Source organism: Candidatus Merdisoma sp. HCP28S3_D10, from assembly GCF_052065835.1.
Taxonomy (GTDB): domain Bacteria; phylum Bacillota; class Clostridia; order Lachnospirales; family Lachnospiraceae; genus Laedolimicola.
Window position 1 is genome coordinate 230,686 of record NZ_JBQHTG010000001.1, and the last position, 57,424, is coordinate 288,109.

Genomic DNA, 57,424 nt, shown 5'->3' on the forward strand with positions numbered 1-57,424 from the left:
CTTCAGCCCCCGTCCGGTCAGAACCGGCAGGAGCTTCGTGATCAACGTGGTTTTTCCCGAATTTTTCACACCGCTGACGGCAAAGAAAACACTCATAACAGAATTGCCTCCGCCGAATCCCCCGGTTTCAGCGCCCCAGATCCTGCAGGCACATCCAACAGGCAATTGCAGCCCACCATGGAGGCCAGCACGCCGTTGGAATTCAGTCCCTCCGGCAGATGGAAGGTTCCCTTTTCCCAGTAAGCCCGGACAAATCTTCTTCCCGGACTGGGCTTTCCAAAGGCGTCCGCCAGGGTTCCCTGCACCCGCACCAGATCAAGAGACGGCTTTCTCATCATTTTCGCCAGCATAGGGCGGAGCAAAAGCTCGGTGATAACCAGGGCGCTGAAGGGATTGCCGGACAGACTCATGACCGGGATTCCCTGATAATCGGAAAATAAGGTGGGCATACCAGGCTTCACCTGGATACCCCAGAAAACGCGCTCCGCCCCAATCCGGGCCAGGGATTCATGCATGATGTCCTTTTTTCCCACAGACACAGCGCCTGTGGTAACGATCAGATCCGCTTCCTTCGCGGCCTTTTTCAGAGCCTCCGCCATCTGCTCCGGCTCGTCCGGGACGGAGCGGGCCTCCAGAAGCTCCACGCCCAGCTCCATCAGACGGGCCGCCAGAAGCTTCTGGTTGATGTCATAGATTTTGCCGGGAGCCAACGGCTCTCCCGGCTGCACCACCTCATTGCCGGTGGTCAGCACCGCGATCCGGGGACGGCGGTAAACAGCTACCTCCGGGATTCCCATTCCGGCCAACACTCCGGCCTCCACGAAGCCAAGCTCCCGGTCCGCTTTCATCAGTACCTGTCCTGCCTTAAAGTCCTCGCCCCGGAAGCAATAATTGCCCCACGGCCTCTCCGCCTTATAGATCTGTACCGTTTCCTCGCCGTAATCCGTATCCTCCTGACGGACGCAGCAGTCACAGCCGGGCGAAATCGCCGCCCCGGTCATAATACGTACAGCCTGGCCCGGCTGCACCTCTTCCTTGGAATAATCTCCCGCGTCAATCTCCCGCAGAACCTTCAGACAGACCGGCCGCTCCCTGCAGGCTTCCTCCAAATCCGCTGCCCTGCAGGCATATCCATCGATGGGCGAACGGGGAAAGGGTGGATTGTCAAATCTGGTCTTTGCTTCCTCGGCCAGCACCCGTCCGGAAATCTCCGCGACCGGAAGCCGTTCCTTCTCCTGAATCACAGGCGTATGCGCCAGAACCAGCGCAAGCGCCGCCTCAGCTGTAATTCCTCCCATACCAGTTTCCCCCTTATACGCCTTTTCCAAAACCGCAGTTGGGGTAATGACAGGTCTTACAGCCCAGACAGAAGCCGCCATTTCCCATATGGGCCAGTTCCTTCTTCGTCACCTCTACCCCCGCCGCAATCCGGGGCAGTACCAGGTCAAAGACCGTAGCCTTCGCGTACATGACGCAGCCCGGCAGTCCCATAACCGGCGTACCGTCCTCGAAATAAGCCAGCAGGAACATGGCTCCCGGAAGCACCGGCGCGCCGTAGGATACAATACGCGCTCCCGTCTGCTTAATCGCGCCCGGCGTCTGATCGTCCGGATCCACGCTCATGCCTCCGGTACAGAGAATCATGTCCGCTCCCTCTTCCTTCAGCTTCAGAATGGCCTCGGTAATCTTCTCCCGGTTGTCGTCGCAGAGGATGTGTCCGCAGACCTCTATTCCATAGGCGGCCAGCTTCTCGATGATAACCGGCGTGAAAGTATCCTTGATCCGTCCGTAATACACTTCATTTCCTGTGGTGACAATGCCTGCCTTCAGGGGCTTATAAGGCGTCAGGGAAACCAAAGGCTCGCTTCCCGCAGCCTCCTTTACCCGCTCCAGCTTCTCCTTCGCGATAACAAGCGGAATCACCCGGGTTCCCAGCAGACGGTCGCCCTTTTTCACCGGCGTGTTATTATGCCGCGTGGCAATCATAATCTCATCTATTTCGTTGATGGCGTCAAGCCGCGGCACATCTACCCGGAACAGGCCGTCGCAGTCGGCCACCAGCTCAATTTTTCCCTCCTTCACATCGGTGGGATGCATATTTTCGTTCCTGCAGACGGCGCACAGAATCTCTGCCGCCTCATTTTCATGGAGGGTGTTCTCGTCCTTCTCCCAGACATACAGGTGATCCTTTCCCAGGGATAACAGCACCGGAATATCTTCCTCGGTCACAATATGTCCCTTGCGGAATGCGGTGTCCTTAACCACATCCTTGACGATCCGTGTAATGTCGTGGCAGAGCACATGGCCCACCGCATCCGTTGTGTTGATACATTTCATACCCCAAATTCCTCCAAAAAACCAATCTATGTATCCAGTGTAACACAGCAGGGCGGAAGTTTCACCTGTTTTTCAAAACATAACGGTGATTTTCTATCCGTCTTTTGTATATAAGAAAGAATCCTGCTACGCAGGATTCTCCGCCTGCGGCGGGTCGCTCAAGCGACATACTACCTCTCCGCCGCAGTGCGATAATGTTTTTTATGTAATAGGGGATTCCATCGGAATTTCCTATTACATAAAAAACGCGGATATACTCCAAAAATGGAACATATCCGCGCCTCAATTTTTTACCTATACCTCCAGTGGCTTTCCGGTCAGCATCTCGTATGCCTGCAGGTATTTCTCAATGGTCTTGTCCACGATCTCCTGGGGCAGGGTCCAGTCGTTGTCCGGGTTGGCCTTCAGCCAGTCGCGGGCAAACTGCTTGTCAAAAGAGGGCTGTCCGTGGCCCGGCTCATAGCCGTCTGCCGGCCAGAAACGGGAGCTGTCCGGCGTCAGCATCTCGTCGCCGATCACCAGGTTGCCATTTTCATCCAGGCCAAACTCAAACTTGGTGTCCGCGATGATGATTCCCTTGCTCAGGGCGTACTCCGCGCATTTCTTGTAAAGGGCAATGGTGTTGTCGCGAAGAGCCTTTGCGTACTCCTCTCCCTTGCCCGGGAAATATTTTTCAAGATGAGCGATGCTCTGCTCGTAGGAAATGTTTTCGTCATGATCGCCAATCTCTGCCTTGGTGGACGGTGTGTAAATCGGCTCCGGCAGCTTGTCAGACTCTTTCAGTCCTTCCGGAAGCCTGATACCGCAGACGGTTCCGTTCTCCTTGTAGCTGGCCCAGCCGCTGCCTGTGATATAACCACGGACAATACACTCGATGGGAAGCATCTGAAGCTTTCTGCACATCATGGATTTGCCCCGGAACTTCTCCTGCTGGAAGTACTCCGGCATATCCTTTGTATCAACGGAAATCATGTGATTCGGCAGAATCTCCTCTGTCATATCGAACCAGAATTTGGACATCTGGGTCAGCACCGCGCCCTTCTTTGTCACTTCATTATGAAGAATCACATCGAAGCAGCTGATACGGTCTGTCGCTACCATAATCAGGCTGTCGCCGTTGTCGTAAATCTCACGTACCTTACCTTCTTTGATCGGTTTCATTTCCTGCATATCCTTGCACCTCATCATTCTGTTTTTAAATGGAAATTCGGGTCAGACTTCTTTTGACCCTGGGCATTTCCACATTACCACTCTTTCCCCCGGCCTGTCAAGCCCCTGTTCTTCTCCTACAGCTCAATTCCCTTCCGGGCATGTACACCCTGATCGAAGGGATGCTTGATTTTCCGCACCTCGGAGATATAATCGGCCAGTTTAAGAAGCTCCGGGGCCGGATCCCGGCCTGTCAGGGCCACCTCCAGACCTTCCGGACGGTTCTTCAGAAAATCCAGGGCTTTTTCCCGGTTCAACATGCCGTGATTGTAGCAGGACATAAACTCATCCATGACCAGCAGGAAAGCATCTTCCTGCGCTGCCAGCTCTGTGGCCCGGTCAAAGAGCGCCTGATAGGCGGCTGCCGCCTCCTTTTTCTGCTCGTCCGTCATATTCCAGAAGAAGCCGAACTGCTTCTCACAGGTCAGCACCGTAACCCCGGGCAGCTCCCGCAGTACCTTCAGCTCTGAGGATTTCCCATCCTTCATAAACTGGGTGAAAATGACCCTTCTGCCGCTTCCTGCAGCCCGGACCGCCAGGCCGGTCACTGCGGTGGATTTGCCTTTGCCGTCGCCGCAGTAGATGTGGATACATGATTGTTTCATAGGACAGCACCTCCTGAATTTGTGTATAAATAGATATGATCTCTATCGTTTTTCCTTTACAGCTATGTTTTGTGGTCTTAAATACTTTTATACTGCCAGCACTCCGGCCAGCGCCGCTGCTGCCGCCACAAGCGCCAGCGCCAGAATCACGCCCGCGTACATCAGCCGGTTCATGCGGCGGATATCCTCATACTCCACCGGCCGGATGGGATCGCCGATGGTCGGCTTTTTATAAAGCTTTCCGAAATAATAAGCGTCCCCGGCCAACTGAACTTCAAGCGCGCCCGCCGCTGCCGCCTCGGTCTGGGCGGAGTTGGGACTGGCATGGTTGCGGCGATCCCGCAGCCAGATCCTCCAGGCGCCGGATATGCTTAGGCCTGCCAGCGGGCTCGCCGCAACCAGCAGAAGGCCGCTTATCCGGGCGGGGATATAATTCAGCACATCGTCCAGCTTCGCGGAGAAGCGGCCGAAATACAGATATTTGTCGTTCTTATAGCCCACCATGGAATCCAGGGTATTTACCGCCTTATAGAAAAAGCCCAGAACCGGGCCGCCGATGGCCAGAAAAAGCAGGGGAGCCACCACGCCGTCGGAGGAATTTTCCGCCACCGTCTCCACTGCCGCCTTGGCTACGCCCTCCTCATTTAAGGCCTGGGTATCGCGTCCCACAATCATAGACACCGCATGGCGGGCCTTTTCCAGATCTCCCTCTTTTAAAGCCTCGTAGACCTTCATGCTCTCGGTTTTCAGGGATTTCGTTGCCAGAATCTGGAAGCTCCAGAATGTCAGCAGGGCAAAATACAGCCAGAAATTGATGTTCCGGGCCAGATATAAAAGTCCGAAGGGCACTGCCGTAGATACGGCCACCACGAAAATACAGAAGAACACGCCTGCTGCCAGCTCGCCCTTTTCTGTCTTCGGGAACGCCGCCCGGAAGGGCTTCTCCGCCCGGGCAATCAGATTGCCGATGAGACAGATGGGGTGATATAAGCATCTTGGATCACCGAAGATCAGATCCAGTACAAAGCCCAGAATCAGGGCATAGATGTGATATTTCATCGAGAAAAACTCCTCCTTTTTCCGTCTCATTCACAAGCATACGAAAGCCCTCTCCGTTCTTAATCTGCCAGTGATAAAACTCCTCTTTCTGTGCCGCGTAAGCTGCCAGGATACTCATAATCGTTCCCCCGTGTACCACAAGGGCCGCCCGGTGAACCGCCTTTTCTTTTAAATCCGCAAGGACTTCCTGAAAGCCCCTGACACACCGCTCTTCAAAGGCCTCCCGGCTTTCGCCTCCCGGAAAGGGCAGCGTGCCGTTGCTGTCAATCCAGGCCTGGTAGGCCGCATTCCCGGACAACTCTTTATAATTCTTATTTTCGAATTCACCGAAATCACATTCCCGGAGCCGAGGAACCGAAATCATTTCCTTGCCCGGAAATAAAATCGCCCCCGTCTCCCGGCAACGCTTCAGGGGACTTCCGTACAGGACGTCCGGCATGGGGTAGAGCCCCGCTTCGAAAATAGCCTGCAGAGCTTCTCTTCCCTCCTCGCACAGGGGCTCGTCGGTGGTTCCGATATAGCGCCCCAGGGTGTTGCCATAAGTCTTTCCATGGCGGATCAGATACAGCTCCTTCATTCCTTGATCACCGTCCCGATCCCGCAGACCACGCGATGAACCTCTGCTGCGTATTTCGCCAGATCGCAGGCTGCCCGTCCGGAAGCCTCCCGCCACTGGCGTTCAAAGGGATTCGCGGGAATCACGCCGCTTCCCAGCTCGTTCGTAATCACAAGGATATCCGGATTTTCTGTATACAATTTTTCCGCCAGAAGGGAAGGGTCGCCGCCCTCCTTCAGTACCCGGCGTACATATTCCTGAAAATCAACCACGGCCCGGGCCTTTAAAAGCTCCGCTTCCGTACAGTCGGCCCCATTTACCATATCCTGCTCCTTCAGGGCGAACCGCTTCTTCGCATAGGCTTTTTTCCCCTGAAAGGCTCCTCCTGTAATCAGTATCATACCCCATGTTCCTCCTAAAATTTTCCTGCCACCCACACACAGATGGCCATAACCAGCTCACAGGCCTGCAGAAAGCAGCCTGCCAGATCTCCGGTAATGCCGCCAAACTGCTTCATGGACATGCAGTAGTACCAGAAAAAGGTACACCAGGCTCCCACCACCGCCGCGGTGCCAAGCTTCGCGTCCAGCAGGCACATATAGCCTGCCGCCAGAAAGAGCAGCACATACAGGCTGAACATCACAACCTTTTCCTGTACCGCGTCGGAAAAGGCCGCCACCGTTCCGGTCTTCCGGGCACAGGGAAAGGACGCTACCGAAAGGCCGCTCATGGACCGGGACAGCACATAGCCGCCGGAGAGCACCAGCACCTGCCGTCCGGAAAGCTCGCTCCAGAAGCCAAAGCAGGCCAGAAAATAACAGCAGGCCACAATGACCGCGAAGGCTCCCGCATTGGAATCCTTGAGAATCTCAAGCTTCTTTTCTCTCGGCTGCCAGGAGGACAGGGCGTCTGCCGTATCCAAAAGGCCGTCCAGGTGGATGCCGCCGGTCACCAGTACCGGGAGCAATACATACACGGCGCTTCGAAGCGTATCGCCCACGCCGATTTTTTTACTTAACACGCTCCAGCCTGCTGCCAGCGCGCCGATGACGATTCCCACAAAGGGAAAGAAGCACATCATATAGCGCATATTTTCCTTCTCCCAGTCCGCCCGGGGCATGGGAATCTTGGAGTACATGGAAAACGCGATTTTAAAACTGTTCCAGATTCGTCTCATAAGCTGTTTCCTTTTCGTTTCAGCTGCAGGGGAATTCCGCAGACCACCTCCGTCACCGCATCAGCCTCCGCGGCGATGTTCTGATTGATGATCCCCAGACGCTCCTGATACAGCCCTGTTATTTCATCATATGTAATTCCATCGGAAAAGATATCGTTGGTCACGATGACCAGATGGGCGCACCGCTCCCGCAGGGCGTCCACGCCTGCCTGTACCTCTTCCACCGTATTGTCCCCCGCCCCCTCCGGCTCAAACATCTCATTGGCCGTCAGGTTAGACATACATTCCAGAAGCACCACGCCCTTATCCGGCAGGGCCTGCTCTTTCAGATTTACATAACATTCTATCGTCTCAAAGCCTTTTCCGGCCCGGAGCTTCCGGTGCCGCTCCACCCGGCGCTTTCCCTCCTCGCCGAAGGGGCGCATGGTGGCGATATAATATAAGGGGAGTCCGTCCCGCTTTGCCAGGGAAGTGGCTACGCTCTCCGCGTACTCGGATTTGCCGCTTCCGCTGCCTCCCGTAATTACTGCAAGCATTGGTATTCCTCACATTTTTGTAAAAAGTTCCAGGCAATCGCCGGATTGGAATAAAAGAACAGATGGGGGAAGCCCGCATAGAGCGTATCCGTACCGTGTACACAGTCCCAGCTCCGCTTCCGGAGAGGCTTTTTGGCATGGATCGCGTCTCCGCAGTTTTCGCTCTCCCAGTAATGGAATTCATGGCCCCGGGCCTTTTCGCCTTCTTTCAAAATCAGCTGATCCCGTTTTGCTTCCATTTCGATATAGCCGAAGCGGGATAACCGGTCTGTCCGGTAAGCCCTGGCTTTGATCCCGTCCACCATGGGGTATTCCACGCCGTCGGCCCCCTCCAGGGTCCGGTGGAGATAGAGAAAGCCTCCACACTCGGCGATACAGGGCAGCCCTTTTTCCAGGGCTTCCCGGATCGAACGCCGCATGGATTCATTTTCACTCAATTCCTTCGCGTGAAGCTCCGGATAGCCGCCGCTTAAGAGCAGGCCGTGAAGCCCCTCCGGCAGGCTCTTATCCCGGATCGGGGAAAAGGATACCAGCTCCGCTCCCATGTCCTTTAAAAGCTGCAGGTTATCCCGGTAGGTGAAACAGAAGGCCTCGTCCTCCGCCACGCCGATCCGGACCTTCTCTGTCCCGGAAAGCCTCGGAAGTTCGGGCGTCTCGTAGGTAAAATCCTCCGTCTCCCAGGCCATGGCCAGAAACGCGTCCAGATCAATACTCTCCTCTATCACCTCTGCCAACTGATTCAGCTTCTCCTTCAGGCGTTCGATTTCCCCCGGAAGCACCAGGCCCAGATGACGGCTTTCCAGCACCAGATCCTCTGCCTTTGGCACATAGCCCAGCACCTTCACCGGAAGCCAGCGCTCGATCTGTTCCTTCATATCCGGATACAGGGCCTTGGGCATCTGATTCAAAATCACGCCCCGGATATGGCTGGGCTTCTGATATTCCAGAAAGCCCTTGATCAGCGGCACCACGGAGATGCTCATTCCCCGGCAGTTGACCACCAGCACCACGGGCATATCAAGCGTCTCCGCCACGTCCGAGGAGCTGGCTTCCTCTGAGATACCGCCCAGCCCGTCGTAGTAGCCCATGACGCCCTCGACCACAGAAACCTCGGCCTCGGCCGCCCTTCTTCCGAACAGGAAGCGGGTCGTCTCCCGATCCGTAAAGAAGGTATCCAGGTTTCCGGATTTCACGCCAATCACCCGGCTGTGAAACATGGGATCGATATAGTCCGGCCCGCATTTAAAGGAAGCTACGTTGAAGCCCCGGTTCACCAGGGCCTGCAGAATGCCGCAGGTAATCAGGGTCTTGCCGCTTCCGCTGGCAGGCGCCGCCAGCATGATTCTGGGTACTCTCATTTACGCCTCCCCCTTTCCGGTTCCGGCAAAGATGTAGACCGGATTCTGGCCCATCATCATTTCGTAGGGGCCCACTTTTTTTGCCTTGGCCGCCTGAATCTGAGTAATGTCCACGTCCGTGAAGCCAAGCTCCTTGAAGCAGCTGTTGGCCTCCGCCACGGTCTCCAGGGTAATGGCGTTCACCACCACCCGGACCTTTGGGTTCTTTTCAAGCAGCAGCTGTAAAATCTCTTTCATATTGCCGGAGGAACCGCCGACAAAGGCATGGGTGGGATCCGGCAGGTCTGCCAGCGCCTCCGGAGCCGTCCCCACACGCACCTCCACGTTGGGCGTACCGAATTTCCGGGCATTTTCCTCAATCAGGGCTGCCGCCGCCGGCTTTTTCTCGACCGCATAGACTTCTCCGTCCAAGGCTGCCAGCGCCATCTCGATGGTGACAGAGCCGGTTCCCGCGCCGATATCCCAGACGATGGAATCCTTCGCAAGCTGCAGCTTTGCCACAGATAGGCTGCGCACCTCACTCTTCGTCATGGGCGCGTCGCCCCGTTTAAATTCCTCATCGGGGATACAGCTTCGAAGCCCGCTTATGTAGGCCGGATTTTCGATGATAGCTACGCAGAGACCGTCGAAGGCTTTTTCCTTCAGCTCTGCCGGCGTACCCTCCGTGATCCGCTCCTCCGGGTAATGGAGCCGCTCTCCGATATACAACTTTACATTGTGGAGCCCATAATTTTCCAGTTTTTCACATAAGGACGCCACATTGTCTTTGCCGCCCAGCAGGGTAAAGGTCCGGAAATGGGTCCTCACCGCCCCGATGAGATTCTCCCGGCGGCCATGGATGCTCATAAGCTTCACGTCCTCCCAGGCGATTTTCAGGCGGCTGCAAAAATAAGTTACGGAAGAGATTCCCGTGATCAATTCCGTGCGGATCCCCGCCCCCTCAAATGCAGTAATCAGACGCCTGGCGCCGCTGTAGAAGCCCACGTCGCCGGACAGGGCCACGGCGATGGTATGATAGTCCGGGTGCTCCTGCACAAAGCCGAGCATTTTGCCGGAATCGTAGGCGTCAAAAAGCGGCTTTCCCATATACCGGAAGGAATCCAGCATCCGTCCGGATCCCAGGATACAGTCGGCCTGATCAAAGGCTGCCCGGGCCTCTCCGGTCAGCTGATCCGGGGTGCCCATGCCGATACCGATTAAGTATGCGATTCGTTCGTTTTTCTCGTCACGAGAATCCATCGAAGCGGTTTCTGATCGTTTCCCGTCGCGGGAATCGATCTGAAACCGCTCTGCCAGCAGCTTCACGCCGTCCTCCATGGACAGCCCTTCCTGCTCCTGCGGGCGGCCGATCAGCACAACTTTGACTCCAGCCTCTTTGGCAGCGGTCATTTTTTCCTCAAAGCCGCCTGCCCGGCCGGCCTCCTTCGTAACCATCCAGGCCGCCCCGGTGCTCCGGAGCATGGCCAGGTTCAGTTCCCTGGAAAAGGGCCCCTGCATACAGATGAGATGGGGGCCTGTAAAGCCTGCCTCCGTACACTGTGCCACCACCTCCGGCGTAGCCAGGACCCGGGCGTAGACACGATTCTGATAATCCGGCAGGGCCGTGAATCTGGAAAGTTCCTTGCTGCCTGTGGTGACAAAAATAGATCCTTCCGTGGTCTTTAAAAAGGCAATGGCCTCCTCCACGCTTTCCACGGTTACGATTTCTCCGGAACCGTTTCCGGCGTCCGCCTCCCCTATCAGAGAGGGGCGGATCAGGCGCAGATACTCGCAGCCTGCCTTTTCACAGGCTGTCCGGATATTCGCCGACACCACTACGGCGTAGGGGTGGGTTACATCCAGCACCAGCGGCCGCCCCTCTTCCCGGAAAAGCTGTTCCATTTCTTCCGGAAGAAGCCGTCCCCGGTGGACGCTCAGATGGGGCCGCTTTTCCACCAGAAGCTCGCCGTATTCGGTGGCTACGCTGCACAGGGTTTCCACTCCCGCCTCTGCCAGCCACTCACTGATCTCTCTTCCCTCTGTTGTTCCTGCAAATACAATTACCTGCTTCATGCCTCCGTACCTCTTTTATCCAAAATTCACCTTGTACTCCTCCAGCGCGATGGCCACCGTTACACCGTCCCGGGCAACCTTCCGCTGAAACAGCTTCCGTCTGCCTGCCGCCAGGAGCGCGCTCCGCTCGCACACATTTCCTACGCCGGTAATCTGTCGTACAAAGGAGGACTCCGAAAAGCCTCCCTCGCATTCCGCCTTCTCAAGCTCCGCCGCCCCATAGGTCACCAGGGGCAGCTTCCGCTCCCGGCAGAACTCCAGAAGACCGGGCTCCTCCTTTTTCAGATCGATGGTCGCCACCCGGAAAACCGCATGCTCCGACAGCTGGTTCTGCAAAAGCACCTGTTCCACCAGGGCTTCTATCTTTGCCTTCGGCGTTCCTTTTTTACAGCCGATACCCAGAACCGCAATCCGGGGCACCAGGTGCAGGGTTCTGGGGAAGGGATCGTAGGTTTCGTCCACAGAAATGCTGATCCCAAGCCCGTCCCTTTTCTGAATGGACAGCTCCGGCGGAACGGGGCCCGCCAGTTCAAAATCACTGTAAAGTCCCACGGTCCGCTGCTCCAGGATATCTGCGGCTACTTCTTTTGCCAGCTTCAGGCTATCCAGATACATCTGCTCCCGACGGGCAAAATCGTCCACCGAAAAGCGTCCTCCCGCGTCTGTGGCGGTGGTGATAACCGGAACCGCCCCCACCAGGGCAGCTATCTCCCGGGTCAGGGCGTTGGCTCCGCCCAGATGGCCGGACAGCAGGGAAATCACGAAATGCCCCTGTTCGTCCATCACCAGCACCGCCGGATCCGAGGCCTTGCTGGCCACAAAGGGCGCAATGGCGCGCACTGCGATTCCGGCAGCCCCGATAAAAAGCAGACTGTCGCAGGTCCCAAACCTCTCGCCGGTCCAGTCCCTTAAGGACCCCCCCAGCACCGGTATGCCCCAGTCTTCTGCGTCCCTGCCCTTGCAGCAGCAAATACAGCTATCTCCCTTTGCTTCACAGGCCTCCCGGACCCGTTTTGCCAGACCGCAGCCCGATCTGGTAAAGGCGATTACCGCAAGTCTCATGCTTCTGTCTCCTTTTTCACACAGTAAATCAGACGCCGTACGTCCGACGATTCACCCAACACTCCCTGCTCCAGGGAAAAGGTCAGGATTCCCCGCTCCAGGCTCTTTCCGCTCCGGTGATCCACATAGAATTCCATCCGCTCCATCAGCCGCTTCATCACCGGCTCCAGCAGTCCCTTCTCCTTCAGGATATCCAAAGCCTCATCGGTGGTAATGCAATCCATCAGCCGGACTGCCGTCTCCTGATCCGCACCCAGCACCGCCGCATGGGCCGTCAGGATATCCATCCGGGCGTCGGCGTTGCGGGAGTGAGTATTCATAATCCCTGCGGCCAGCTTCACCAGCTTTCCGATATGTCCCACCAGCAGAATTCCTTTTGCGCCGAATTCCACCGCCGCGTCGATGGCTTCTCCCAGAAAATTACTGTATTTGACGGAACGCTTCAGCACCTCCGGCTCATAATCCTCCAGAAAATCCAAACCGTAATTGCCCGGCACCAACACCAGATAGCTCCGTCCTCCGGACAGCTGCATTTTGATGTCCACCCGGATCGTCTGAATCAGGGCCTCCTCGCTCATGGGCTCCACGATCCCACTGGTTCCCAGGACGGAAATGCCACCTACGATACCAAGCCTAGGGTTGAAGGTCTTCCGGGCCAGCTCCTCACCCCCCGGAATGGAAATGATCACCGAAAGGCCGCCGGTATATCCGGCCGCCCTGCAGATCTCTTCCACGCCCTCCCGGATCATCTGCCGGGGTACCTTGTTGATGGCCGCGTCGCCCACAGCCTGCTCCAGGCCCACCCGGGTTACCCGGCCTACGCCCTCGCCGCCGTCCAGGGTAACGCCGGGCTTTTCTGCCTTCCGGACTGTGGCATAGATCAGAAGTCCGTCGGTCACGTCCGGATCATCGCCTGCATCTTTACGGATCGCGCAGGAAGCCGCCCCTTGGGAAAGCTTCGGATCCAGCACCTCCAGACGGAGGCCGATCCCTTTTGGCGTCATCAGCTCTACCTCCGGCAGGATCTGCCCGTGAAGCAGCATCCAGGCCGCCGCCTTGGAAGCCGCCGCGGCGCAGGATCCGGTGGTATAGCCCATCCGCATTTTTTTGTTGTTTTTATAAACGTATTGTTCCAGCATTGGTTTTTCCTTATTTTTACTGTGCAGTCACCGGTTCCCGGCCTGCTGCCTCCAGCAGGATATTCAGAAGAACATAGGTCCGCTCCTTCGTAAGTTCTGCCGCTTTATCATTGACCAGGCACGCCCATATGCTGCCGCCCTCTGACCCTTCTCCGGCCTTCTTGGCGGCTTCTTCTTTCTCTTTAATCCATTCCCGCTGCTCCGTAAGAAGCTGTTTCATATCTTCGTCCTTCAGGACGCCCTTCATCTTCAGCTGATACCAGACCAGATTCAGGGCTGCGTCCCAGTTTTCATAGCGCTCCTTGCTCTTTACATTCATATCCGCCTGGGTAAGGGAGGGATCCTCCTGAAGGGAACGGACAATCTCCTGATCTGCCTTTGCCGCGTTTTCCACATATTCCACCGCTGTATCGATGAAATCATAGCCGGAAAATCCCTCTGCGCCCTCCACATTGTAAAGGCCGTAGCAGGGAAGACCGTTCTCTTCGGCCTCAAGACGATCATAATTGCTGCACGCCCACTGTAAAAACTCCTCCGGCAGCTCAGAAACCGGAGCCCCGGGCAGATAGATATCGACCTCGTCCGCACCGTCCAGACCGTAAGCCTCCGTATATGAATAGAGAATCTGATCCAGGATCTCTTCTTTTCCTATCTCATACGTGTAATTGATTTCACCAAGCTTCATGGCCCAGGTATAGGCATTGACCTTCTGTAAATCAGTAAATTTCCCAGTAAAGGTATTGCCGTACTGGGTTCCGTTGGGGTAACCCTCTCCGCTGCTTCCCATGTCCATGTCCCAGTATTCCCCGGAAAAGCTGCCGTCCGGCCGGATATTCAGCTGGGTGGCCCAGGCTCCCGCGCCGCTGGAGAAGGTGAAATCCACGTACTGGAGAGCCGCGAAGCTGGGAGCTTCCGGATCACTGCTGTCCGAGCCTGTGAAGCCATCTTCCTCGGCCCCGTCTGTTTCCTCTGACGGACTGTCCAAAGCTTCCTCTGTCTTCGTCTCTGTTCCGGATTCTTCCACCTTCTTTGTTCCGCAGCCGCCCAGGGACAGCACCATGGCCGTCATCAGAAGCCCTGCCAGAACTCTTACCTTGTTTCTCTTCATACTCCCACCTCCATATAAATAATACGTTTCCCTGTCCACGCTTCTATTGCTGGTGCGTGTATTCCTCCACATTTCCTTCCGCAAAGCTGGGAAGTCCGTTGTAGAGTGCCAGGGCGTACTGATACAGGCTATAGGCCGTCACAGCCCCGGTTCCCTCTCCCAGGTGCATGCCTGCCTGAATGGGCGCAGTCATGCCCATGGCGTCCAGCATCATCCGACCTGCCGGCTCCGCGGAGCAATGGGTCGGTACCATATAGGCCTCGCACTCCGGTGCAAGCCCTGCCGCGCAATAGGCTGCTACAGAAGAAATGAAACCATCGATCAGCACCGGAGCTCCTACCATGGCTCCGCCCAGATAACAGCCGATCATGCCTGCGATATCCAGGCTTCCCACCTTGGAAAGCACGTCCAGAATATCGTTCTTGTCCGGCTGATTGACTTCGATCGCCCGGCGGATCACCTCGATCTTATGATCCAGTCCGGCGCTGGAAAGGCCTGCGCCCCGTCCGGTCACCTCCGCCACGTCCTTATGAAGCAGCACGGCTGCCATAGCTGAGCTGGGCGTGGTGTTGCCGATCCCCATTTCTCCGGTAATGATCATCCGGTGGCCCGCCTGATACAGCTCTTTTACCACCTGGATTCCGGTTTCAATGGCCTGCAGGGCCTCTTCCCGGCTCATGGCCGGTCCCTTCGCCAGATTGGCGGTTCCATAGCGGACTACCCGGTTCCAGATCCGGGGATGCTGTCCGTCCACAAACATACCGATGTTTACCGGAATGACCTCGATTCCCATCTGCTTCGACATAATGCAGACGGAGGATTTCCGGTCGCCCATATTTTCCAGCACCTGAGCCGTTACCTCGCTTCCGGTCTGGCTGACGCCCTCGGCTACCACGCCGTTGTCCGCGCCCATGATGACTACCACCGGCCTCAGATCCGCGATTTCGCCCAGCCGGGAGGTTCCGTAGATTCCCGCCAGCTGGACCACCATCTCCTCCAGTCTTCCCATACCCCGCAAGGGCTTACACAGGGAATCCCAGTGCTTCCAGGCCGCCTCTACGGAAGCTTTGTCCAACGGCTTCATTTCTTTTCTGTACTGTTCCAGTTCCATATATTTTTCACTTCTATTTTCTGTCATTTCTATCTTCCACCCTGATACAACATGGCGTTGCAGATGGTGGCCGCAATGTTGCTGCCCCCTTTCCGTCCTCTGGGCACGATGTAGGGAATGCCTGCGGTCATAATCATCTCCTTTGCCTCTACCACGTTCACAAAGCCCACCGGGGCGCCGATGATAAGCTCCGGCTTAATCCTGCCCTCTTCGATCAGCTCATAGAGACGAATAAGTGCCGTCGGCGCGTTGCCCACCGCAATGATCAGAGGCTTCTGAAGCGCCGCCGCCCGCTCCATGCAGACAGCCGCCCGGGTGCAGCCCCGTTCTTTGGCTTCCGCAGCCACATCCGGATCGCTCATGAAGCAGTATACCTCTCCGCCGCATTCCCGCATCCGCTTTTTGTTGATACCGGAGGCTGCCATCTGGGTATCTGTCACGATGGAAGCGCCCCTGTTCAGGGCGTCCACGCCGATCTGCGCCGCATGCTCCGAAAAGCACAGATTGTCCGCGTAATCAAAGTCCGCGGAGGTATGGATACAGCGCTTCACGATGGAGAACTCCGGCTCCGGCCAGGTGCGGCCATGAAGCTCCTCCGTGATAATCGCCATACTGCGCTTCTCGATATCCATAGGCTTTACAATTTCAATTTCATTTAACATCCGATTCCTTCCTCCAATATCTCGTAGATCTTCTTCATATCCAGAGAGCCGCGGACCAGATCCGCCAGCTTGTCATACTCCTGCTTCTTATGGGCCTGAGCATCAAAATGCCAGTTTTTCGGGTCGAGCCCCTTCTTCACCATCAGACGGCTCACCAGCATGGCCGCCAGATCGCCATAGTCGAAAATGCCGTGAAGATAGGTGCCGTACACGGTTCCCTCCGGATTGGAAAGGCCGTCTACACGACCGTCCTCCAGGTAAATGGTCTCCCGGCAGCCGCCCAGAGCCTCTGTGCGGCCCATATGAATCTCGTAGCCCTGCACTTCTTTTCCGGCGAAGTCCAGAAGCTCCGCCTCATTTTTGACGCGGCCCTGAATCCGGGTCCGGGTCTTCGCCTGGGAGAATACGGTCTTCGTGTGTAACAGGCCCATGCCCCGCATGGTTCCGCCGTGCTCCACATTATCCGGATCCTCCAGAAGATCGCCCAGCATCTGATAACCGCCGCAGATTCCCACCACCGGAATCCCGTCCCCGGAGCAGCGGAGCACCGCAGTCTCCATGCCGGACTCCCGAAGCCAGGCCAGGTCGTCCATGGTATTCTTGGTTCCCGGCAGGAAAATCAGATCGGGACGGCCAAGCTCACTCACCTCCCGCACATAGCGTAAGGATACCCCTTCCATGCCCTCAAACACATTGAAATCCGTGAAATTGGAAATATGTGGAAGTCTTACGACAGCCAGGTCGATACCGCCCTTTTTCTCCTTATGATTCAGACGCTCAGACAGGCTGTCCTCGTCGTCGATATCCAGCGGCGTTAAGGGCACTACGCCCACCACCGGAATGCCGGTGCGCTCCTCGATCATACGGAGGCCCGGACGCAGGATTTCCACATCGCCGCGGAATTTGTTGATGATCAGACCCTTGATTCTCTGCTGCTCGTCGTCCTCCAGAAGCTTCACCGTTCCGTACAGGGAGGCGAAGACGCCGCCCCGGTCGATGTCGCCGGCCAGCAGTACGGGAGCGTTGGCAATTTTTGCCATTCCCATATTGACAATGTCGTTGTCCTTCAGATTGATTTCCGCCGGACTGCCCGCGCCCTCGATCACGATAATATCGTATTCCTCTGACAGCTTATCGAAGGCCTTCTGAATCTCCGGAATCAGCTGACGCTTGTTGGCGTAATAGTCCATGGCCTTCATATTGCCCAGCACTTCGCCGTTTACGATAACCTGACTGCCCACGTTGCTGGTGGGCTTTAAGAGAATCGGATTCATCTCCACGGTTGGCTCAATGCCTGCGGCCTCCGCCTGCATGGCCTGGGCCCGGCCAATCTCCAGTCCGTCCTTTGTGATGTAGGAATTTAATGCCATATTCTGGGATTTAAAGGGGGCTGTTTTGTAGCCGTCCTGCTTAAATACCCGGCAGAGCCCGGCCACCAGAAAGCTTTTGCCCGCATTGGACATGGTTCCCTGCACCATGATTACTTTTGCTTTTTTTCTGTCACTCATGTTCTCACCCAGCTTCTTCCGTTTTTCTTTTCTGAATCAGTTGCTCCGGCGCCGCCCCAGGGCTGCCAGAAGTTTCTCATTTTCCTCATGGCCCCGCACCGCGATCCGGTAATAATCCGGCCCCAGGCCGTGGTAATTGGCACAGCGGCGAATGAGGATTCCCTCTTCCTCCATCCGGTCTGCCAGCGTCCCGTCTCCGGGAGCCTGGAAGCAGAGATAATTGGCGTGGCCGTCAAAGACGCGCAGTCCCAGCTTCTCCATTTCCGTCCGAAGGAACGTCCGCTCCTTCTCTATCAGGGCTATGGTTTTCTCCCGGAAGCCCTTTGCTCTAAGGGCCGCGATTCCGGCTGCCTGGGCCGGCCCGGACACTGCCCAGGGCTGACCTGCCAGGCGCATCCGTTCCAGAAGCCCGGTATCTGCCGACAGCACATACCCCAGACGCAAGCCCGGAATGGCATACATTTTCGTAAAGGATTTCAGGATCACAAGATTGGGATACTCCGAAAGCCATTTCACAGCCGAACAGGCTTCCTCCTCTTCCACAAAATCCAGAAAACATTCGTCCAGACAGACGCTCACCGAAAGCTCCTTTGCCCGATCCAGAAGCTTTTTCACAAGACAAACCGGCGTCAAGGTTCCGGTGGGATTGTTGGGGTTGCAGAGGAATACCAGATCGTGCTCTTCGCATAAGCTATCCACATAGCCTTCGGTAATTTCCAGAGTTTTCCCCAATGGGAAGAAATCTATCCCCGTTCCCACCTGGTTCATGGCCTCCTCGTACTCGGCGAAGGCCGGAGCCGTTACCAGCGCCCGCTTCGGACGAAGGGCGTATACCAGTCGGTATATCAGATCCGCGCCGCCGTTGCCGCAGAGAATCCGCTCCTCCGGCTGGCCAAGCTGCTCAGAAAGGGCTGCCCGAAGCCGCCTGCAAAAGGGATCCGGGTAATTCAGGGAAGCGTCCAGGCTTTCGATGACAGCCTCCCGGACTCCGGGGGGCATACCGAAGGGATTGATATTGGCGGAGAAGTCCAGAAGCTCCGCTTCCCTTCTGCCGCTTCTTTCTGCCGCGCCGCGGATATCTCCGCCGTGAAGAAATGTTGTCATAGCTGATCCTTCCTGAGCACGTCCCGGATTCCCTCCGCGGTATACACCACTGCGCTGGCATAGACCGGAATTCCGGCCTTCTTCGCCGCCTTCTCTGTCACCGGTCCGATACAGATGGCCCGGACGCTCTGTCTCTTCGGCTGTTCTGCCATAGCCGCGAAGGCTTTTACTGCCGATGCGCTGGCAAAGGTGATATAATCCATCTCCGGCAGAAGCCGGTTCAGCTCCTCCGCCTTGCGCCCGTCCCGTTCTGTCCGATATAAAGCCACCGCCTTATAGTCTATGCCGGCTGTCTCCAGGGCTTCTGTAAGCTCTGTGGAAGCCTCCTCTGCCCTGAGTAGCAGAAGCTTATCCTCTTTTCCCAGGGTCGGAATCCACTCTACCGCCAGATCTGCGCTGGAATAACGGCTGGGTACAAAGTCCGCATAGATTCCCGCTGCCTCCAGGGCTTCCCTTGTGCCTGCGCCGATGACGGCGAATTTCACGCCGGCCAGGCTCCGGATATCCTGACGCCGTTCTCTTAATTCCTCCAGGAAGAACTGCACGCCGTTGCTGCTGGTCAGCACCACCCAGGTATATTCCGCGATTCCGGCAAAAGCCGCCTCTGTCTCCGGCGTCTGTAAACGTTTTGTATAAATCAGGCTGAAGGGAATCACTTCTGCCCCGTCCTCAGCCAGAACCTGCCGCTGCTTTTCACACATGGGCTTCGTGCCGGTCAGAAGCACCCGTTTTCCGCGGAGAGGCTTGTCCTCCAGCCAGAAAAGCTGCTGCTGCAGGGTCACCACGTCGCCCACCACGGTAATGGCCGGAGTCTCGATCCCTGCCTCCCGGGCCGTATCCGCGATAGAGGCGAGCACCCCTGTCACCACCCGCTGACGGGCCGTGGTTCCGCTCTGTACCACTGCCGCCGGAGTTTCCGGATTCTTTCCGTGGGCAATCAGCTCCGCCGCAATATGGGGGAGATTTTTCAGGCCCATCAGAAAGGCCAGAGTTCCCTCTTCCTTCGCCAGTGTGGCGTAATCCAGCACCAGACCGCTCTTATCCGCGCTCTCATGACCGGTAATCACATGGAAGGAGGAGGCAAAATCACGGTGGGTCACCGGGATTCCCGCATAAGCCGGAGCTGCGTAGGAGGAGGACACGCCCGGAACAATTTCAAATTCCACGCCGGCCTTCAGAAGCTCCTGGGCCTCCTCGCCGCCGCGTCCGAAGATAAAGGGATCGCCGCCCTTGACCCGGGCTACCTTTTTTCCCTCCAGTGCCTTTTCCACCAGAAGGGCATTGGTCTCCCACTGGCGTAAATGATGGTTGCTCGCGCGCTTTCCGGCATAGATAAGCTCTGCGTCCTCTCTGGCCTCATTTAAAATGGCTCCGCTTGCCAGATTATCATAGACCAGCACGTCCGCGTGACGGATACACCAGAGCGCCTTTTGTGTCAGCAGTCCCATATCGCCCGGGCCTGCGCCCAGAAGCCAGACCTTGCCCCGCTTCACCTCTCTGGCCAGATTTTCACCCAGAAGACGGGCCTTCAGAAGCTTTTCCTCCCGGCTGTCTGCGCCGGTCAGATCTATTACCGCCTCGGCCCTGCGAAGCCCGGCGCTTCCCTCCGGCGCGTACAGCGCCTGCATCTTCAGGGAACGGCCCACCGGAACGCAAAGTCCCGCTGCCGGGGCATTACAGCTGCCGCCAATGGCCGACAGGAAGCTGCGCTCTGCCGTAAGCTCCAACTCCGCTTCCTCACAGTGAATGGCCTTCAGGACTTCCTCAAACCGTCCCTCCTTTGCCTCCACTGCCAGAATTCCCTGCCCTGCCGCAGGAAGGAAGCTGTCCGTGTCCAGATATTCCAGATGGATGCCTTCCTCCTCCGTCAGTCCCAGCCGCTCCAGGCCTGCCGCCGCCAGAAGAATGGCGTCATACTGGCCTTCCTTTAATTTCCGGAGTCTGGTCTGCACATTGCCCCGGAGCATCTGAATCCGCACGGTGGGATTCAGCTCTTTGATCTGCAGCTCCCGCCTCAGGGAGCTGGTTCCCACGATACTGCCCGGCGCCAGATCCCGCGCCTTCACGCCGCTTGTGGTCACCAGCACGTCATGGACATCCGCCCGCTCCAGAACAGCTCCGATATAGAGCCCCTCCGGAAATTCCATGGGCATATCCTTTGCGCTGTGAACCGCCAGATCCACTTCTTCCTTCAGAAGAGCCTCCTCCAGCTCCTGGGTAAAGACGCCCTTGCCTCCAAAGGAGGTCAGGGATTTATCCAGAATCTCGTCGCCCTTCGTGGACATCTCCACCAGCTCTACCTCTGCCTCCGGAAATGCCTCTTCTATCCGCCGCCGCACCAGATTCGTCTGAATCAGGGCCAGCCTGCTTTTTCTTGTACCTATCCGAATCTTCATGTTATCTCCTATTTCTGCAGCTGGTATCCCCTGGGTGTGATCATACGTCCCTTGCTTACGTAGGTCTGGGAATTACCGATAATCACCACGCTGAACATATCGATCTCCGCATTCTTAAACTCTGCCAGCGTAGTAATCTGCTTACTCTCCTCCTTGCGGCCCGCATGGCGCACAATTCCCACCGGCGTCTCCGGCTTCCGGTATTTCAGCAGAATTTCCGCCGCCTGCTCCACATAGGTTGTGCGCTTTTTGCTCTTGGGATTGTACAGGCAGACAATCATGTCGCCCTGGCCCGCGCAGTCCACGCGCTTCATAATCAGATCCAGCGGGGTCATCAGATCGCTTAAGCTGATCACCGCAAAATCGTGCATCAGGGGCGCGCCCAGAACCGAGGCTGCCGCGCTGGCCGCGGTCACGCCCGGCACCGTCTCAATCTCGATGTCCGCGTTCATTTCCTCTGCCACCTGGTAAATGATACCCGCCATGCCGTAGATACCGCTGTCTCCGGAGCTGACCATGGCCACAGTCTGATCCTTCATGGCTTCCTCTACCGCCATCCGGCAGCGCTTGACCTCCTGCATCATGGGAGTCGCCAGATAATTCTTATCCGGGAAGAACTCCTTCAGCATATCCACATAGGTGGTATAGCCTGTAATAATATCCGCATGATTGATAACCTCGATACATTTGGCAGTCATATGCTCGTAACCGCCGGGGCCGAAGCCCACCACATATAATTTTCCCATTGTATTCTCCATTTTCTATGATAAACATTTATTTTTCCGGCTCCCGGAGGCAGTTTACAAAGGCCTCCAGCTCCTCCGGATCCGCGTTCTCCCGAATCCGGTAAAACAGCTTGTCGATGGCTTTTCCGAAGCCCTTTTTCTCTGCTTCCTCCTCCATCCACTGCTTTACCTCCTGAAGCCTCGGTACCGCCTGCTGGAAAATCATCCAGCACATGAAATCCTCTTCGTATTCCTCCAGAATCTCTCCCGCCTGCTGGACTGCTTCCTTCTTCGCCCTGTTGTTAGCTTCCGCTAACTCCGTGAAGTCGTCCATATTATAGAAAAAGGTGTGGGGGAATTCCGCAATGCTTTCCTCGATATCCACCGGAACCGCCAGATCCACAAAGACTCTCGTCTTATCCGTCCGCAGACGCTCCTTCACCTTCGTTCCGGTCAGCGTATAATGGGGGCTGGCCGTGGCGCTGATAATGACGTCCATGTCGTCGATATAATCGTAGCGCTCCTTATAATCAATCACCGTATCGGACTCGCTCTTTCTGTGGGCGTCATGGGTCAGGGTCACATTGCGGAGGGTGCTGTAGATCCGCAGCCCCTTCAGACTGTACAGGTTCTTCAGCACGATACCGCCAATCTGTCCGGTACCGCCGATAACCATGACGTTTTTTCCCTCCAGGCTTCCGCCGAAGGCCTCCTCTGCCGCTTTTACCGCCAGGGTTGCCGTGGATACGGAGGTTTTGGACAGCTCCGTATCGGTCTTGATTCTTTTGGCACAGGTCACCGCATAGCGGAACAGGGTATTCAGGTATTTCCCGCTGTTGCCGGTCTCCTGGGCCAATCCATGGGCCTGCTTCACCTGGCCGAGGATCTGATCCTCCCCCACTACCATGGAATCCAGTCCCGCGGTCACGGAAAGCAGATGATGAACCGCCTTCCGATCCTGATAAAAGCGCAGATAATCCGATACGTCCTCCTTTAAGGCTACTGCCCCGGACTCCCGGAGAATCAGCTCCTGCAGCCTGGTAAATACATTTTTCTTTTTATCCTGGGCCGCGTCAAAATAAGTGTAGATCTCCGTCCGGTTGCAGGTAGCGATAATAACGCTCTCTGCCGCTCCGCCTTCCTCCCGGAGAATTCTTCCAAGCTCTGCCTGCTTCTCTTTCGTAAAAGCGAACAGCTCCCGGACCTCCAGCGGCGCCGTCTTATGGCTGATGCTGATAAGCCGGATACTCATGACTCTCTGACTCCCTTCCGGAATTCGTGGGTAAAGGTCTTATCATAAAGCTTGGACAGCTCGTAGTCGTCTCCCAGAAAATCGCCTACCACCGTCAGGGCAGTCTTGGTAATGCCTGCTTCCTTTACCTTCTGGGCGATATCCAGAAGGGTTCCTCGTACGATTTTCTGCTCCGGCCAGCTTGCCTTATATACCACAGCTACCGGTGTGTCCGGTCGGTATTCCTTCCGAAGCGTAGCGGACAGCTCGTCCATCATACCGATACTCAGAAAAATGATCATGGTGGCGTGGTGCTTTGCCAGATCTGCAAGCTTCTCGCCCTCCGGCATGGGAGTTCTTCCCTCCATCCGGGTCAGGATCACCGTCTGGCTCACGCCCGGCAGGGTATACTCCTTCTTCAGGGCCGCCGCGGTTGCCAGGAAGGAGCTGACGCCCGGAATGACTTCATACTCGATCCCCATGCGAGAAAGGGCGTCCATCTGCTCCCGGTGCGCCCCGAAGATTGCCGGATCACCCGTATGTACCCGGACTACCTTCAGACCCTTGTCCTCGCCTTCCTTCATAACAGACAGTACCTCTTCCAGAGTCATGGTGGCGCTGTTATAAATCTGCGCGCCCTCCTTCGCGTCTGCCAGCACCTGGGGGTTCACCAGGGAGCCTGCGTAAATGATAATATCCGCGCTGTCGATGAGTTTCTTTCCCTTGATTGTCAAAAGCTCCGGATCGCCCGGGCCTGCACCGATAAATGATACCATAGCTCTACCTCTTCTCTCTCTTGATAATTACGGTTGTAAAGTAACTGTAGCTTCTCTCCGGATCCATCGGTCCGATATATTCGTCTTTCATGCCTACGCAGCTGATCACGGTAGCGCACGCTCTGCTGCGTCCATGCTTTTCCATCAGCTCCAGAAGCTTCGGAATACTGCCTCCGGCCTTCATAACCACCACGTTGTCGTAATGGGCGATGGCGTCCTCCACCTCCTGTCCGGAACGAACAGAGGGCACGATGACCAGGGATTCATTTCCCTCCATCAGGGGCAGCTTTGCCGCAGCTGCTCCGCTGCAGAAGGAGGGGATACCCGGAATGATCTCCGTTTCAAAGCCATGCTCCGCCACATACTGATTGACATATATATAGGTGCTGTATACAGACACATCGCCCAGGGTGATCATAGCGATATTCTTTCCCTTGGAAAGCTCTGCCGTCATCTGCTCGCCTACGGCTGCCCGGCATTTCTTCCGCTCCTCTGTGTCCTTCGCCATCCGGAATACCACTTCCAGGAGCTCTTTCTTCTCCAGATCCACCACCGGACGGATAATCTCCAGCGCGGTGCTCAGTTCGCCGGACTCCTTTACGGGAACGGCGATCACATCTGCCCCGTCCAGAATCCGCTTCGCCTTCAGTGTCAGAAGCTCCGGATCGCCCGGGCCCACACCGATACCATATAATTTTCCACTCATTTATCTTTCCTCCTGCTCCTGGGCGGCACGGGCGCGGTTCATGGCGTCCTCCGTCAGGTCTTTTATGATTTCGCTTGCGATTAAAAGTCCGGCTACGGACGGTACATACGCAGTAGAGCCGGGAACCGATCGCCGCTGCGGGCATTCCCCGCTTACTTCCCCGTTCTCAATGGGGCACACCGACTTCTCTCTGGAATAAAGCACCTTCAACTTCGGAATCCCCCGTTTCTTCAGCTCCCGCCGCATCACTCTCGCCAGCGGGCACACGCTGGTCTGGTAAATATCCGCCACCTCAAACAGGAAAGGGTTCAGCTTGTTGCCTGCGCCCATACTGCTGATAAGGGGTACACCAGCCTTTTCACATTCCTCCACCAGAGAAATCTTCGCAGTGACCGTGTCAATGGCGTCCACCACATAGGTATAGCTGGCAAAATCAAACTGTTCCTTATTCTCCGGAAGGAAGAAGCACCGGTGCGTCTCCACCTGAGCATCCGGATTGATATCCAGAATCCGCTCCTTCATCACGTCGGTTTTGTACTGTCCTACGGTTTTCCGGGTAGCGATAATCTGACGGTTCAGGTTCGTCAGACATACCTTATCGTCGTCAATCAGATCGAAAGCCCCTACGCCGCTCCGGACCAGGGCCTCCACCACATAACCGCCCACGCCGCCGATACCAAAGACGGCTATCCGGGCTTCCTTAAGAAGCTCCATGGCTTCCTTTCCCAGTAATAATTCAGTTCTTGAAAACTGGTTTAACATCTTTTTCTCCTCATGCATCTGTAAATTAAAAAAGAGATCTGTATCGACAGATCTCTCCTTATCATCGGCAGGGGATTTTCTCTTATCCCGCCGCCAAATATATCCGGAACCACTTTCCACGGAAGCCTGTCCATTGCCGCAAAGATCAGGTAGCCTGGCTTTGCAGACAAGCTGCTTACAGTGACCGGATCGCTCAGGCCTTTCACCTGATTCCCCTGTTTTATGCTCAAGGCATACTCTCTGCGTTTTTCGTCTTAGTCAGTTTAGCATACAGACAGACTTTCGTCAATAAAATATACCCCCCTGGGTTTCCCATTTCAACCCAGCAGTGCTTTTTCTACCTTCTCAAAGCCGACACGCTCGATGGTTTCCGCGAAGCGCTCTCCCGGTTGTCCCTGATCCCGGAAGAACAGAATCGCCCGTTCGATCACGTCCAGAGCCTCGTCCTTGGAGGTAAAGATCTTACTAAGAGCCCGACCATGGGAAATCTTCTTTCCCCAGCGGCCTCCGATATAGATCTTGAATCCATAGGTGCTTTCCTTCATGGCGTCAAAGTGACATTTGCCGCGGCAGCGTCCGCAATGGATACAAAGCTCCGGATCGATCTGGAGCTTCTTGTCCACAACCTTGGCAGCGCCCATAGGACAGACTGCCTCCACGGCACACTTTTTACAGCCCTTGCAGGCTTCCTTATCAAAATTCGGAATGCTCTGGCCGATGATTCCCACATCGTTCAGGTTGGGCTTCACGCAGTTATTGGGGCAGCCGCCTACCGCGATTTTGAATTTATGGGGCAGTTTTACATCGTGATAGCCCTTATAGAAGCGCTCATGGATTTCCTCCGAAATGGCAAAGGAATCCAGCAGGCCATACTGGCAGGTGCTTCCCTTACAGGATACGATAGGGCGCACCTTCGGACCGGTTCCGCCGGTCTCCAGGCCTTCCTTTGCGATATACTCCTGAAACGCCCCGATCTTTTCGTAGGGGATTCCCTGTACCTCCACGGTCAGACGGGTGGTAAAGGTCAGGTTGCCATTTCCGAACTGCTCTGCCGCCTCTGCCAGGCATCGCTGCTGGGCCGCCGTTATTTTTCCGTTTACGGTGAGGACACGGGCAGAAAAGCTGTCTGTACCTCTGTTATTTAAAAATCCAAGTCCCTTCAGACGCTTTTCCTCGTCTGCGTCAATGGTTAATGCTGCCATATTTTTCTCCTCCATATTTCGTAATTTTTCTCAGTTGTAATTATTATAACACATGCGCGGCAGATTGGAAATACGATTTATCTAAGCTTCAGCAATTCTTCTGCCGTCTTATCCGGGTATTTCACAACCAAATCATACAGTGGATGGATGACCCCTATGTCTTCTTCCAATTCATCCGCGATCTGGGCCAGCGATTTCCCCTTTGCACACTTCTTTTGAATCATAGAAAGCATATTTTCCACACGGCCTAATTCCCGACCTTCTGCACGGCCTTCCACCAAGCCTAACTCCCGGCCCTCTGCACGGCCCTCTGCACGGCCTTCTGCTCTCTGATATTCCCGTTCTTCCTGTTCGTCATACTCTGTCAGTATCATCCTGCACACCTCCGTTCCATGTTTTGTCAGGATATCTTCCAGTATTCCCCTGTCAATGCACCGCTTGATGCTAATCTCCGTTGCCTCTTCCAGGGACCAGCCTTCATCCATCTTCCAGCGAATCTGCGCGATGAACTCCGCATAGTCTGATAATCTACGGCATTTTCGCATCATGTCATTATTCCGGCCCGCATTGATATTCAATACGGTCGCTTTACACTCCAGACAAGGTTCTCCTTCTTCCCGATCCGGTTTTAAAAAACAGTCAGAAAGCTTCATTTCCACTCGATCCGGCATATTTGCTGTTCCGTTATAAAAAACCACATACTTGGGGAATGGAACCATCACTGGCTTTTTCTCGTCTGTAAGCTTAATGTTTTGCCTTTTCAAGTACCGCTGATATAACTCCGAGAAGTAGAAAAATCCCCGCAGCGGCATGTTTTCATTCCAAGTACTCTGATGCTCGTACAGATTCATCGTAACTCCAAACATGAAGGACAAATCATTTTTGCATACTTCGCCCTTGGGCGTACTTTGGGTGTGTTGATTTCGAACTGAAATCCAGACCTTTATCTTTCGTGAACAGCCGCGGAAGACACCGCGCTGCATATCGTGTAAAATGAATCCTGTTTCATAAGAAAACAGTGCCGACCGGATATGCGCCTTTTTCACACGACATACCTTTTATCGGCACTGCTATTTTACCAATTTATAGTAATTTTGACAATATCTTCCTTTATTTTTCTCAAATTTTTCAAATTTCACTTATTTTTAAAATAATGCTTGACATTCCACCCCTTTTCATGATATAAATATTAAGCACGTTTGATACAGGGGATTGGTCAAATGGCATGACAGGGGTCTCCAAAACCCTTAGTGGGAGTTCGATTCTCTCATCCCCTGCTAAGAAGCCTGAAAGCGGAATGCTTTCGGGCTTTTCTTTTTTGATTATGTCAATTCTTGTATAAATCCCTTAATATAGGCATAATAGTAAGGGATTTATGGCACAGTTTATTGACTATTCCCTTATTTTGCATTATCATTTAAGGGAAACCGAAAGGAGGTACGGGAATGAGAACCTTCAATTACTCCGCAATCAAGGAACAGAAATGGGACTCGGATGTTCTTGGCCTGATTGCAGCCATATACAAGGAAGCCGGAAAGCAGGAACTGTATTTGAAGCAGCGCCCGGAAGACCTCGAAAAGCTTGTGGAGATCGCTAAGATACAGAGCACCGAGGCATCGAATGCCATCGAGGGCATCGTCACCACGAGTACCCGAATCCGGCAGCTTGTCGAGGAAAAAACCACGCCGCGGAACCGGGATGAGCAGGAAATTGCTGGATACCGCGATGTGCTAAGTATTATTCATGAGAGCTTTGATGCGATTCCAATCACGCAGAACTACATTCTACAGCTTCACAAAATCCTGTACAACCACATGAATAACCCGCTTACGGGCCGCACAAAAAGCGTGCAGAATTATATCACAGCCACCTATCCGGACGGTCATGTGGAAACGCTGTTCACGCCGCTCGCCTCTTACGAAACGCAGGAAGCGCTGGACAGAATTTGTGAGGAATACAACCGTGTGATTGGAAATATGGAATTGGAACCGTTACTTGCGATTCCGGTTTTCATCCACGATTTTCTGTGCATCCACCCCTTCAATGACGGCAACGGAAGAATGAGCAGATTGCTCACGACGCTGCTTCTGTACCGAAACGGTTTTTATGTCGGAAAGTACATCTCCCTTGAAGCTAAAATCGCCAAAAACAAGGATCTGTACTACGATGCGCTTGCGCAGGCGCAAACCGACTGGCATGAAGGCACCGAGGATGTAGTGCCTTTCATCAAGTACCTGCTGGGAATGATCCTTGCGGCGTATAAGGACTTTGCGGATCGTGTGGCGCTTGTAGAAACCAAGTTGCCCGCACTGGAAATGGTGCGCAGAGCAAGCAAGAATAGAATCGGACGGTTCAATAAGCAGGACATCCGCGAACTTTGCCCAACGCTCAGTGACAGCTCCATTGAGGGAGCCTTGCGTAAACTGGTCGCAGCCGGAGAGTTGAAAAAAGAAGGAAGAGGGAAGAATACCTGTTATTTTAGACTGAATTAGATATCCTTCCATCGAAAAAGGATGACATTTCCGAATACATTCACAAATGCCATCCTTATTTTTCCCTACTGTTCGAATTTCACCACCAGCTGGCGCTCACCGATGATGCCGTCGAACAGGCCGGTGAGAAGCGTCTGGGTCTGGACGCGGGCTTCTGCCTTCAGGCTGTTATAATCCACCTTCTCTTCCACGTCCTTTTTCGCCGCGTTGATACTCTCCACCACGTCATCTTTCTTGGACCAGTTCAGAAGGGCGGCCTTTTCATCGTAAAACTGGATGGAATCGGAATCCACCGTTACCTCCTGAATCTCCACGGCCGGAAGGGTCAGCTCTACCTGGCTGTCCGTCACCTTGATTTTCGCCTGGGACAGGTCTACGCCGGCCCGGACCTCGGACCGGTAGGTCATGGTGTAGGACTTCTGGGTCAGGAAAGGAATCTTCCCGTCGGAATAATAGACCAGTCCGTTGTAGGTCAGCTTTGCTGTGGTCAGCTCGCTGACGGTTTCCAGCTTGTTGCTGATAAAAGAATTGGTAAGCTTGGGCTCATTTTTGTCCGTCACCTTCGCCGTCACGAAGATCACGGCCGCCGCAATGGCCAGAATCTCGATAAAGTGCAGAATGGTCTTAAATCCTACCCGCTTTCCGGGCCGCTCTGCGCGTTCCTTCTTTTCTCTTCTCATACCTTCCCCTTTCCGGTTTTCCTCTTACTCCTCTGTTACCAGTTCCCCAAAATCCTTCTTTTCAAACTCCTGAATCGAAATATTTTTCTTGTTGGGGTTTGCGTACACAAAGGTCTTGTCCACGTTTTCAATGTAGTTCTGAATCTTATCGTTGGTGGCGCTGATGATGGCCTGGAAGCCCAGACTCCGGATCAGATCGATACAGCTTGCCACCTTCTCCGCGTCCATCTTGGAAAAGGCCTCGTCCAGCACCACCAGACGGATGGTGGGACGTCTGGACGCCCGGGCGGACAGATTGATCCGGTAAGCCTGTGCGAAGCTTGCCAGAAGCGCGATGTACAGCGGGTTCTGACCCTCGCCTCCGGAATTCTTCTTGATCATTTTGCTGAGGCCGATGACCAGACGCTGCTCGTCGCCCTCCACGATCTGCTCCATCTCAAAGGAGAGATAGGTCCGGTAATCCGCATATTTTTCCATATTTTTCCTTGCTTCTTCCAATTCCGCGGCCGTAGCGTTTTCCGGCGGAATGAAGAGATCCAGAAGCTCGCGGATCATGTGGCCGTATTTATGTTCGTGGCTCATGGAAAACAGGTTCATCTGATGTTCCACGGAGGGCGACAGGGCAGACGGATCGATATTCAGATCCTCGTCCATGAACATATCGTAGAATTCCCCGTCCCGGCCTTTGCTGCGGCCAATGCGGAACTGATAACGGTCCTTGCCGAAATCCAGGTTCCGGATAATCCGGTTCAGCTCGTCCCGGCGTACATAGGCCTCCCGGATGGCGCTTCGGATCTTGTAGATAAAGTCCTCTTTGAAATGCTCCACCGCAGATTTGGCCTGGGCGCCCGCCTTTTTCCGGTATTCCTCCAGCTCTCCGCACTGAAGCTCCGAGAGCAGCTTCCGGTAATCCTCGTTATTCTCCGCTGACGCGGAGAAATCCCGCTGGGGGTGGTTCCTAAGATACAGCGTCCGGACCTCCACCAGACGGTCTTTTCGTTCCTCACAGGCGGCTTCCGCCTGCTCCATGGCTTCCGCCGTCTCCTCCAGAAGCTTTGCGTAGCGTGGGTTTCGGTATTCCTCGATATAAGCCCCAAAGGCTTCCTCGTCCCGGTCTGAGCCGCGAAGCGTACTCTGGGCGTTCAGAAGCTCCTCGTTTTTCCCGGTCAGTCCGGCGCTTCCGTTCTCCAGGGCGCGCTCCTTTTCCCAAATCTGTCGTTTTATCCGGTCAAGCTCCTCCCGGACCGCATTCTGCTTTCCGGTGATCTCCGTCCGGCCTGCTTTTAATTCCTCCACGATACCGGAATTCAGCTCTTCCATCCGATCCTTAAGCTCTCCAAGCTCTTGTTCCTTCTGCTGCTTTTCCTTCACATCCTCCAGAAGGCTCTGATATTCCTCTGTGGTATCCGGCAAATACTCCAGGGAGAGAATCTCCTGGGCCAACGCCTCCGCCTTCTGATACCGGGCCAGCTTCTCCTGAAGACGCTCAAGCTGGGCCAAAAGCTCCTTCTGCCGCTGCTGCTTACTCTTCTCGCCAATGTAGGCGTACTTGGTGTAATTGTCCGGGTTCAGACGGCGCAGCTGATAGTTCTGGTACAGACGGCAGTCCGCGGTCACGCCTGTCCGGCAGGATCTGAGTTCTTCCGTATTCTCACATTTCTGCACATTTCCCAGAAGGAAATCCACATAAGCCTTGACGTAAGTCTCCCCGGCCTTTACCTCCTCTGCCAGCGCGCCCGGCTTCACCTGCCGTTCCTCTTTCGTAAGGCGCTCCGTATCCACCACGGATACCCGCCAGTATTTCTTCGGATCCAGGCCCTCGTATACCTCCATGGCAGCCTTCACGTACTTCGGCTCCACCATCAGGGCCAGTTTGTTCCATGCCAGGAAGCCCTCCACGGCGTTGCGCCATTTCTCATCGCGAATCTCCAGAAGATCCGCCAGAATCCGCACCTGCACCCGCTTTCCCAGCTTCTCGTAAAGCTGCTGCTCGATCTCCGACCGGGCAAGGGTCAGCTCCCTGGGGTAAGAGGTTTTTCCAGAGCGCAGCTCCCCAAGCTCCCCTTCGAGCAGCCTGGCCTCTTTTTTCAGGCCCCGCAGCTCCGAAGCCGCCTCGCGCTGTTCGCTGTCCGCTTCCCCGTGGACTCCGGCCAGTGATTTCTTAAGCCGGGCGATTTCCTCCGCTGTAATCCTTCCGTCCCGGAATTTATCCATATCATTCAGGGCCTGATTGGACACGCTCTCCACGTCCTCCCAGGCTGCCAGTCGGGCGGACAGCGCCTTCCATTTTTCCTCGCTCCGTCCCAGGCGGGCAGACGCGTCCTCCAGGCTGTGAAGCTTCTCCTCTAAAAGCGCGTAGCCCGTATCGGTCAGCTGCATATTGATCTCGTGGTACTGCTGCTCCAGATCCGCCAACTGATGCTCACTTTCCTGTTCCTTTTCCCTAAGAAGCTCCAGATCTGCCTGCCACAGTCCCAGCTGCTCCTGGGTCTTCCGGATCTCCTCCTGAAGCTGCAGCACCCGGAGCTTCTCCTGCCGGTAATGAAGTCCCGCCAGCTGCTCCTGTCCCTCCTCGAAGGCCCGGTACTGCTCCTCGATCCGGTTCAGCTCCGCGATCTCGCCCATGGCGGCCTCGATTTTCCGGCACATGCGTCCATAGAGCCTTACGCTCTCCTGCATATCCTCGATGTGGATATCCTGCTCCATACAGATGTATTCTTTTACAAAATCTTCCAGTCGTATGTTCATGCGGAAAGGAATCGCGCGCTTAAAAAGCCGCGGAAACTTCTCCATATCCAGGCCGCCCAGATAGACGTCGTAGAGATTCCGCCGGAAATGCTCATTGTTGGAGGTATAAAAGTACTCCTCCCGCTCCATGTTTTTCTGCAGATATTCCCGCACCTCACTGATGGTCATGGTGCGCTCCTTGGTCCGGTAGTCCCCCGGAAGCATACCGCCCCTGTGCCAGAAAAACAGACGGCCGATCTCGTTGGTAGCCGTATCCACATCAAAAACTACGCCGATACATTCCTTCTCCTTCGTGGCGCTCTGCTCCATCTCCAGCACAATCGTGGAAGAAAAATTTTTATTTCTCCGATAGGAAATCTGGTTATTTTCGCCGATATTGATCATGCCCCGCAGGTACTCGATCAGGCTCCGGTCGGAATCGTCCGCCGCCGCCTTGTTGAAGAAGCCCCGGCCGTCCGTATTGGCGTACAGTACGATCTGCATGGCGTCAATGACCGTAGACTTTCCGCTTCCGGAATGTCCCGTAAAAAAGTTGATGCTTTCATTCAGGCTTAACACCTTCCGGTCGATGTAATGCCAGTTATTGAGCCCAATCTTGGTAAATATTTTATAAGCCTGTGTCTGCTGTTCCATCTTCCGACTCCTCTTTTGTCTCCTCAAATGTCCTTACCAGCTCCGCCGCGTCCTCTCTTAGGAGCACCAGGTTGACGCTGGGGTAAATCAGGATTCTGCAGGACTCGCCCATTTCCTCCAGGCCGTCCAGCAGATCCGCCAGCTGATATTTCCGCAGGGCGGCAAACGCCCGCTTCTGCTCCGTCAGGGAGGGCAGCCCCCGCATTAGGCGGAATTCGCCCAGCTTTCCGTTCAGCTCTCCCACGGTAGTGAAGGCCTGTGTGCTGTTTGACACCGCCGCCATCTTTTCATCATAGATGAGCTTTAAAAGCAAAAGATACAGGGTCGTAAGCTTCGTCAGCCGATCGCCCGCCTTCTCCGCGCCCCGGATATAGATAATCCCCAGCTCCTCGTTCTGCCGGACCGTGACGCCGGCTACGGCAAAATAATCCGTCAGAAAATCCAGATGGTCCGCACAGAATTCATACTCCCGATCCGATACCATCCGTCCGCTCTTTTTATCGTATTTCCGCTCCAAGAGAAAGGTCTGGGTCAGCAGCCGCCGGACGACCTCCTGCATGGTTTCCTGTTCCTGGGTATTCCATTCCCCGTATTGTTCTAGCATATCTTTACTTCCTAATCTTCCTTTTCCTGTTCTGCTTTTTCCTGATTTCTCGGGAAAAACGCCATCTTCGGGTATCGGTATCCATTTTCTTCCAGCTGTTCCTCCTGGACCATCACCCGGTAGGGACTGTTGCGCCGCACCGCCAGGTCATAGGCCAGAATCAGCTTTTCAAAATCCTCTTCGCTATGAAGCTTCAGGCGGCTGGTCTCCAGCACTCCGTCCTCCATCCGGGCATCGATGAAATCCTCGATTTCTTTTCTGGTAAACCGGTGGCGGATCTGGTTCAGCTTCAGGATCTCCTCCCGGGACATCTCCGCCGGCTTCTCTTCCTCGGTCAGATCGTCCTCGAACCGCCTTCTTCTCCGCTGCCGGTACAGAGGCTGCTCATGCAGCACGGAAAATCCGGTAAGCTGCATCCGCTCCGCCACTTCCGCCAGCTTTTTCTCCTGCTCCTCCTGCCCCTGTTCGGCTCCCAGCCGGTTCAGAAGCTGTACCAGCAGGCCGTGGCGCTCGGTCTCGTCGCTTAAGAGATAATTCAGGCGGCTGACGGTGGCCCGGATATACTTGCTGTGCTCCCGGTCCATATTGGCGATCCGGTGCTCGATGTCGTCGAAGCCCCGCTCGATCTGATCCACCAGATCCAGCATCTCCGCTTCCTTTTCGCCGGTCAGCTCCGGCTCCTCCCGGAGCCTTTGCAGACACCGTTTGATATCCATTTTATAGATATAGAAATTATCGCTGGTCTTCAGAATATGGTATTTCTGCTGGACCGCCGTCTCCACAAAGCCGTCCAGGTGCTCCTTTAACAGATTCTTATAGTTCTTCTGCTCCAGCAGGCGTCCGAAAAACTTATCCATATTGTGAAGCATATCCTGCAGGGCCTTATTCAGCTTTTTCGTATTGACCAGTGCCGTCCGCAGCATGGACAGGTTCTTGCGCCTGTCGTTTTTAAAGGAAAAGAGGGTCGCGTACACATTCTGGATATAAACCCCCGTCTCTTCAATCTGCTCATGGACCAGACGGTCGAAGGCGTCTATGAGAACCGCCGCGTAATCGGGAATCACGATATGGACCGTCATGGTGGTGTAATCCTCCACCCGGCGCAGCCATTTGTGGCGCAGAAGCCAGTTCAGGATCCGTCCCGGCAGGGCGCTGCGCTCTTCCTCCTCCGTCTCGTCCTCCTCCCGCTCAAAATGGGAGACCGACTCCCGGCACATATCTGTCAGAATCTGGAAGCACGCCTCTTTGCTCAGAAAATAATTGTTGTATTGGTATTCGTCATTGATGGCCAGCAGAGCCTCGATGTATACGTCCCGGTTCCCCGACCGGAACAAACTCCAGAACTCTGGGGGGATCTCATATAAAAACTGCACGTGGTTTCTCCTTTTCAGAGCTGGGAGGTGATCTGGTCCGCGATCATTTCCACAGGCTCCCTCTTTCCGTTTTTCTCCCACTGAATAAAGACGTTCAGCAGGGCCCCTCCGTAGAAATAGAGCTCATAGGGGGGAATTTTGTAATGGGGCATAATCCGCTTGATCAGGTAGTCGTTCATGGCGTCCTGCACGATATAGTGAAGTCGGGCGTCCACCAGCTTCAGGATAAACGTCCCATAGCGGTCGAAGTACCGGAGGGCGTGGATAATGCTGCTCCTGTCATGGAAGCGTCCCACCTTTTCCTCCCGGCATTCCCGGATATAATCCGCTACAATCTCGTGGAAGAAGTCCGTCAGTGCTTCCTCCTTGGTGTCGTAATAATGGTAAAAGGTGACCCGGGATACTCCGGCCCGCTTTACGATATCCGACACCTTGATTTTATCGTATTCCTTTTTGTCCATCAGGGCAAAAACCGCCTCACCGATACACATGCGGGTGAAACGGGTGCGTTTATTGTGATTCTGGGAAAATAAATTCAAAATGAGCTCTCCTGTATTTCTTCCACTAAAAAAATCTGTATATGCAGTTATTTCTGCACATACAGATTTTATTATAGCACAAATCCGGCGTTTAGGAAAGCAGGGAATCCACCACTTCCTGTACGGTTTCCAGCCGCTCTGCCTTCCAGGCGTCTGCGCCGCAAAAGAGAAGGCCGTTCTCCGTATCGCCCTTGACCGCGTTTATAAGAGCCTCAGTGATACAGTAGGGAATTTCCGCAGGCTTACAGCCCCGGATACAGCCCCGGCACCGCCTGGGAGGTATCTTCTCCCCGCCCATCACCCGGTCTGCAAAGGTGTTCCGAAGGGCCCGGCCCGGCATCCCTACCGGACTTTTGATCAGCATGACGTCCTCCCTGCGTGCGTTCAGATAAGCCTGCTTGTAGCGGTCGTCCGCGTCGCACTCCTCTGTAGTCACGAAACGGCTGGCCACCTGAATGGCGTCCGCGCCCAGGGCAAAGGCCTGATCCGCCTTCGTCCGGTCGCTGATCCCGCCGCCTAAGACCACTGGAATCTTTCTGGCAAAGCGTTCCTCGTATTTCCGCAGCTTCCCCAGAATCTTCTTTACTTCCCCGCGGTAGGCTTCCCCGTCGAAGCTCGCCAGCTGCTCCCGGGTAAAGCCCAGATGGCCTCCGGCCTTTGGCCCCTCAATTACGAGGAAATCCGGTACCCGGCTCCATTTCCGGGCCCAGTACTTGAGGATCACAGCTGCCGACTTCTCCGTGGAGACGATGACGCCCAGCTTCACCGGACTTCCGGCTGCGTATTCCGGCAGATCCACCGGCAGGCCCGCGCCGGATACGATAAAATCCGCGCCGCACTTCACCGCCTTCTTCACATAGTCCGCGTAACGCTGCATGGCCACCATGATATTGAAGCCAACCACGCCGCCTCCGGCAATTGTTCTGGCCTTCTTAAGCTCCTTCTCCATGGCCCGCAGATTGGCCTCCAGGGTGTTCGTATCAAAATCCGGCTCCCGAAAACCGATCTGGGCCGCCGAGATCGCCCCGGCTCCTCCTGCGGCCGCTACGGATCCCGCCAAGCCGCCCAGACTGACGCCTATGCCCATTCCTCCCTGGAAAATGGGTCTTCGAAGGGTCAGATCGCCGATTTGTAATGTTCTCTCCATCTTACTCTCTTTTCAATTCCTTTTCTTGATGATCCAGGGTTCCCATATTCCGGAACCGATCGTATCGGTGGGCCGCCAGCTCCGGGCCGGTCAGCTTCCCGTAATGCTCCAGAAACTCTGCCAGCTTCTTCTCCAGAGGCCCGGTCACCCGGTAGAGGTTCTCCTCCGTGAAATGCTCCGGCTCTCGGAACACCTGCTCCACGACGCCCCCCGCCTTCAGATCCGCGGCCGTCAGCCGCATACAGTCCGCCGCGTGTCTGGCTCTCTTGCTGTCCTTCCAGAGGATGCTTGCGAAGCCCTCCGGGGACAGGATGGAATATACAGAATTTTCCAGCATCCAGACTTCATTTCCCACCGCCAGGGCCAGCGCGCCGCCGCTGCCGCCCTCGCCGATGATCACCGTCAGCACCGGGACCTGCAGACCAGACATCTCATAGATATTCCGGGCAATGGCCTCGCCCTGACCCCGCTCCTCTGCCTCGATACCGCAGGCTGCGCCCGGGGTATCCACAAAGCAGATGACCGGACGGCTGAATTTCTCCGCCTGGCGCATAAGCCTTAAGGCCTTCCGGTAGCCGTCCGGGGAGCACATGCCGAAATTGCAGTCCTTTTCCTGGGAAATGACCGTCACCGGACGCCCCCGGAAGCTTCCGATTCCGCCGAGAACCACCCCGTCATCCGCAAACAGCCGGTCTCCGTGAAGCTCATAGAAATGCTCAAACATAGCTTCGATATAGGCGTGTCCCCGGGGCCGCTTTTTATCCCTGGATAAGAGCACCCGCTCCCAGGCTGTCCGCTCTGCACCCGGCTTGTCCTTCATCGCACGGCCTGCTCCGGACGCCGTGCTTTCTTTCTCTGCGCCATGCTCAGGCCTTTCATGAAGCTTAAGCAGGTCGCTTAAGGTCTTTTTCAACTCCCCGCGCTCCACAATCCGGTCTACGAAGCCATGCTCAAGCAGGAATTCCGCCCGCTGAAAGCCCTTGGGAAGCTTCTGCCCTGTGGTCTGCTCGATAACCCGGGGGCCTGCAAAGCCCACGAGGGCTCCCGGCTCCGCCAGAATGATATCGCCCTCCATGGCAAAGCTGGCCGTCACCCCGCCGGTGGTGGGGTCGGTGAGCACGGTGATATAGAGAAGCCCCGCGTCCGAATGACGCTTCAGGGCCGCGCTGGTCTTCGCCATCTGCATCAGGGACAGAATGCCCTCCTGCATCCGCGCTCCGCCGGAGCAGGTAAACAGAATGAGCGGCAGGCCAAGATCCGTCGCCCGCTCTGCGGCCCGGGTGATTTTCTCTCCCACGGCCTCGCCCATGCTTGCCATGAGAAATCGGCCGTCCATAACGCCTAAGACCGCTTCCCGGCCGCCAATCCGGCACTTTCCGGTGACAACTGCCTCCCGAAGCCGGGTTTTCAAGCGGGCAGCCGCCAGCTTTTCCCCATAGCCCTCGTACTCCAGCGGATTGCCGCCCACCAGATCCGGATCCCATTCCTCGAAGCTCTCCGGGTCGGCCACACGGTCGATCCGCTCCCAGGCCGGTACCCGGAAATAGCCCCTGCATCTGGGACATATATAATAGCCCTCTCTTACGTCCTCCGCCACGATAGCGCCGCCGCACATGTTACACCGGGCCAGCAGGCCCTCCGGTACCTCCGGACGCCGGACGCTGCCGCTGAAGATTCGTTTTTTCGTCTTTTTAAATACATGATCCAGATTCATATGAATACGTCTGCTCCTCTATCTCCTTAACCTATGAATACTTCTGTTCCCGTTGGTTGATGAACTCAATATCCACATTTCCCTTCCGGAAATCCTCGTCCTCCAGGATTCCGTACTGGTAATTCACATTGGTGTCCACGCCCTCGATGATGACCTCCCCCAGGGCGCTCTCCATCTTCCGGATCGCCTCGCCCCTGGTTCTGGCCCAGACACTGATTTTCGCGATCATGGAATCGTAATAGGGCGGAATCGTATAGCCGCTGTAGATAGCGGAATCGATCCGGATGCCCTTGCCGCCGGGCAGATGGAGTCCTGTCACCGTACCCGGGCAGGGACGGAAATTCTCCTCCGGCTTCTCCGCATTGATACGCACCTCGATGGAATGGCCGCTCACCTGCACCTGATCCTGGGTGATCCCAAGCCTTTTTCCCGAAGCGATCCGAAGCTGCTCCTTGATGAGATCGATCCCGGTGATCCACTCGGTCACCGGATGCTCCACCTGAATCCGGGTATTCATCTCCATGAAATAAAAGTTTCCGTTTTTTTCCAGCAAGAACTCAATGGTTCCGGCGTTTACATAGCCTGCTGCCTTCGCGGCCCGCACCGCCGTCTCGCCCATCTTCCGGCGCATTTTCTCGGAAAGGGCAGCGCTTGGCGCCTCTTCAATCATCTTCTGGTGATTCCGCTGAATGGAGCAGTCCCGCTCCCCCAGATGAATCACATTTCCAAAGCTGTCCGCCAGAATCTGAAATTCAATATGACGGGGATGGGTGATGAAATGCTCGATATACATGGAATCGTCGCCGAAGGCCTGACGGGACTCCGTCTGGGCCAGCAGAAAATTCTTCTCAAATTCCTCCGGATTTTCCGCCACGCGCATTCCCTTGCCGCCGCCGCCCAGAGCCGCCTTAATCATGACCGGATAGCCGATACGGGCCGCTTCCTCGGCGCCCTTTTTCGGATCAAAAACGGCTTCTTCAGTACCCGGAATCACCGGAACGCCCGCCGCCGTCATGGTATTACGGGCCTCCTGCTTATTGCCCAGTCTCGCAATCACGTCGGAGCCGGGGCCTACGAAGATAATCCCGCATTTCTCGCAGAGCTCCGCGAACCGGCTGTTCTCGGATAAGAGACCGAAGCCCGGATGGATAGCGTCCGCGCCAGAAATAATCGTGGCGCTGATGATTTTCTCCATGGACAGGTAGCTGTCCGCCAGAGACGCCGGGCCGATACAGATCGCCTCGTCCGCCAGCTTGGCGTGGAGCGCCTCCCGATCCGCCTCGGAATAGACGGCCACCGTCTCGATTCCCATCTCCCGGCAGGCCCGGATGATACGCACCGCGATTTCCCCGCGGTTTGCCACAAGCACTTTCCTAATCATACGAAACTCCTTATCCAATCATAAAGGTCAGCTCCGCGCGGACCACGACCCGGCCGTCCACGCTGGCCACGGCCTCGCCTACACCCACCGGGCCCTTCCGCCGGATGATTCGGGTCTCCAGGCGAAGCTTGTCACCGGGAACCACCTTTCCCTTAAATTTACATTTATCAATGGCCCCGAAATACGCCGTTTTTCCCTGATTTTCCGGCAGGGACAGGATCGCCACCGCCCCTACCTGAGCCAAGGCCTCCACGGTCAGCACGCCCGGCATAACTGGCTCCTGGGGAAAATGACCTGCGAAAAAGTCCTCCCGGTAGCTGACGCATTTATAGCCTGTGGCGAATTCGCCGGGCTCGTAATCCTCGATGTAATCCACCAGCAGAAAGGGGTGGCGGTGGGGAATGATTTTTTTGATTTCATTAATATCCAGATGTTTCATTCCTACGCCTCCTCCACCAGAAACAGCGGCTGTCCGTACTCTACGGCCTCTGCGTTCTCTGCGCAAACCTTGCGGATTACGCCGTCGTAATCGCTGGTAATCTCATTCATCAGCTTCATGGCCTCTACGATACCGACCACCTGGCCCTTCTTTACCCAGTCTCCCGGCTTTACAAAGGGTTCCGCGTCCTCTGCCGGGGCGGTATAAAAGACGCCCACCAGAGGAGACGCGATTTTCTTCGTCTCTGCTTCCGGAGCTCCGCCTGCGGCTTCCGGACGCTCTGCCGCTTCCGCCTCTATCATCTCGACACTTCCGGTCTCCCGGCTCACCTGTATTTTCTGCTTCTTCTTTTCCAGCTTCAGCTTTATTCCGTTCTGCTCATAGACAAAGCTGTCCAGGTTGGAACCGGAGACCCGGTCAATGAGCTGTAACATCTGATCAAATTCCATTTTTTTCCTCCTACCCTGGTACTTTCCGATGAGCAGGCAGGCGTTGTGGCCACCGAAGCCCAGCGAATTGGTGAGGGCATAATGAATCTCTTTTTCCACCGGAGCGCCGATGGCATAATTGAGATCGCACTCTTCGTCGGTTTCCCGGGTTCCCATGGTCTGATGGATATAATTTTCCTCCACCGCCTTAACGCAGACTACGAACTCCACGCCGCCTGCCGCGCCCAGAAGGTGTCCGATCATGGACTTGGTGGAATTCACCACCACCGAATCGGCCGCTGCTCCGAAAGCCGCCCGGATCGCCCGGGTCTCATAGAGATCGTTATGGTGGGTCGCCGTACCGTGGGCGTTGATATACTCCACCTGCTCCGGCTTCACGCCGCCCTCCTGCATGGCCAGCTCCATAGCCTTAGCCGCGCCGCTTCCGTCCTCACAGGGGGAAGTGATGTGGAAAGCGTCGCCGGTGGCTCCGTAGCCTGCCACCTCCGCGTAAATATGCGCGCCCCGCTTAAGGGCATGCCCAAGCTCCTCCAGAACCACCACACCTGCGCCCTCGCCCAGCACAAAGCCGCTGCGATCCTTGTCAAAGGGAATGGACGCCCGGGCCGGGTCTGTCTCCGTCGTCAGGGCTGTCAGGGCCTGGAAGCCCGCCACGCCCGTGGGACAGATACAGCTCTCCGCGCCGCCTGCCAGCATAATATCCGCGTCGTCATACTGGATAGCCCGGAAGGCGTCGCCGATACAGTGGGTGCCGGAAGCACAGGCGGTCACCACATTGGTGCATTTGCCCCGAAGCCCCAGCTGAATGGAGATATTGCCTGCGGCCATATTGGAAATCATCTTGGGCACCATCAGGGGATTGACCCGCTTTACATTGCCCTTCAGAATCTTTTCATACTCCGTCTCCACCGTCTCCAGGGAGCCGATCCCGGAGCCTACGATCACGCCGGCCCGGAACGGATCTTCCTTCTCCATGTCGAGTCCCGCGTCCGCAAAGGCCTCCTTTGCCGCCGCCACCGCGTACTGGACAAAGGGCTCCATCCGCTTCGCCGCCTTGGGATCTATCCGGTCTGCCGCCTTGAAATCCCGGACCTCAGCTGCCAGCTTTACCTTGTATTCCTCTGTATCAAAACGGGTAATCTCACCGATTCCTACCTTTCCCTCCCGGATTCCCTTCCAGAATTCCGGTACGGTATTTCCGATGGGGGTCACTGCGCCCAGTCCCGTTACAACCACTCGTCTTTTCATTGATCCTGTACTCCTCTTGTCTGCCCTGTTACATCACCATGCCGCCGTCTACGTTCAGCACCTGTCCGGTGATGTAGGCCGCGTCGTCGGAAGCCAGAAAGGCTGCTGCCTTCGCTACCTGCTCCGGTTTTCCAAATCTTCCCAGCGGAATCTGTCCGCTCATCTGCTCCTTCACCTTATCGCTGAGCTTGTCGGTCATATCTGTCTCGATAAAGCCCGGGGCAATGGCGTTGACCGTGATTCCCCGGCTTGCCAGCTCTCTGGCCGCCGTCTTCGTCATGCCGATTACGCCCGCCTTGGAGGCCGCGTAATTGGTCTGGCCCGCGTTGCCGGTGATTCCCACCACAGAGGCCAGATTGATGATCCGGCCCTCCCGCTGCTTTAACATCTGCCGGGATACGAAACGCATGGTGTGGAAGGTTCCCTTCAGATTCGTGTCAAGGACTGCGTCAAACTCTTCCTCCGACATCTTCATCAGCAGATTGTCCCGGGTAATGCCTGCGTTATTCACCAGAATATCGATCCGCTTATATTTCTCCAGCACTCCGCTGATAAGCTGCTCGCAGGCCGCGTAATCCGCCACATTGCACTGCCAGGCCTCCGCCTGTCCTCCGGCCTCTGTGATGGCTCCTACCGTCTCTGCTGCCGCTGTCTCAGAGCCGTTGTAATTGACGATGACAAAGGCTCCCTCTGCCGCCAGCTCCCGGGCGATGGCCCGGCCGATTCCTCTTGACGCGCCTGTCACCAGGGCGATTTTTCCTTCTAACTTCATTGCGCGATTCCTTTCATATCCTCCCAGGAGGAAATATTATATACCCTCACATCCGGGTTTATCTTCTTTAAAAAGCCTGCCAGTGTCCGGCCCGGGCCGATTTCCACAAAGGTATCTGCCCCGTCCGCGAGCATAGCCTCCACGCTCTGCTGCCACCGGACGGAGGAGGATACGCCCCTGGCCAGAAGGTGAGGGATCACAGCCGAATCCGTCACCCGCTCCGCCGTCACATTGGCGTAGTAAGGTACCTCTAACTCATGAAATTCCACCTTCGAAAGCTCCTCCGCCAATTCCTCCCCGGCACTCTTAAGAAGGGGAGAATGGAAGGGGCCGCTGACCTTTAAGGGAACCACCCGTCTGGCTCCGGCTGCCTTCAAAGCCTCCGCCGCCTCCCGGACGCTTCCGGTTCTTCCGGTTACAACCAGCTGTCCCGGACAATTATAGTTGGCGATGGTGACGCCCTCAAGGCCTGCCAGCACCTGCTCGACGGCCTCCGTCTCCATCCCCAGCACCGCGCACATGGAACCCTCTCCGGCCGGAACCGTATGGGCCATCAGAAGCCCCCGCTTCCGCACCAGACGGACCGCGTCCCGGGCGCTCATACCGCCTGCCGCCGCAATCGCCGCGTATTCTCCCAGGCTTAAGCCCGCCGTCAGATCCGGCCTATAGCCGCGGCTTCGAAGCTCTGCCGCAATCGCCAGGCAGGCAGCCACCAGACAGGGCTGGGTGTATTCCGTCTGATGGAGATCTTCATTTTCCGTAAAGCAGAGGGTTCTAAGGTCAAAATCCAGAGCCTCCGCCGCTTCGTCAAAAACTGCCCTTGCCGCAGCGCTTTTTTCGTAAAAATCCTTTGCCATGCCCGCTTTCTGGGCTCCCTGTCCCGGGAACATCCATACAGTCTTACTCATACTGCGCCGCTCCCTTTAAGATTTTTCCGGTCTCCGCCATGATAGTTTCGATGACCTCCTTACAGGGAAGCTCTGCCTTCACCAGTCCGGCAATCTGTCCGGACATGACGCTTCCGGTCTTCACGTCGCCCTCGACCACGGCCTTTCTCAAGCCGCCCAGCGTCAGGTACTCCAGCTCCTCCGCTGTAGCTCCCGCCGCTTCCAGTTCCAGATATTTCTTGGTCATTTCATTGCGGAGCGCCCGGACCGGATGTCCGGTGGTTCTGCCGGTGACGCGGGTGTCGATATCCCGGGCCTTCAGTACCTTTTCCTTATAATTCGGATGCACCTGGCATTCCGTGGTCGCTACAAAGCGGGTTCCCATCTGTACGCCCTCCGCGCCCAACATCAGGGCCGCAGCCACGCCTCTGCCGTCCGCGATACCGCCTGCGGCAATGACCGGAATATTCACGGCATCTACCACCTGGGGCACCAGCGCCATGGTGGTACTCTCGCCTACGTGTCCGCCGGACTCGCAGCCCTCCGCTACCACAGCGTCCGCGCCGCAGCGCTCCATTCTCTTTGCCAGGGCCACAGAGGCCACCACCGGAATCACCCGGATTCCCTTGGACCTCCAGAGCTCCATGTACTTCTCCGGATTGCCCGCTCCTGTGGTTACTACAGCCACGCCTTCCTCCGCAATCACCTGTGCCACCTGATCCGCGTAGGGACTCATCATCATTACATTGACGCCGAAGGGCTTGTCTGTCAGCTTCTTGGTCTCGCGGATCTGATCGCGCACCCACTCCGCCGGAGCGTTGGCCGCGCCGATGATGCCGAGTCCTCCGGCCTTCGACACAGCCGCCGCCAGATGATACTCTGCAACCCAGGCCATACCGCCCTGAATCACCGGATATTTGATTCCCAGTAGTTTCGTTATTCTTGTCTGCATCCTCTTGTACCCCTGCCTTATTCTTCTGCTTATTTGTGGCTCTCGATGTAATCCATCACGTCCTTTACGGTCTCCAGCTGCTCCAGATCCTCGGAAGGAATCTCCATATCGAACTCCTCCTCCAGAGCCATTACCATCTCAAAGAGATCCAGGGAATCTGCCTTCAGATCCTCCTTAAAAGAAGCCTCCATGGTGATTGCGTCCTCTTCTACATTCAGGTTCTCCGCTACAATTTTCTTAATCTGCTCAAACATCGTTCTGTTCTCCTTTTTTTTATATTTTTTGTTGTTCGTTTTTTTTCCACTCGGTCACAGCCGCTCCCCAGGTCAAGCCGCCGCCAAAGCCGGCCAGCACCAGCCGTTCGCCTTTTTTCAGCTCTCCGCTCCGGTTCAGCTCGTCCAGAAGAATCGGAATCGAGGCCGACGAGGTGTTGCCGTACTCCTGAAGATTCATGGAGAATTTCCCAAGGGGCTCCTGAAGACGCTTTGCCACCGCCTCTACAATGCGCCGGTTGGCCTGATGGAGCACATAATGAGAAATATCTTCTTTACGAAGCCGGTTCTTCTCCAGAACCTCCTCGATGACCTGCGGAACTCTGCGGACCGCAAATTTAAATACGGCCTGACCGTCCATCTTCATCCAGGCGCTGTCCGTCCCCGCTTCCTGCCGGAAGGGACCGCCCGCATGGAGACTTTCAAGCGTCAGGGCCTCTCCCGCCGCGCCGTCGGAATAGGCCGCCGGAAGAAAGCCACTTCCTTCCTCTGCCTCCACCGCCACAGCGCCCGCTCCGTCTCCAAAGAGAACGCAGGTGCTCCGGTCGGTCCAGTCGGTCAGCCGGGAGAGACATTCGCTTCCGACAATCAGGGCTTTTTTCGCCAGTCCCGCGGCCATGTAGGCGCATACGGTATTCCAGGCTGCCACAAAGCCGCTGCAGGCCGCGCTGATATCGAAGCAGAACGCAGTTCCGGCTCCGATGGCCGCCTGCACCTCACAGGCGGTACAGGGCATGATCCGGGTCGGGGAAATGGTGGAAACCACAAGTAAATCCAGCTCCCCGGCCTCCATACGGGCGTCCGCAAGGGCCCGCCGGGCCGCCTTCGCCGCAAGGGATACGGTGGTTTCCTCCACCGCGATATGCCGTTGTCTGATTCCGGTACGCTCCTGAATCCACGCGTCGCTGGTATCCACTAGCTTCGTCAGATCCTCGTTGGTAAGAATCCGGCCCGGGACGCAGGAACCGGTTCCTTTGATTACTCCTGTCATAGGGGTGCCTCATTTTCTTCTTTTTTCGATTCACGTATCGCCTTTCGCGATGACAAAAGAGATTGTAGCAGATGAAAACGGGGCGTGAACTTTACAAAAAAGGAAGTTTTGTAAGAATTTTTCCTTTTTTCTCAACTATTGAATTTCTTGTCCTGCTGGGGTATGATGTAAGAAAACCATTTAGGAGTATTCCATGATTACATTGAACGATTATCTGTATTCCGGCGATACGGTGATACGGATTATAAAGAAATATAAACGGGATCTGGCGGCGGAAGCGGCTGTGACGGGCAATGAAATCGACCGGATCCACTGCGATTTTCTCCAGAGCATTCTGGATCTTCTGGAGCATAATGAATTCCTGACCGCCCAGTCCCAGCGGATCCGGGAGTTCTACCTGTATATGGCCAAAGAATATCCCTGGCTTGCCTTCACTTTTAAGGGCCGCATCAAGTCCCTGATCCGGGCTGAGGAAAAATTCAACGGCTATATCGTCAAGGATATTTATAAATATTATGTGGCAAATGGGGAATATCCGCCTGTGGAGGAGCTGCGGAAGCGGCTGGTGAAGTTCCGGGATCTGATCGCCTACCGCATTGTCATCTCCATGCCCCGGTGCCATCTGGAAGAAGGCCTTAATCGGACTGAAGAAGAACTGAAATGTCTCTATGAGATCGCCAACACTCTGCCGGGCTTCCTTGTGGAACGGGGTTTTACTCCACAACCCACCGGCGGCGTCAAGCGAAGCTGCTCTCCCCTTCTGACGGAGGAAAACCGGGCTTATTACCGGGATTATATCTCCAATGAAAACCAGTCTGATTATCAGTCCCTGCACATTACTTTCTATGACAACAGCGCGGGCTGCTATATGGAGGTTCAGATCCGGACGAAGGAAATGGACGACACGGCAGAAATTGGAATTGCCAACCATATGGCTTATGAGAAGCGCCAGGAACGGGAGCGTGCCAGACGGCACAGAATTCCCAAGGGCGAATGTATCTGGTTTGACGAGGCCTATGAACGGGGTATGCTGCTCCAGCAGCTTGACCTGTCCAAGGTGGACGTCAATATGTTCGGAGCGGCTAACAACAGCCTGATCAATGATGGCTGCGGCCTGTTCCGCGGGCGGCAGATCCTGCCGTATGAGCATTTGTCGCGCTTTCAAAACGATCAACTATAAAAGTACAAAAAGCGGGCAGATTTCCAATATCCAGATGTCCGCCTTTTCGAGACAGCGGTATGAATGGGACGGACTTTAGTCCGATCCAGGCATACCGATGTAACGAGAAACGGGCGAACATGGGATATGGAAACGGCCCGCTTTATTTTTACCGTTTTATGGCTACTCTTCTAGCGTTCCTCGCGGAAGTACGGAAGGCCCAGGCCCTCAGGCGGCTGGTTCTCCCGCTTGCTGCGGACGCTGGTGGCGATCAGCACTACCAGGGTCACCACGTAGGGAATCATCTTGTAAAGTTCCTGCAGCTCCATGTGATCCATACCGGTCGGTATATACAGATACAGGATATACAAACCGCCGAACAGGAAGGAAGCCAGAATACTTACATTCGGTCTCCAGATGGTGAAGATAACCAGGGCGATAGCCAGCCAGCCTCTGTCACCGAAGGCGTTGTTGGACCAGACGCCGCAGGCGTAGTCCATCACGTAGTAAAGGCCGCCCAGTCCCGCGATCATACAGCCCACACAGGTGGCGATATACTTATATTTGGAAACGTTGATTCCCACCGCGTCGGCGGTGTTTGGATTCTCGCCTACGGCCCGCAGGTGCAGTCCTTTTCTCGTATGGTTCAGGAAATAGGACGCCGCCAGGGCAATGATGACTGCCAGATAGGCCAGGAAGCCATAGGATAAAAACAGCTTGCCAAAGGCTCCCAGCTTTGACGCGAAGGGCAGGGCTTTGCTGAAATAGCCGCTGGTGGCGGTCAGGGTAATGGAGGGCACGTCTGTGTCCACCAGTTTAATCAGGGAACCGCCGAAAAAGTTACCGAAGCCCACGCCGAAGGTGGTCATGGCCAGACCGGTTACGTTCTGGTTGGCCCGCAGGGTAACGGTCAGGAAGCAGTAGATCAGTCCCATAATCAGAGATCCCAGAAGGCAGCATACCATGGGAATCAGGATCGCAAGCGTAGGGTTAAGCTCCGTGGCGGAATGCTCATAAAGGAAGGAGCCGATGACACCGCTGATGGCGCCCACGTACATGACGCCGGGGATTCCTAAATTCAGGTTACCGGATTTCTCGGTGATGATTTCTCCGGTGCTTCCGTACAGAAGCGGAATTCCCTGTACAATGGCTCTCGGTATAAACGCAAGTAAAAAATTCCACATGATTACTGTACCTCCTTTTCTGCTTTCTTACGGAACTGCAGCTTATAGCTGATGAAGAATTCACAGCCGATGATGAAGAACAGGATGATTCCGGTCAGGATATCGGCGAAGGAATGGTTCAGGCCAAAGGCGGTGGAGATCTCGCCCGCGCCCCGATCCATGAAGATAATCAGGAAGCTTGCCAGTCCCATGGTCAGCGGGTTGAATTTTGCCATCCAGGATACCAGAACGGCAGTGAAGCCCTGTCCGCCAGCCAGGGTAGTGGTGATGGTGTGGTTGATACCGCCCACCAGCAGAAGGCCTACCAGGCCGCACACCGCGCCGGAAAGGAGCATGGTACGGATAATAACCTTCCCGACCTTGATTCCCACGTATTTGGCTGTATTCTCACTCTCTCCCACGACAGAAATCTCATAGCCCTGCTTGCTGTAATTCAGGTAGATATACATGACCAGGGTGACTGCCACCGCGATCAAAATGCTTAAGAGATATTTGGATCCGAAGATCTGGGGAAGCCAGCCCGCGTTGGTATTCTGGTTGATGATACCGATTTTACCGGATCCCTTGGGAACCTCCCAGACGATGGTGTAGAAGGCCACCAGCTGGGTGGCGATGTAGTTCATCATCAGGGTGGACAGGGTCTCGTTGGTATTCCATTTTGCCTTGCAGAAGGCCGGAATGAAGGCCCAGAACGCGCCTGCCGCAAGGCTCGCCAGCACCATGCAGAGTATTAGGGCCGCGTTCGGCATCTTGTCACCCAGGCAAATCATGCAGGCTCCGGCGGTCAGACCACCGATGAGCACCTGTCCCTCGCCGCCTATATTCCAGAACTTCATTTTGAAGGCCGGAGTCAGAGCCAGGGCAATCAGAAGCAGAATCGCGATATTCTGTAGGGTAATCCAGGTCTTCCGCTCGGTGCCGAAGGCTCCCGCGAAGATGGACTTATATACCTCGATGGGATCGATTCCCGTGGTAATAGTAGTCAGGATTCCGCAGAGCACTAGGGCCAGGACGATGGCCACTGCCCGGATTCCCACTGCCTGGTACCAGGGAAGGGCGTCTCTTTTTACGATATGAAAAAATGGCTCTTTTTTATTCATGGCTCTCCTCTCCTCCTACCTGGGTCATCATCAGGCCGACCTCATTCTTATCTGTCTTGCGGGCGTCCACAATGCCGCTGACCTGTCCGCCGCAGAGTACCATGATCTTGTCACAGAGTTCTACCATTACATCCAGATCCTCGCCTACGAAGATGACGGCTACGCCCTTTTTCTTCTGCTCATTGAGCAAATCGTAAATGGTGTAAGAGGAATTGATATCCAGGCCTCTTACCGCATAGGCGGTCAGCAGTACGGTGGGGGCGGAGGCAATCTCACGGCCTACCAACACCTTCTGTACATTGCCGCCGGACAGCCTGCGGACCGGAGTCGAGATATCCGGCGTCGCTACCTCCAGCTCCTTTACCACGGCCTCTGCCAGCTTTCTGGAGGGTCTGCGGTTGGTAAAGGGGGATTTTCCTCTCCGGAAGCTACGGAGCATCATGTTGTCTGCCAGATCCATATTGGCTACCAGACCCATGCCCAGACGATCCTCCGGTACGAAGGACAGGGACACGCCCATATCCGCGATTTCTAAAGGATCCTTGCCAAGCAATGGCTCTGCGTGGCCGTCGTCCTCCAGATACTCGATGGTTCCGGACTCCACCGGCTGCAGGCCTGCGATGGCCTCCAGAAGCTCCTTCTGGCCGCAGCCGGAGATACCTGCGATTCCCAGGATCTCGCCGCTCTTGGCCGTAAAGGATACGTCCTTTAATTTCTGGATGCCGTCCTCGCTGCGGACTGACAGATCCTTTACCACGATACGGGGCTTCACATTGACCGGATCCGGGCGCTCGATATTCAGGGTCACCGGGCGGCCCACCATCATATTGGTCATCTCGGTTACATTCGTATCCTTGGTCGCCATGCTTCCGATATATCTGCCGTCCCGGAGGACTGCCACCCGGTCAGACAGAGACTCCACCTCGTGCATTTTGTGGGTAATGATGATAATCGCCTTGCCGTCGTCCCGCATTTTCCGTAATACGCGGAACAGCTTCTCGGTCTCCTGAGGCGTCAACACAGCGGTAGGCTCGTCCAGAATCAGGATATCCGCGCCGCGGTACAATACCTTTACAATCTCTACGGTCTGCTTCTGGGATACCGACATATCGTAAACTTTCTGCTTCGGGTCTACCTCGAAGCCGTATTTCTCACAGATTGCCTCGATCTTCTTCGAAGCCTCCCGGATATTCAGCTTTCCCTCCAGACCCAGGATAATGTTCTCTGTGGCGGAGAGGACGTCGATCAGCTTAAAATGCTGGTGCACCATACCGATACCTAAGTTCAGAGCGTCCTTGGGGGTCTTGATGACCTCCTCCTTTCCGTTGATAAAGATCTGCCCCTCGTCCGGATAGTAGATTCCGGCCAACATATTCATCAGAGTGGTCTTTCCGCTTCCGTTTTCTCCCAGAAGCGCCAGAATCTCTCCTTTGTAAATGTCGAGATTTACCTTCTCATTGGCGATTACCGAGCCAAAGGTCTTTGTAACATTTTTCATTGAAACTGCGGCTACTTTGGTTTCCATCTTTTGTTTCCTTTCTGTAAAATGAATCAAAAGGACGGCGCGGCATGGCTGCTGCGCCGCCCTGTGCTTTTTACTTAAGGCTTAAGCATTCAGGCTTTCAGTATGATTAGAATGCGGTATCCAGAAGGTTGATGCCGTCGATATTTACGTTGAAGTACGGAGCGGAACGGTACTCAGACTCATGGAAGTATCCGTCGCTTACCACTTCATGATCCGGTGTGTAATCTGCATCGGTATCTACGTCTGCCTCGTAACTGGTCAGCTCCTTGCCCTCTACGGTAAAGGTAGCTGTATCGAATACATGCAGATCACCGGACTCGATCTTAGCCTTTGCCTCGTCGATGGCTTCCTGTGTTCCCTCTGCGACTGCGCTTCCCAGGGTGCTCAGCTCTACAGAACCGGTTGCCAGGGTTCCTGTCCAGTCAGCGTCGATGGCCTCTCCGTTTGCTACGCAGTTGATTGCGTACTCAAAGTACGGCTCCCAGTTTACTCTGGAGGATACCAGGAAGGTGTTCGGGCATGCGCTCTCGGTGCTTCCGTTGTAGGATACGTTTGGTACGCCTGCGGTCTCACATGCGGTCGGAGCTCCCATAGAGTCTGCATGCTGGCTGATCAGAACACAGCCGTTCTGGATCAGCTTGTTTGCTCCCTCTTTCTCTGCTGTCTCATCGTACCAGGAACCCGTGAAGGTTACTTCCATGGTAGCGGTCGGGCATACGGAACGTGCGCCCAGGAAGAAGGATGTGTAACCGGAGATAACCTCTGCGTAGGTAAATGCTCCGACGTAACCAATCTTAGCCTGCTCTGCGGTAATATCGCCATTGTCAATCATCTCATTCAGCTTCATGCCTGCGGCGATACCTGCCAGGTAACGTCCGTCATAGATGGAAGCGAATGCGTTGTGGAAATTGTCCAGATTCTCTGTATGCGCCTTGGTTCCGGTTGCGTGGCTGAACTGTACCTCCGGATACTCCTTGGCTGCCTCGATCATGTAATCCTCATGTCCAAAGCTGTCTGCGAAGATGAAGTTGCAGCCTGCGTCTGCCAGCTCGCATGCTGCCTCGTAGCACTCCTGGCCCTCCGGAATATTGGTCTTGGTCATGTACTCGACGCCCAGCTTCTCGCAAGCCTCTTTTGCGGCGTTCATGAAGTTCAGGTCATATGTGGAATTCTCATCGTGCAGGAAGATAAAACCTACCTTGACATCTGCCAGGGAGGCCTCTCCCTCTGTTGTGGTGGACTCTGCGTCTGTCTTGGTGTCTGCAGAAGCCTTGTCAGAAGATCCGCCGCAGCCTGCCAGCATGCCGACGGTCATAGCCAGTACAGTAATGAGACTAAGTACTCTCTTTTTCATAACGTTCCTCCTATTTTTTTCCGTTATCAGCAATGTTGAGTTATGTGTTTTTGTATAGAATCTCAACAAACACCAGTATATACTCGACGCTCTCCCTTTGTCAATATATTTATTAAAAATCAGTAAAATTTTCATTTATTTATAAGTTGTGCTTATATATTTCATGATGCCGCCTTATAATAGAAAGAAAACTGGGGACTATTGACATTTTTTTCTCCCTCTGCTACCATGTACCCAATATAAAAAGCATTCCATAAGGGAGTATTTATTATGAGCACAATGTTACAGAGCGTACCCTTCGCTGTGGTACTTTTACTGGTCGGTTTTGTATTTCTGGTCAAAGGCGCCGATGCCTTTGTGGAAGGCAGCAGCAGCATTGCCAAGCATTTCCACGTACCGTCCCTGATCATCGGCATGACCATCGTAGCCATGGGAACCAGCCTGCCGGAGACGGCGGTCAGCGTCACTGCCTCCATCGCAGGCAGCAATGCCCTGGCAATCAGCAACGCCGTAGGCTCCAACATCTTCAACCTGATGGTGGTAATCGGCGTCTGTGCCGCCCTGACGCCTGTGGCGGTACAGAAAAGCACCCTGAAAATCGATTTTCCGTTTTCCGTGTTCTGCGCCTTCCTGCTTCTGGTGCTTGGCCGGAACCGAATGATACTGACCCGGGTAAACGGACTGCTTCTCACGGTGCTGTTTGTTTTCTTTCTTCTGTATATGATTCGATCCGCCCAGCATTCCATGAGCAGCGAAAGTTCGGAGCTTACCGGGGAAGCGGCGGAAATGAAAGTCATGTCCGTACCGAAAAGCCTTATTTTCATCGTCATCGGTATCACAGCCATCACCTTTGGCAGCGACTGGGTTGTGGACGGCGCCAAAACCATCGCCGCGGCCTTCGGTATCAGCGAGAACCTCATCGGACTTACCGTCGTGGCCTTCGGAACCAGCCTGCCGGAGCTTATGACCTCCATCGTGGCGGCCCGCAAGAATGAGGTCGATATGGCCCTGGGCAACGCCATCGGCTCCAACATCTTCAACATCCTGATGGTGCTGGGTATCGCCGCGGCCCTGAATCCTATTACCTTTATCCGGGAAAATATCATCGACATCATCGTCCTCATCGGTTTCAGCTTCATCGTGTGGCTCATGGCCTGGACCAGACGGAAGCTCAGCAAGCCGGAGGGACTGGTGATGATCCTACTGTACGCGGGATACGTGGTCTACATCTGTATCAGATAAAGTATCGGAGGTTTTACCCATGCTGCTTCAGGCTCTGGCACTCATTCATCATATTACTACCATGCTATTCGGCATTTTCTGTCAGCCTTTTTTCTCGGCGTGAAGCAGGGCAGGAAAAACATCCTCCTGCTGCTTTCGACAGTTGTTTCAGTTTCCAAGGGAAGTTCTTTCACTTCCTCGCCATCAACAGGCACAGGGAAATTGAATACGATCTTCTTTATCCAGCTGCCGTCTTTCCTTTTCTCCGGGAACATTTCAATTCGCTCGATAAAGGCTTTCATAAACTCTTTCTGTTCCGCTTCCGTTGCGGAATGGTAGACTTCATCAAATGCCAGTAAGAGCCGATAGATATTGTCGCCGGAGATTTTCTCCTGCTGAATGCTGCGGATTTGGCTTTGCAATTCCCCAATCTGAACTTCGATATCCTCTATGGTATCATACTGCTCATCATAGCGGCGCTGCAAGTCCAAAATCTTTCTGTCATAGTGGGCATCGTTGATGTCCAAGGTGTCCATCTGACGCTCCAAGCGGCTTTTTGTTCCAAAGGCTTGCTTTAACTGACCTTGCAGAACGGCGATCTGCTTTTCCATATCCTCTGTATCAACTGCCGAGCCGATTTTCGCCTGAATCGCTTCTACAAACCGAGGATTGTTGACCATAGCGGATATAATCTTTGCCACAAACTTATTGATTTCCGTCTGCTCGATATTCAGTCGGAAGCTGCACTCATGCCCGGTTGGTGTTACTGTGTTTTTACAGTAGTAATAATATCTTGTTTTCTTGTCCTTGCTGTGAGCCTTGGCGATATTGCCATACATACTCTTTCCGCAGCATGGACATTTCAGAATACCGGACAGGATATGTGCGTGATCTGGATTATTGACCTTTTCCCGCTTAAAGGAATTGATCCTGCGCTTTTCCTGTGCCAAATACCAATCTTCTTCCGAAACGATTGCTTCGTGTTGCCCATCATAAATAGGGAACTCTGACTGCTCAACCACGTGCATCTCGTTTCTTGTACCTTGCTTCTTTTCCGTCCTGCGTCTGCCATAGGCTATCTTACCCATGTAAACAGGATTGTCCAGTACGTCCTGCACGAAGCTCCTTGAAAATCCGGGAATGGTATTGTTCTGCCGCAGCTTCTTGACAAAGCCATTGCGATTCAGGTATTTTGCAACTCCAGCAACCCCCTCGTTGGTGTGAATATAACGGTCATAAATAACACGGATTACTTCCACTTCATCCTCGGCAATAACAAGATCGCCGTTTTCCAGACTATATCCATAAGGGGCAAATCCGCCGTTCCACTTGCCCTCACGAGCCTTTTGCTCCCGTCCTGCCATTGTTTGGGTGCGGATATTCTCTCGCTCGATTTCTGCCACCGCAGACAGCACGGAAATCATCAGTTTTCCGGCGTCCTTAGAGCTGTCAATGCCATCCTCCACGCAGATCAGATTGACACCGAAATCCTGCATGAGCTGCAAAGAGTTCAGAACATCCGCTGCATTTCTGCCAAATCGGGAAAGCTTAAAGACCAGCACATAGGAAACGCCGTCTTTGCAGTCCTGAATGTCATTCAGCATCCGTTGAAAATCCTGCCGTCCTTGGATGTTCTTTCCGGAAAAGCCCTCGTCAGAATACTCCCCCGCAATAACCATATCTTCGTATGCCGCATACTTCCGCAGTTTGTCACGCTGGGCATCCAAGCTGTACCCGTCAACCTGCATAGAGGTGGACACTCTTGTATAAAGATAGCATTTAGTTTGTTTCTTTTTCAGAATCGCCACCTCCCTCATCCATTTCTTTTACCATAAGTCCCTCGTTGCGGATATAATACTCCAAAAGCCACAGCACATAATCCGGTGCATGGCGGTTATCCAATTCCCACTCGGTCATAGTCCGGTAAGGGATATGGACGAGCTTGCAAAAATCTTTCCGGTTCAGTCCTGTACTTTCCCGCAACTTGATAATTCTGTTCTTACAATCCATCTGTCTTTTCTCCATTAAAAACAAAAATACACGTTGCGTAATCATTATAGCATAGCTACACCGAATACGCAACGTGTAAATTGTAAATTTTTACGCAGCCTTATTCGTCAAAGGCTGCGCTTGATTTCTTTCCTCGGAATGCTCTACTTTCTGCTGGGCATCCTGTTCCAATTTATCCAAAACCTGATGTCCGTATTTCTGGAGCATCTGGCTCATAACATCCACACAGCGGACAAATGCCGCATTATACTTTGCATCCTCATAATATTTCTTCAATAGGCAGTTACCTCCATCAAATTTCCATGTCCTGTCCACGCTTGCGGGCAGGTGCTTTGTGTTCCTGTGTTTCCTTTCCTCTGGCGAGGATAGAATTGATAAAAGCCCAAACCTTTTCGGATGCAACTTCCAGTGCATCAAGGAAAGGCTGGGCTTTCTGTTTCAATTCCTGATATTTTTTATTTGCTTCTTCACATCGCTGCTTCCAAATGGATGCAGACTTTTGAGCCGATTCCAGTTTCCCTTTCAATCGCTCATTCTCTGCATTGATGATAATGCCATTGGTGGCATAGCGTTTCAGCGTGTCACATTCATCCGGTGTCAGCGTGATATTGTTTCCGAATTTAACTTTCTTACCCATCGCTTCAATATCCTGCACCGTCAGAGCAACGGTCTTTACTGCCTTGGTTTCCTTTTGCAGAGCTTCCAGTTTCTTTTTCTGTTTCTCTGTGGCAGCCTTGGCATCCTCCAAACTTTGTTCTGCCTGTGCCACCTGTCCGGTCACAGCTTCCAAACGCTGCTGCTCTGCCTGCACCTTAAACTGTGTCACCGTCAGATGTTCTTCAGTGCTGCCACGTTCTCCACGCTCCACATCGTCATATCCGGCTGCACGCATGAACTGAAAGAAGTCATCCTGCAACACACTGTAGGATGACTTCAATATCTTTTTTCCTTTTGCGTTAATCATGGGATTACCGTTTTCGTCAAGCACCGGCTTGCAGTCCCATTTCTTACTTCGACTGACCTGCGTGATCGTTTCCTTTACGGTTCCCCGGAGGGCTTCATCCTTACACCGCTTCGACCAAAGGATCTGCTTTTCCACCACAGGGATATAAACCACATGAAGATGGTAGTGGTACACATCCTCGCCCAGCGCTTCGGACATTGCCTGGTTGCGTTCATCGGCGTGCATCACAGCGGAGAGGATATACTGTTCACCGCCCACGATCTCCACAGCGGCTTTATAGGCATCGGCATAAAACTGTTTTGCAAATTCATAGCCGCCGTGGTTATAGAAGTAAGCGGAGTTCACATCAAAAACTAACTCGCCGTATTTAACTGCGTCCGGTTTCAGACCTCTGGTAGAGATGATCTTGTCCTGCTCCATCTGCTCAAACATTTTTACATAATCATCGGTAGGAGCTTTGAAATGGACATTCAGGGTCGTGCGTTCCGGCACAATGTCCTGATTGCTGTAGCTGTCCTTTTCACGCTCATTGTGTTCCTGTATTTTTGCTACATCGTCCGGAGTTTCCAAGTCCTGATTCCGGGCTACGGTGCGGTCTATTCCATCATTTCTTGCCATAGATTTTTTGTCCTTTCTTTGAGATTTGCAGACAGCGGGGAGCTACGGAGAGGCACTTTTTCAAAGTGTAATAACCCACTATAACACTTTCATCCATACTGGCTGCAAAGTGCCGTGGGCTCTCCGAGGGCTCTCCCGAGGGGGAGTGCGGTCGCTGCGGCGACCTCTGCTGACCAAGGCGAAAATGTCTGCAACTTTTCTTATGGTCAGCCCGTCTGCATGAAGCTGTTCCGGCGAACTTCCTCTTGCAGACGGTGGCAGCGAAAACCGTATCTTTCACTGCCATCCATAGGCAGCACTGCGGTGCGCCTATGGGGACGGGAGAAGCGAGGGGCTGCTGCCGGGGCATCATTTCTCCCGTCTTTGCTGCCATACGATGTCGTATCCCAGCACATCGGCAAGCTCCAATACTTCCTTGTATCGGATGCTTTCCCGCTGTAATTTTGCGGACAGGTTGGAAACGCTGTCGCTCCAACCGTATTCGTCCGAGAGCAGGTCAACAACTTCCTGCATGGTCATCCCAGCACGGATGATCTGTGCCTTTATTTCGTTGCGTACATTCATATTGAAAAATCCTCCATATTTTT

Annotated in this window: 54 protein-coding genes, 1 tRNA gene, 1 pseudogene and 1 riboswitch (1 of these 57 cut by a window edge); of the genes and pseudogenes, 4 read left to right on the plus strand and 52 right to left on the minus strand. The window is 54.7% G+C overall.

The window, feature by feature from the left end; translation table 11 throughout:
• The 27 genes from mobB to ACTNCH_RS01115 form a co-directional block, all read right to left on the minus strand.
• Nucleotides 1-96, minus strand: the start of a protein-coding gene (mobB, locus tag ACTNCH_RS00985; protein ID WP_441015595.1) for a molybdopterin-guanine dinucleotide biosynthesis protein B. It extends 450 nt beyond the left edge of the window; 96 of the gene's 546 nt are visible here — the first part of the coding sequence; it begins with the start codon at nt 94-96; the stop codon falls past the left edge of the window.
• Entirely contained in the window at nt 93-1,298 is a 1,206-nt protein-coding gene (locus tag ACTNCH_RS00990; protein WP_441015593.1) for a molybdopterin molybdotransferase MoeA, read from the minus strand. Before ACTNCH_RS00990 ends, mobB begins: the two co-directional genes overlap by 4 nt.
• A 13-nt stretch (nt 1,299-1,311) precedes the next feature.
• A complete protein-coding gene (locus ACTNCH_RS00995) occupies nt 1,312-2,337 on the minus strand; it encodes a molybdopterin-binding protein (protein ID WP_441015591.1) in 1,026 nt (341 codons plus the stop codon).
• Between the two features lie 294 nt (nt 2,338-2,631).
• A complete protein-coding gene (locus tag ACTNCH_RS01000; RefSeq protein ID WP_441015589.1) occupies nt 2,632-3,507 on the minus strand; it encodes a phosphoribosylaminoimidazolesuccinocarboxamide synthase in 876 nt (291 codons plus the stop codon).
• 116 nt (nt 3,508-3,623) lie between these two features.
• Complete coding sequence (locus ACTNCH_RS01005; protein ID WP_441015587.1) at nt 3,624-4,151, minus strand: cob(I)yrinic acid a,c-diamide adenosyltransferase; 528 nt, start codon at nt 4,149-4,151, stop codon at nt 3,624-3,626.
• A gap of 87 nt (nt 4,152-4,238) precedes the next feature.
• Nucleotides 4,239-5,210, minus strand: a complete 972-nt coding sequence (gene cbiB, locus ACTNCH_RS01010) for an adenosylcobinamide-phosphate synthase CbiB (protein ID WP_441015585.1) — start codon at nt 5,208-5,210, stop codon at nt 4,239-4,241.
• Entirely contained in the window at nt 5,152-5,787 is a 636-nt protein-coding gene (locus ACTNCH_RS01015) for a histidine phosphatase family protein (RefSeq protein WP_441015583.1), read from the minus strand. Before ACTNCH_RS01015 ends, cbiB begins: the two co-directional genes overlap by 59 nt.
• Nucleotides 5,784-6,167, minus strand: coding sequence for a bifunctional adenosylcobinamide kinase/adenosylcobinamide-phosphate guanylyltransferase (locus tag ACTNCH_RS01020; protein ID WP_441015581.1), 384 nt, complete (start codon nt 6,165-6,167; stop codon nt 5,784-5,786). Before ACTNCH_RS01020 ends, ACTNCH_RS01015 begins: the two co-directional genes overlap by 4 nt.
• A gap of 14 nt (nt 6,168-6,181) precedes the next feature.
• Complete coding sequence (gene cobS, locus ACTNCH_RS01025; RefSeq protein ID WP_441015579.1) at nt 6,182-6,943, minus strand: adenosylcobinamide-GDP ribazoletransferase; 762 nt, start codon at nt 6,941-6,943, stop codon at nt 6,182-6,184.
• The gene (locus tag ACTNCH_RS01030) at nt 6,940-7,479 is read right to left on the minus strand and encodes a bifunctional adenosylcobinamide kinase/adenosylcobinamide-phosphate guanylyltransferase (RefSeq protein WP_441015577.1); all 540 of its coding nucleotides are present in this window, start codon (nt 7,477-7,479) and stop codon (nt 6,940-6,942) included. The genes cobS and ACTNCH_RS01030 overlap by 4 nt, the downstream gene beginning before the upstream one ends.
• Complete coding sequence (locus ACTNCH_RS01035; protein ID WP_441015575.1) at nt 7,467-8,837, minus strand: cobyrinate a,c-diamide synthase; 1,371 nt, start codon at nt 8,835-8,837, stop codon at nt 7,467-7,469. The genes ACTNCH_RS01030 and ACTNCH_RS01035 overlap by 13 nt, the downstream gene beginning before the upstream one ends.
• Nucleotides 8,838-10,889 carry a precorrin-6A reductase gene (cobK, locus tag ACTNCH_RS01040; RefSeq protein ID WP_441015573.1) on the minus strand — a complete coding sequence of 684 codons (2,052 nt, stop codon included), beginning with the start codon at nt 10,887-10,889 and terminating at the stop codon, nt 8,838-8,840.
• 15 nt (nt 10,890-10,904) lie between these two features.
• Complete coding sequence (locus tag ACTNCH_RS01045) at nt 10,905-11,951, minus strand: cobalt-precorrin 5A hydrolase (protein ID WP_441015571.1); 1,047 nt, start codon at nt 11,949-11,951, stop codon at nt 10,905-10,907.
• Complete coding sequence (cbiD, locus tag ACTNCH_RS01050; protein WP_441015569.1) at nt 11,948-13,090, minus strand: cobalt-precorrin-5B (C(1))-methyltransferase CbiD; 1,143 nt, start codon at nt 13,088-13,090, stop codon at nt 11,948-11,950. The genes ACTNCH_RS01045 and cbiD overlap by 4 nt, the downstream gene beginning before the upstream one ends.
• Nucleotides 13,091-13,106: 16 nt before the next feature.
• The gene (locus ACTNCH_RS01055; protein ID WP_441015567.1) at nt 13,107-14,198 is read right to left on the minus strand and encodes a lysozyme inhibitor LprI family protein; all 1,092 of its coding nucleotides are present in this window, start codon (nt 14,196-14,198) and stop codon (nt 13,107-13,109) included.
• Nucleotides 14,199-14,241: 43 nt separating this feature from the next.
• Nucleotides 14,242-15,336 carry a nicotinate-nucleotide--dimethylbenzimidazole phosphoribosyltransferase gene (gene cobT / locus ACTNCH_RS01060; RefSeq protein WP_441015565.1) on the minus strand — a complete coding sequence of 365 codons (1,095 nt, stop codon included), beginning with the start codon at nt 15,334-15,336 and terminating at the stop codon, nt 14,242-14,244.
• Nucleotides 15,337-15,338: 2 nt separating this feature from the next.
• The gene (locus ACTNCH_RS01065) at nt 15,339-15,971 is read right to left on the minus strand and encodes a precorrin-8X methylmutase (RefSeq protein ID WP_441015563.1); all 633 of its coding nucleotides are present in this window, start codon (nt 15,969-15,971) and stop codon (nt 15,339-15,341) included.
• Nucleotides 15,965-17,479 (minus strand): cobyric acid synthase, encoded by a 1,515-nt coding sequence (locus ACTNCH_RS01070; protein ID WP_441015561.1) that lies wholly within the window; start codon nt 17,477-17,479, stop codon nt 15,965-15,967. The genes ACTNCH_RS01065 and ACTNCH_RS01070 overlap by 7 nt, the downstream gene beginning before the upstream one ends.
• Nucleotides 17,480-17,515: 36 nt before the next feature.
• A complete protein-coding gene (gene cobD, locus ACTNCH_RS01075; RefSeq protein ID WP_441015559.1) occupies nt 17,516-18,583 on the minus strand; it encodes a threonine-phosphate decarboxylase CobD in 1,068 nt (355 codons plus the stop codon).
• On the minus strand, nt 18,580-20,979 hold the full coding sequence (gene hemC, locus ACTNCH_RS01080; protein WP_441015557.1) for a hydroxymethylbilane synthase: 2,400 nt from the start codon (nt 20,977-20,979) through the stop codon (nt 18,580-18,582). Before hemC ends, cobD begins: the two co-directional genes overlap by 4 nt.
• An 8-nt stretch (nt 20,980-20,987) precedes the next feature.
• Nucleotides 20,988-21,725, minus strand: coding sequence for a precorrin-3B C(17)-methyltransferase (gene cobJ, locus ACTNCH_RS01085; protein ID WP_441015555.1), 738 nt, complete (start codon nt 21,723-21,725; stop codon nt 20,988-20,990).
• Nucleotides 21,726-21,753: 28 nt separating this feature from the next.
• On the minus strand, nt 21,754-22,956 hold the full coding sequence (gene hemA, locus ACTNCH_RS01090) for a glutamyl-tRNA reductase (protein ID WP_441015553.1): 1,203 nt from the start codon (nt 22,954-22,956) through the stop codon (nt 21,754-21,756).
• Nucleotides 22,953-23,711: a precorrin-4 C(11)-methyltransferase gene (gene cobM / locus ACTNCH_RS01095; RefSeq protein WP_441015551.1), complete on the minus strand. Its 759-nt coding sequence runs from the start codon at nt 23,709-23,711 to the stop codon at nt 22,953-22,955. Before cobM ends, hemA begins: the two co-directional genes overlap by 4 nt.
• A gap of 4 nt (nt 23,712-23,715) precedes the next feature.
• The gene (cobI, locus tag ACTNCH_RS01100; protein WP_441015549.1) at nt 23,716-24,417 is read right to left on the minus strand and encodes a precorrin-2 C(20)-methyltransferase; all 702 of its coding nucleotides are present in this window, start codon (nt 24,415-24,417) and stop codon (nt 23,716-23,718) included.
• Nucleotides 24,418-25,179: a tRNA threonylcarbamoyladenosine dehydratase gene (locus ACTNCH_RS01105; protein ID WP_441015547.1), complete on the minus strand. Its 762-nt coding sequence runs from the start codon at nt 25,177-25,179 to the stop codon at nt 24,418-24,420. It lies immediately after the preceding gene.
• A gap of 127 nt (nt 25,180-25,306) precedes the next feature.
• A riboswitch (cobalamin riboswitch) is annotated at nt 25,307-25,435 on the minus strand.
• Between the two features lie 61 nt (nt 25,436-25,496).
• Nucleotides 25,497-26,381, minus strand: coding sequence for a 4Fe-4S binding protein (locus tag ACTNCH_RS01110; RefSeq protein ID WP_441015545.1), 885 nt, complete (start codon nt 26,379-26,381; stop codon nt 25,497-25,499).
• 77 nt (nt 26,382-26,458) lie between these two features.
• Nucleotides 26,459-27,103 carry a hypothetical protein gene (locus ACTNCH_RS01115; RefSeq protein WP_441038287.1) on the minus strand — a complete coding sequence of 215 codons (645 nt, stop codon included), beginning with the start codon at nt 27,101-27,103 and terminating at the stop codon, nt 26,459-26,461.
• Between the two features lie 484 nt (nt 27,104-27,587).
• On the opposite strand from ACTNCH_RS01115, the gene ACTNCH_RS01120 reads away from it, so the two are divergent.
• Nucleotides 27,588-27,658: transfer RNA gene (locus ACTNCH_RS01120), tRNA-Trp, on the plus strand.
• Nucleotides 27,659-27,826: 168 nt separating this feature from the next.
• Nucleotides 27,827-28,873, plus strand: a complete 1,047-nt coding sequence (locus ACTNCH_RS01125) for a Fic family protein (protein WP_441015541.1) — start codon at nt 27,827-27,829, stop codon at nt 28,871-28,873.
• A gap of 65 nt (nt 28,874-28,938) precedes the next feature.
• Here the strand turns inward: ACTNCH_RS01125 and ACTNCH_RS01130 are convergent, their stop codons facing one another.
• The 16 genes and pseudogenes from ACTNCH_RS01130 to ACTNCH_RS01205 form a co-directional block, all read right to left on the minus strand.
• Nucleotides 28,939-29,553: a DUF4230 domain-containing protein gene (locus ACTNCH_RS01130; protein WP_441015540.1), complete on the minus strand. Its 615-nt coding sequence runs from the start codon at nt 29,551-29,553 to the stop codon at nt 28,939-28,941.
• Between the two features lie 24 nt (nt 29,554-29,577).
• Complete coding sequence (locus ACTNCH_RS01135; protein ID WP_441015538.1) at nt 29,578-32,934, minus strand: ATP-binding protein; 3,357 nt, start codon at nt 32,932-32,934, stop codon at nt 29,578-29,580.
• The gene (locus ACTNCH_RS01140) at nt 32,909-33,538 is read right to left on the minus strand and encodes a DUF4194 domain-containing protein (RefSeq protein WP_441015536.1); all 630 of its coding nucleotides are present in this window, start codon (nt 33,536-33,538) and stop codon (nt 32,909-32,911) included. The genes ACTNCH_RS01135 and ACTNCH_RS01140 overlap by 26 nt, the downstream gene beginning before the upstream one ends.
• A gap of 11 nt (nt 33,539-33,549) precedes the next feature.
• Nucleotides 33,550-34,911, minus strand: a complete 1,362-nt coding sequence (locus ACTNCH_RS01145; RefSeq protein ID WP_441015534.1) for a Wadjet anti-phage system protein JetA family protein — start codon at nt 34,909-34,911, stop codon at nt 33,550-33,552.
• A 14-nt stretch (nt 34,912-34,925) separates the two neighbouring features.
• Nucleotides 34,926-35,450, minus strand: a complete 525-nt coding sequence (locus tag ACTNCH_RS01150; protein WP_441015532.1) for a TetR/AcrR family transcriptional regulator — start codon at nt 35,448-35,450, stop codon at nt 34,926-34,928.
• Between the two features lie 91 nt (nt 35,451-35,541).
• Nucleotides 35,542-36,597: an NAD(P)H-dependent flavin oxidoreductase gene (locus ACTNCH_RS01155; RefSeq protein WP_441015530.1), complete on the minus strand. Its 1,056-nt coding sequence runs from the start codon at nt 36,595-36,597 to the stop codon at nt 35,542-35,544.
• A gap of 1 nt (nt 36,598) precedes the next feature.
• Nucleotides 36,599-38,311 (minus strand): acetyl-CoA carboxylase, carboxyltransferase subunit beta, encoded by a 1,713-nt coding sequence (accD, locus tag ACTNCH_RS01160; protein ID WP_441015528.1) that lies wholly within the window; start codon nt 38,309-38,311, stop codon nt 36,599-36,601.
• Between the two features lie 31 nt (nt 38,312-38,342).
• Complete coding sequence (locus tag ACTNCH_RS01165; protein ID WP_441015526.1) at nt 38,343-39,692, minus strand: acetyl-CoA carboxylase biotin carboxylase subunit; 1,350 nt, start codon at nt 39,690-39,692, stop codon at nt 38,343-38,345.
• 10 nt (nt 39,693-39,702) lie between these two features.
• A complete protein-coding gene (fabZ, locus tag ACTNCH_RS01170) occupies nt 39,703-40,131 on the minus strand; it encodes a 3-hydroxyacyl-ACP dehydratase FabZ (protein WP_441015524.1) in 429 nt (142 codons plus the stop codon).
• Nucleotides 40,132-40,133: 2 nt separating this feature from the next.
• Nucleotides 40,134-40,580, minus strand: coding sequence for an acetyl-CoA carboxylase biotin carboxyl carrier protein (accB, locus tag ACTNCH_RS01175; RefSeq protein WP_441016132.1), 447 nt, complete (start codon nt 40,578-40,580; stop codon nt 40,134-40,136).
• Nucleotides 40,581-40,595: 15 nt separating this feature from the next.
• Nucleotides 40,596-41,828 (minus strand): annotated as a pseudogene (gene fabF / locus ACTNCH_RS01180) (beta-ketoacyl-ACP synthase II); the annotation flags it as partial.
• A 28-nt stretch (nt 41,829-41,856) separates the two neighbouring features.
• Complete coding sequence (gene fabG, locus ACTNCH_RS01185; protein WP_441015522.1) at nt 41,857-42,600, minus strand: 3-oxoacyl-[acyl-carrier-protein] reductase; 744 nt, start codon at nt 42,598-42,600, stop codon at nt 41,857-41,859.
• Nucleotides 42,597-43,508: an ACP S-malonyltransferase gene (fabD, locus tag ACTNCH_RS01190; RefSeq protein ID WP_441015520.1), complete on the minus strand. Its 912-nt coding sequence runs from the start codon at nt 43,506-43,508 to the stop codon at nt 42,597-42,599. Before fabD ends, fabG begins: the two co-directional genes overlap by 4 nt.
• Nucleotides 43,501-44,439: an enoyl-[acyl-carrier-protein] reductase FabK gene (fabK, locus tag ACTNCH_RS01195; protein ID WP_441015518.1), complete on the minus strand. Its 939-nt coding sequence runs from the start codon at nt 44,437-44,439 to the stop codon at nt 43,501-43,503. The genes fabD and fabK overlap by 8 nt, the downstream gene beginning before the upstream one ends.
• A gap of 29 nt (nt 44,440-44,468) precedes the next feature.
• The gene (gene acpP, locus ACTNCH_RS01200; RefSeq protein ID WP_441015516.1) at nt 44,469-44,693 is read right to left on the minus strand and encodes an acyl carrier protein; all 225 of its coding nucleotides are present in this window, start codon (nt 44,691-44,693) and stop codon (nt 44,469-44,471) included.
• Nucleotides 44,694-44,712: 19 nt separating this feature from the next.
• Nucleotides 44,713-45,702 (minus strand): beta-ketoacyl-ACP synthase III, encoded by a 990-nt coding sequence (locus ACTNCH_RS01205; protein ID WP_441015514.1) that lies wholly within the window; start codon nt 45,700-45,702, stop codon nt 44,713-44,715.
• Between the two features lie 193 nt (nt 45,703-45,895).
• Here ACTNCH_RS01205 and ACTNCH_RS01210 point away from each other — a divergent pair, with 193 nt between their 5' ends.
• Nucleotides 45,896-46,882 carry a guanosine polyphosphate pyrophosphohydrolase gene (locus ACTNCH_RS01210; RefSeq protein WP_441015512.1) on the plus strand — a complete coding sequence of 329 codons (987 nt, stop codon included), beginning with the start codon at nt 45,896-45,898 and terminating at the stop codon, nt 46,880-46,882.
• A 170-nt stretch (nt 46,883-47,052) separates the two neighbouring features.
• Here the strand turns inward: ACTNCH_RS01210 and ACTNCH_RS01215 are convergent, their stop codons facing one another.
• From ACTNCH_RS01215 to ACTNCH_RS01230, 4 genes are all read right to left on the minus strand, one after another.
• Complete coding sequence (locus tag ACTNCH_RS01215) at nt 47,053-48,045, minus strand: ABC transporter permease (protein ID WP_441015510.1); 993 nt, start codon at nt 48,043-48,045, stop codon at nt 47,053-47,055.
• Between the two features lie 2 nt (nt 48,046-48,047).
• Nucleotides 48,048-49,145, minus strand: coding sequence for an ABC transporter permease (locus ACTNCH_RS01220; protein ID WP_441015508.1), 1,098 nt, complete (start codon nt 49,143-49,145; stop codon nt 48,048-48,050).
• On the minus strand, nt 49,138-50,670 hold the full coding sequence (locus tag ACTNCH_RS01225; protein WP_441015506.1) for an ABC transporter ATP-binding protein: 1,533 nt from the start codon (nt 50,668-50,670) through the stop codon (nt 49,138-49,140). Before ACTNCH_RS01225 ends, ACTNCH_RS01220 begins: the two co-directional genes overlap by 8 nt.
• Before the next feature lie 106 nt (nt 50,671-50,776).
• Nucleotides 50,777-52,024, minus strand: coding sequence for a BMP family ABC transporter substrate-binding protein (locus tag ACTNCH_RS01230; protein ID WP_441015504.1), 1,248 nt, complete (start codon nt 52,022-52,024; stop codon nt 50,777-50,779).
• 270 nt (nt 52,025-52,294) lie between these two features.
• On the opposite strand from ACTNCH_RS01230, the gene ACTNCH_RS01235 reads away from it, so the two are divergent.
• Nucleotides 52,295-53,266 (plus strand): calcium/sodium antiporter, encoded by a 972-nt coding sequence (locus tag ACTNCH_RS01235; RefSeq protein WP_441015502.1) that lies wholly within the window; start codon nt 52,295-52,297, stop codon nt 53,264-53,266.
• A 56-nt stretch (nt 53,267-53,322) separates the two neighbouring features.
• Here ACTNCH_RS01235 and ACTNCH_RS01240 read toward each other — a convergent pair whose 3' ends face one another.
• From ACTNCH_RS01240 to ACTNCH_RS01260, 5 genes are all read right to left on the minus strand, one after another.
• Complete coding sequence (locus ACTNCH_RS01240) at nt 53,323-55,044, minus strand: recombinase family protein (protein WP_441016129.1); 1,722 nt, start codon at nt 55,042-55,044, stop codon at nt 53,323-53,325.
• A complete protein-coding gene (locus ACTNCH_RS01245) occupies nt 55,025-55,255 on the minus strand; it encodes a helix-turn-helix domain-containing protein (protein ID WP_031473414.1) in 231 nt (76 codons plus the stop codon). Before ACTNCH_RS01245 ends, ACTNCH_RS01240 begins: the two co-directional genes overlap by 20 nt.
• A gap of 90 nt (nt 55,256-55,345) precedes the next feature.
• Nucleotides 55,346-55,531: a hypothetical protein gene (locus ACTNCH_RS01250; protein ID WP_031473412.1), complete on the minus strand. Its 186-nt coding sequence runs from the start codon at nt 55,529-55,531 to the stop codon at nt 55,346-55,348.
• 16 nt (nt 55,532-55,547) lie between these two features.
• Complete coding sequence (locus tag ACTNCH_RS01255) at nt 55,548-56,837, minus strand: plasmid recombination protein (RefSeq protein ID WP_031473410.1); 1,290 nt, start codon at nt 56,835-56,837, stop codon at nt 55,548-55,550.
• A 348-nt stretch (nt 56,838-57,185) separates the two neighbouring features.
• The gene (locus ACTNCH_RS01260; RefSeq protein ID WP_031473406.1) at nt 57,186-57,401 is read right to left on the minus strand and encodes a hypothetical protein; all 216 of its coding nucleotides are present in this window, start codon (nt 57,399-57,401) and stop codon (nt 57,186-57,188) included.
• Nucleotides 57,402-57,424: the final 23 nt, after the last annotated feature.

Coding starts and splice junctions, on each gene's coding strand:
- cbiD (WP_441015569.1), bottom strand. CDS start 13,090: ATGCTGGAACAATACGTTTATAAAAACAACAAAAAAATGCGGATGGGC.
- ACTNCH_RS01005 (WP_441015587.1), bottom strand. CDS start 4,151: ATGAAACAATCATGTATCCACATCTACTGCGGCGACGGCAAAGGCAAA.
- ACTNCH_RS01110 (WP_441015545.1), bottom strand. CDS start 26,381: ATGGCAGCATTAACCATTGACGCAGACGAGGAAAAGCGTCTGAAGGGA.
- fabK (WP_441015518.1), bottom strand. CDS start 44,439: ATGCAGACAAGAATAACGAAACTACTGGGAATCAAATATCCGGTGATT.
- ACTNCH_RS01220 (WP_441015508.1), bottom strand. CDS start 49,145: ATGAATAAAAAAGAGCCATTTTTTCATATCGTAAAAAGAGACGCCCTT.
- ACTNCH_RS00995 (WP_441015591.1), bottom strand. CDS start 2,337: ATGAAATGTATCAACACAACGGATGCGGTGGGCCATGTGCTCTGCCAC.
- ACTNCH_RS01210 (WP_441015512.1), top strand. CDS start 45,896: ATGATTACATTGAACGATTATCTGTATTCCGGCGATACGGTGATACGG.
- cobJ (WP_441015555.1), bottom strand. CDS start 21,725: ATGGGAAAATTATATGTGGTGGGCTTCGGCCCCGGCGGTTACGAGCAT.
- ACTNCH_RS01255 (WP_031473410.1), bottom strand. CDS start 56,837: ATGGCAAGAAATGATGGAATAGACCGCACCGTAGCCCGGAATCAGGAC.
- cobK (WP_441015573.1), bottom strand. CDS start 10,889: ATGAAGCAGGTAATTGTATTTGCAGGAACAACAGAGGGAAGAGAGATC.
- hemA (WP_441015553.1), bottom strand. CDS start 22,956: ATGAGTATCCGGCTTATCAGCATCAGCCATAAGACGGCGCCGCTGGAG.
- ACTNCH_RS01065 (WP_441015563.1), bottom strand. CDS start 15,971: ATGTTAAATGAAATTGAAATTGTAAAGCCTATGGATATCGAGAAGCGC.
- ACTNCH_RS01215 (WP_441015510.1), bottom strand. CDS start 48,045: ATGTGGAATTTTTTACTTGCGTTTATACCGAGAGCCATTGTACAGGGA.
- fabZ (WP_441015524.1), bottom strand. CDS start 40,131: ATGAAACATCTGGATATTAATGAAATCAAAAAAATCATTCCCCACCGC.
- ACTNCH_RS01165 (WP_441015526.1), bottom strand. CDS start 39,692: ATGATTAGGAAAGTGCTTGTGGCAAACCGCGGGGAAATCGCGGTGCGT.
- ACTNCH_RS01245 (WP_031473414.1), bottom strand. CDS start 55,255: ATGGATTGTAAGAACAGAATTATCAAGTTGCGGGAAAGTACAGGACTG.
- accD (WP_441015528.1), bottom strand. CDS start 38,311: ATGAATCTGGATCATGTATTTAAAAAGACGAAAAAACGAATCTTCAGC.
- ACTNCH_RS01130 (WP_441015540.1), bottom strand. CDS start 29,553: ATGAGAAGAGAAAAGAAGGAACGCGCAGAGCGGCCCGGAAAGCGGGTA.
- ACTNCH_RS01035 (WP_441015575.1), bottom strand. CDS start 8,837: ATGAGAGTACCCAGAATCATGCTGGCGGCGCCTGCCAGCGGAAGCGGC.
- ACTNCH_RS00990 (WP_441015593.1), bottom strand. CDS start 1,298: ATGGGAGGAATTACAGCTGAGGCGGCGCTTGCGCTGGTTCTGGCGCAT.
- fabD (WP_441015520.1), bottom strand. CDS start 43,508: ATGAGTAAGACTGTATGGATGTTCCCGGGACAGGGAGCCCAGAAAGCG.
- ACTNCH_RS01155 (WP_441015530.1), bottom strand. CDS start 36,597: ATGGAGAGAACATTACAAATCGGCGATCTGACCCTTCGAAGACCCATT.
- ACTNCH_RS01230 (WP_441015504.1), bottom strand. CDS start 52,024: ATGAAAAAGAGAGTACTTAGTCTCATTACTGTACTGGCTATGACCGTC.
- ACTNCH_RS01205 (WP_441015514.1), bottom strand. CDS start 45,702: ATGACAGGAGTAATCAAAGGAACCGGTTCCTGCGTCCCGGGCCGGATT.
- ACTNCH_RS01135 (WP_441015538.1), bottom strand. CDS start 32,934: ATGGAACAGCAGACACAGGCTTATAAAATATTTACCAAGATTGGGCTC.
- cobS (WP_441015579.1), bottom strand. CDS start 6,943: ATGAGACGAATCTGGAACAGTTTTAAAATCGCGTTTTCCATGTACTCC.
- ACTNCH_RS01140 (WP_441015536.1), bottom strand. CDS start 33,538: ATGCTAGAACAATACGGGGAATGGAATACCCAGGAACAGGAAACCATG.
- cobD (WP_441015559.1), bottom strand. CDS start 18,583: ATGACAACATTTCTTCACGGCGGAGATATCCGCGGCGCGGCAGAAAGA.
- acpP (WP_441015516.1), bottom strand. CDS start 44,693: ATGTTTGAGCAGATTAAGAAAATTGTAGCGGAGAACCTGAATGTAGAA.
- cobI (WP_441015549.1), bottom strand. CDS start 24,417: ATGAGTGGAAAATTATATGGTATCGGTGTGGGCCCGGGCGATCCGGAG.
- ACTNCH_RS01000 (WP_441015589.1), bottom strand. CDS start 3,507: ATGCAGGAAATGAAACCGATCAAAGAAGGTAAGGTACGTGAGATTTAC.
- fabG (WP_441015522.1), bottom strand. CDS start 42,600: ATGAAGTTAGAAGGAAAAATCGCCCTGGTGACAGGCGCGTCAAGAGGA.
- ACTNCH_RS01070 (WP_441015561.1), bottom strand. CDS start 17,479: ATGAGTGACAGAAAAAAAGCAAAAGTAATCATGGTGCAGGGAACCATG.
- ACTNCH_RS01235 (WP_441015502.1), top strand. CDS start 52,295: ATGAGCACAATGTTACAGAGCGTACCCTTCGCTGTGGTACTTTTACTG.
- ACTNCH_RS01030 (WP_441015577.1), bottom strand. CDS start 7,479: ATGCTTGCAGTAATTACGGGAGGCAGCGGAAGCGGCAAATCCGAGTAC.
- accB (WP_441016132.1), bottom strand. CDS start 40,580: ATGGAATTTGATCAGATGTTACAGCTCATTGACCGGGTCTCCGGTTCC.
- hemC (WP_441015557.1), bottom strand. CDS start 20,979: ATGAAGATTCGGATAGGTACAAGAAAAAGCAGGCTGGCCCTGATTCAG.
- cobT (WP_441015565.1), bottom strand. CDS start 15,336: ATGACAGAAAATAGAAGTGAAAAATATATGGAACTGGAACAGTACAGA.
- ACTNCH_RS01015 (WP_441015583.1), bottom strand. CDS start 5,787: ATGAAGGAGCTGTATCTGATCCGCCATGGAAAGACTTATGGCAACACC.
- ACTNCH_RS01020 (WP_441015581.1), bottom strand. CDS start 6,167: ATGATACTGATTACAGGAGGAGCCTTTCAGGGGAAAAAAGCCTATGCG.
- ACTNCH_RS01260 (WP_031473406.1), bottom strand. CDS start 57,401: ATGAATGTACGCAACGAAATAAAGGCACAGATCATCCGTGCTGGGATG.
- ACTNCH_RS01125 (WP_441015541.1), top strand. CDS start 27,827: ATGAGAACCTTCAATTACTCCGCAATCAAGGAACAGAAATGGGACTCG.
- ACTNCH_RS01045 (WP_441015571.1), bottom strand. CDS start 11,951: ATGAGACTTGCGGTAATCGCCTTTACCAGATCGGGCTGCGGTCTGGCA.
- ACTNCH_RS01055 (WP_441015567.1), bottom strand. CDS start 14,198: ATGAAGAGAAACAAGGTAAGAGTTCTGGCAGGGCTTCTGATGACGGCC.
- ACTNCH_RS01225 (WP_441015506.1), bottom strand. CDS start 50,670: ATGGAAACCAAAGTAGCCGCAGTTTCAATGAAAAATGTTACAAAGACC.
- cobM (WP_441015551.1), bottom strand. CDS start 23,711: ATGGTATCATTTATCGGTGCAGGCCCGGGCGATCCGGAGCTTTTGACA.
- cbiB (WP_441015585.1), bottom strand. CDS start 5,210: ATGAAATATCACATCTATGCCCTGATTCTGGGCTTTGTACTGGATCTG.
- ACTNCH_RS01105 (WP_441015547.1), bottom strand. CDS start 25,179: ATGTTAAACCAGTTTTCAAGAACTGAATTATTACTGGGAAAGGAAGCC.